The organism is aff. Roholtiella sp. LEGE 12411 (assembly GCF_015206995.1).
GTDB lineage: Bacteria > Cyanobacteriota > Cyanobacteriia > Cyanobacteriales > Nostocaceae > Komarekiella.
The window spans coordinates 1-57,671 of record NZ_JADEXR010000008.1 but is presented as its reverse complement, the minus strand read 5'-3'; the positions used below and the strand labels follow the sequence as shown (position 1 = coordinate 57,671).

Here is a 57,671-nt window from a genome sequence, read left to right as displayed (position 1 = left end):
CCTACAGACATCGCGCTTTACGACTTTTAAAGTTGCCGTCCTCTTTTGTCAACCCAAAAGGAATGTAATTTTTCAGCATTGGCACTGATTGATACTTCTTAATCGGGGTATCTTGATCGTATTGTAGGGTGTAACATGAAATGAACTAAAAAAATCATCCGAAGCACCAAACCCCAAAGAGGCGTCTTTGTTAAGAATAACGCCGCACAAGAATTTCCCAGGTAGAGCCACCAACTACACCGTCAGCTTCTAATCCATAGCGCTTTTGTACAGCTTTCACCGCCGCCTCGGTTGTCTCGCCAAAATCTCCATCTATACCACTATCCAGGAAACCAAGCTTTTGCAGTCTTTCTTGCAGCTTGACAACTTCAGAACCACGCATCCCTACACGCAAAATTGGCCAACCTTGTGAGGTGTATTGAATACCTGGGTTTCGCTTACTAATTGGGGTTGGCTGAATCTGGGTAGTTTGCCTACTACGTGTGGCTGATTGAGTTCGGGTAGTGGATGTAGTACGAGAAGACGGTTTCTGTTGCCTTGGGTTAGAAGGTTTTGGCTCAGGGTTGGAATTTGCAGTAGTGGATGTAGTACGACGCGGCGGTTTCTGCTGCCTTGGGTTAGTGGGTTTTGGCTCAGGGCTGGAATTCACAATTTGACTTGCAGCCGGTCTTGGGGGGTTTGGGCTGGAATTCACAACTCTGGTGACGTTGCTAGGCTGAGTTGGAACCGGAAAATTGGTTGCTGAATTAAATGTTGCTTGAGGTGAAGAAGCGGTTGATGTCACTATCGGTTCGTTAGGGAAAAGTCTTTGCCAAGTGCTGGCATCAACTATACCATCTGGACTCAAGCCAGCTGCTTGCTTAAACCGGGAAACAGCACTAGCCGTATTATCGTTATAAATGCCATCTACTGCACCTGAGTAAAAGCCCAAAAGTTTAAGAGCTGCCTGAAGTTCAGACACACGTTCTCCTTGGCTACCAACTTTGAGGGTAGGGCGGTTAATGCTATCTCCAGAACTTACTTGAGCAATTTTTTGTGGCGCTGCAATTGACACTACACCGAAGGAGCCAATGAGCAAAGGCGTACAGGAGAACAGGACTATTTCAATCCTTGATAGAAATTTAGACCTCTTTGTCCACCTGTGTTGTTGCCCGTTTTCTATTCTACGGCAAATTACCGTGGGATCTATTGCGCGTAAGTAGTTCAATATACTTGCTTTCAGGCTGCCTTTCATGGAATTTCCACCGGAAACTTATGATGCTATATGGTACAGCCGCTTGGTTGAGAAAACAGCTGATAATAGTGCGATCGCGTATAATTCACACTAGGCGATCGCACTATTAATTGCTTCATCTTGACCGACTAAAGACAAATAAGGTTCCTTTAAGTACTTACCAGCTGAGGCGATGGCATCTTTGACACTTACAGCCGCAATCAGTTCTTGAAACTTCTTGTCAAAATCAATTCCTAAGCCCAAAATTTCATACCAACCATATATCTGAGCAATTTGCCCGTTCGTTTGTTTACCCAAGGCGTACTGACCTAATATTTTGTTCTTAGCTGATTGCAGTGCGCTTTCTGATACTTCCGTAGTAAACAGTAGATCTACTTCTGTCCGCAGTCCTTCCAGAGCTATACTGGTATTCTCCGCTGCCGTGCCCATGTAAACCAAAAATGATGCTGGAAACAGTCTTGTTGGGTAAAATGCGGATACCTCGTAAGCTAAACCTCGCTTTTCCCGCAATTCGACAAACAAGCGGCTAGAAAGTCCATTTCCCAAGTAGGTAGAAAGTAACTTCAGTGGGGCATAGTCAGGAGAATTTACCGACGGCCCCAAGTAACCTAGCATCACAATTGATTGCTGTGTGTGTATGGGCTTAAGCCTTGGCTGCGGTTCCACCTTAATTTCAGGCAAATTTAGTATGGGTAGCGCTTGTGGTGGAATTTGCCAATCCCCAAAAACTTTTTTTACCAAGTCAATAGCATCTATTGGTGTGACTCGACCAGCAATACTAATTACCACATTATCTGGACGAAAATAAGTTTGGTGATATTGAACTAAGTCTGCACGAGATAAACTGCTCATAGTTGTTTCATCGCCTAGCACCGACATGGCATAGGGATGATTTTGGTACATGATCTGCCGTATTTGCCCAAAGGCTACTGTAAACGGTTGTTCTTGTTGTGAGCGGATGTCTTGTAGTGCCAGACGCCGTTCTAGTTCAACTTGGGCTTCGGGAAATGTGGGCGATCGCAAAATCTGCCCTGCCAATGCTAAAATTTCAGCAAAATCGAATGTTACCGTTTTCAAAGACAGCAAAAAATAATCGTTAGAGCTATCTGTACTTAAACTGGCTCCCACAGATTCTACTTTTTCGGCAATTTCCAAGCTAGAAAGTCCATCACATCCCTTTGTCATCACTGCTGACAGCAAATGCGCTAACCCCGCTTGCTCCCGGTTTTCGCAACAACTACCGGCACGCACAAAGATTCGCGCTGCAATGATATCCGCAGCCGGATTTTCTGCCACCAACAATACAATGCCATTGTTCAATACGGTGCGATGGATAGGAGAGTTTTGTCGTAAGGTTGTCATTAGTCATTAGTCCTTTGTCATTAGTCCTTTGTCATTTGTCTTTTGTCCTTGACTCAATGACTAATGACTAACAAGGTTTTAGTACGGTAACTGCGTAATTCTGTGGTGAAAGATATTGTTTAGCTAATTGTTGCAGCTGTTGGGTATCAAATGACAAAATCTGCTGAGGATATGTCACTGCTAATTCAGCTTGAGCAATGGTATTGTAATACCCATAAAGCCCTGTGAGCTGATTTGGCGTTTCGGTAGAAAACGCATACTCATTACAAAGCAGCCTGCTTGTGCGAGCAAGTTCCTGTTCGCTAATTCCTATAGTTTGCAAATCATCCAAATGAGTGCAAATCAGGGATTCAACTTGCTCCAGATTTTCTGGTTCTAACCAGGCAGTAATGGTAAATAAACTCGATTCTCGTTGTAGAGAAAAATTACTGCAAACTCCCTGCACCAATTGCATATCTTCGCGCAAATCACGTACTAAGCGCGAAGTCCGCCCTTCTGCCAATAACACTGACAACAAATCTAACCCGTAAGAGGTACGGAGTTCCTCTACTCCTGGTACTAGCCACGCCATCAATAGCCGCGCTTGCTCCATGCGTGGTAAACACAATTCTTGACGGCGGATTTCTTTTATTGCTGGCTCTGCCACTTTTTTAGACTGTGGACAATCAGGACGTTCGGCAAAATCAACAAATGAGCGATTTACCATTTCCCAAGCTGGCTGCTGGGCAATGCCTCCGACAATCACCACTGTCATATTTTCTGGCTGATAGTGGGCGTGGTGAAAACAGCGCATTGCTTCTGGTGACTGCTGCATCAGGTCGTGCTCACTACCTAAAACTGAGCGTCCATAAGGGTGATGTTGATAAATGCTTGTGATTAGAGATTGAAATCCTATCCAGTCAGAGTCATCTTGGCAAGAGCGGATTTCCTCTAATACTACATCCCGTTCGCGGAGAAATTCATCTTCTGGAATAGCTGCATTCAACAGTATTTCGCCCAAGTGTGGCAGAGTATCTTTCAGGTAAGGGGCTGCTGTCGTGAGGGAATAATGAGCATAATCATAGCTAGTAGCGGCATTACTCACGCCACCCCTATTTTCAACATTGTGATCGAACATTCCAGCGGGTAGCGTCGCCGTACCTTTAAAAATCATGTGTTCTAAAAAGTGTGCCATCCCAAACCATGGTTCTGGCTCTAGGGTAGCTCCAGCACGCACCCAAACATCTGCCACAACTACAGGGGTAGTGGGAATTTCTTGATGAATAAATGTTAAACCATTGTCGAGTCGAAAAACCGAGGCTGGAAACACTGTATTAGTTAGTTTTTGTGACAATTTTTTGTAGCTTTAACCACAATTTGACGCCATTTTGCCAATTTTAACTCTGAACGATACCTAAATTAGAATCAATTTATACAGATTTTATTTTCATAAATAGGCATTGCTAATTCTTAAGTTAAAGAAGATTAAATTTGTTTGATTTGTATAGCCTAAATGCGTACTATTCGTCTAATATTCTTAGTTTTTAATTTTTTATTTCTGCTACCAGTAGTACTAATTTGAATGTTTAAAGCTCCCAAGTTTTAATAACTTTGGGAGCTAGAAGTTTTAAGTTCACCGCGACGCCGTTTTACCTAAGTTTATGACCTGGTTAAACCAGGTGGGAACCGAAATTTATCGTTTAAAGTTTCCGGGTACATGCCCGGTCTACTGCCACGAGAACTGTTTGACTCCCTTGTCTTTAAAGGCATAGATCAAAAAACTTGATGGCAGTCACCAACATCGTAGTGCAACTAATTCATTATAGCCTTCCAAAAGATGTTGTGTATTCTATCTCGAAACTTTCTAGAAAATTTAACTGGGATACCAGATGGATTCTATGGTGTGGGCGATGGCTGCACTGATGCCGTTGGCGATCGCACTTAACTTATCCTGGTGCTGATGATCGAGCAAAACGGTGACATGTCCCAGCTTTCGCCCAGGACGTGATTCAGTCTTACCGTACCAATGAACGTGTGCAATTTTCCCGTTTTGGCACAGTTCTGCCTAGCTAGGCAGTTACAGTGGAAGACTAATTACGAACTCTGTTGAGAGAAAGGATGTTTTTTTGTTTTATGCAACAAAGCCGGCTGAACACCTACCTATTTGGGAAGCTTCTTGAAAATCTTCGTAACGCCTGCCTGTGCACAAACCTCATCCTTCTCGCCGCCAGGCGCACCCCCAACGCCAATAGCCCCAACGATTTGGCCTTTAGCTTTGATAGCAATACTTCCTGGCAACGAAATGATGTTCGGTATGGTTAAAAAGGATGAAGCGTTGGGATTGGTTTTTAAAAAAGCGGTGAACTGAGTACCAGTTTCTAGGTTGAATATCGGCCCCATTGTTACGGCGGTGTAGGCCTTGCGGAATGCAGTATCCTTTGTATGCACTACGCTATGATCGCCTTTGAGATGAACCTTAATAAGCCCTGACGGATCAACAATGACCACAGACACTTTATAGCCTGAGGCTTCGCAAGATCGCACAGCTTCCCTCGCCGCTTCAATTGCAAGATCAAGCGTTAAAGTATAGCCTCCGGCTCCCACTTGCGCCTGGGTTGGTAAAGCAATGAGCATTCCGAAAAGTGTTGCTGTAGAACTGAGTATTTTATTCATGCAGTTTTTCTAAACGTAAAATAAATTTGCGATTTTCAACTCTTGTCATGTATGTTTTACTTATAATTTGGTCGCTTCATCTAGTTCTTCAAATTCTGGAATGGGTAAAGGCACTTGCCAAATCTTGATAGTTTCATCTGCACTGCCACTAACAAGCGTATGATCAAGAGGATTGAAAACAACTGACCAAACTGCTTTACTATGTCCGACAAGAGTGCCTAGCAATCGCCTATCGTGGGAATTCCACAACCTAATCGTACGGTCGTAACTGCCACTGGCAATCTGGTTGCCACTAGGACTGAAAGCAACTGACCAAACTGCTTTACTATGTCCTATAAGAGTGCCTAATAATTGACCATTCTGAGGATTCCACAACTTGATCGTATGGTCATGACTGCCACTAGCAAGCTGCTTGCCACTAGGACTGAAAGCAACTGACCAAACTGCCCTATTGTGGGCGGCTAAGGAAATTTTTAACTTGCCCGTTTTCAACTGCCAGATCATAATTCTGCCGTTATCAGTGCCGCTAGCTAAAAGCTCTCCATCCGGGCTGATAGCAACTGATCTAACTCCGTCTTTTTGATTCAAAGTACGGATCACCTCTCCAGTCTGCACATTCCAAAGCTTAATTTTCTTATCCCAGCTGCCAGTAACTAAAACTTTGCTGTCTGGCGTAAAGACAGCAGATTCTACATCGTCTTCATGTCCTGATAAAGTACGAATTAGTTTGCCAGTTTCTAGATTCCACAACTTAATCCGACGATCCCAGCTGCCACTAACAAAAATATGCCCATCAGAACTGATGGCGAGGGATTTAACTGCATTGGCATGACCATGAATAGTATAAAATAATTTATCGGTTTGCAGATTCCAAATCTTAATTGTGCCATCATAACTACCGCTAGCCAAAGTTTTACCATCTGGGCTAATGGCAATTGTATAAATCCATGCTGAATGTCCTTGAAGGGTTTTAAGAGATTGAGTAGCAAATATTGATTGAGAGACTGATGCAAATGAGGTTGGTTGTAAAAGCGTTCTAGTTAGACAGAACCAAACAAAAATTCCTGTTATGGTGATTATTAATATTGTTAACGCTTTGTAAAAAAATATTCTTAACATCATATAGAAATTAGATTTGGTTTTTGAAAGTCATAAAGAATATGTTTGGTTATGAGTAAAAATGTGGGTTCAGTTTTTTTGTTATTTTATTCAAACATTCTCTAACTTAAATACTATTTAGTTTTGGTTTTGCTAATTATTTAATTTTCTTACTTTCCGTTTATTTTTTGTTATTCCATCTTGGAATTGAATCCATATTCGGATAAAAGATAAAACTGCTGTTCCAGTAATAATAGAAATTCCAATTGGTGTTAAATATGTCCAGTGTCCCAACATTTTATCCCAAATATGCCAAGTTAATAAAAACATAGCGAAGTAAGTCAGTTGATGCAATTTCTTCCAGTTTTTTTTCAGTTTTTTAATACTCCAATTATTAGAGGTAAGAGCCAAAATTGTGAAAATAGTAAGAGTGGTAATTCCTTGTATATAAATCCAAAATGTCTTCAAATCTAAAAAATCCAAGTTTCTTTTTCTGACTAATAGGAAAGTATGTCCAAAGGCAAAAAAGAAGGCTATAATACCTATAAAACGGCGGTATTTTAGTAAAAATTGAGGAATACCAGTTTCTTTTGTATGAGGAAAAACGATTTTAATACTTGTGGGTATTAATGTAATAACGTAAGCAATTAATGATATAAATCCCAAAGTGTTAGCCGATAATGGCATATCCATTGTTAACATGACAAATCTCCAGTTTTCGTAGGTATTGTTAAATTTTGGTTTTTTTCTGTGTTTTCTCCCCGTTGTTGGTGGTTGGTCTAAAGTCTCAGGGCGTGTCATCAATTAAGTAAACTGGAATCAGAACTGCTGAAGAATAAACAACAGGAAAACGATGACGCGCCGGTACGCACTACGAGATGACCAGTGGAAGAGAATCAAAGATTTTCTATCTGGGCGAAAGGGCTATATGGGAGTCACGGAAGACAGATAATCGATTGTTTGTCTAAGCAGTGTTAAACCGCGTCTACCTTGAAAACCATAGTTTTTTGGAATTAGAGTAAAGCTCAGAACTCAAGCCACAAAAGAATAATACACTCTCCTTAAAAACTCCAGGTTTCAAAATAGACGGGGTTTATGTCGTTATCGAGCAGGCATTTTCTGGCATGACTTGCCAGCACGATTCGGGGATTTGGGGTGATTTACACCCGCTTCAGTCGATGGTCAAAAACTCTTTCGTGTGGGAGCAGGTGTTTCAGTAGTTGGCAGATGATGCCGACAACGAATATGCGATGATTGACTCCACAATTGCCTATGCCCATCAACATAACTCGGGTGCAAAGAGGGGGATGTAAGTTGCTTCTATATAGCTTGCTTATTAACTGTATCTGCGAGGAATTTTCTGATCTCATTTAGGCGAGGATCATTGATAGATTCCTCGTAACGGTTCTTGAATTTGGTAAGATTTTCTTCCCCTGAACCAGGAAAAAGCTTATCCTTCACTTGTTGGGGAGATTTAAAATATCCCCATGTAACCAGGTTTAACCAATGCTCAAGGTCGTACTGACCACTATGTTTGACCTCTGGTTTATCGAGGTTGAAGACAGGTGGCAAGAAATCTGCTTCTTTGAACAACCTGAATAACTCAGTTGTGGCATTCGATTCAGAAACTTCCCCAGCTGCAACTGCATCGATAATTTTCACTGCTGTGCTAAAAAATTCCTGATAAGCCTCAATGGATGGACAAAATGTACCAACATGGGGAAAGTGTAATTCTCTGAGAATCTCTGGATCTTTGAACTGACTGTATTTTTTATGTACAGCGTCCATGTGAAGACGGCTAAGACTAACTGATGCGTACCAGACCCGTACCCAAGCGTTCCAGAGCTCATAATTGCGCCAGGATATGTAAGAGCCTCGCACTATGGCATCAACGTTATCTAGTGTACGTTGTTGTAACAGATCGATGTGCTCAAAGCGCTCCTCAGAGAAATCACCATCATCGATCGCTCTTAAAAGCTCCTCAGCTAGGGGTAAAATAGCAGTCATAGTTGATGCCAAACCACGGGAATACAGTGGGCCAAGTGCCCCTGCGGCATGAGATGTCAGGCAATAGCGATAACCGATAGTTCGCTTGCTAGAGTATTGCACGCGATCGCCCGTAGAAACCCAGTTACGCACCGACTTTGCAGATTCAAATTGTCTTGCCATGCTCGGAAAGCGAGCAATAAAGTCTTTAAATTCCTTTTCTGGTGGAATATTCTGATTCGGAAATTTTCGTGAATCGAATTGTAGTCCAACACTAACCAAGGCATTTTCCGGGTCTGGTCCATTGTTAAATGGAATCACCCACATCCAACCACTATCAAAACAGTGATGTAGTGTCCCTTGGGACCACTTTCTAGGTACTTTGTAAATTCCCTCCGGCATACAATCTTCAAAAGGCTTGACACCTATCATGTGAGTGAAAATGCTACGCGAATACGTCTGAAACCGAGGAGGAGTTTCCCGCAATCCAAATTTGCTCGCAACAACCGAACGATAACCTGTACCATCAACAACGTATCGAGCCTCAAACTTCTCTCCTTGTTCTGTTTCTAAGCAAACACCTGCTGTGGAAATGTCAATATTGGCAATTCGTGTATTCTCACGAACTGTTGCTCCATAATCTTTAGCAACATTGATTAGATAAGAATCTACATCCTGTCGAAAGTAGTGAACTTCTGGACCATCAAAAGCATCTGGAATGACTACTTGATAGACCTCATTAGGGTTCTGTTCCTGACCTTCACGATGATATACAAAGCCAAAATTGCGTTTGATTCCACAACTTGATGTGACATTGTGTCTTGTTTCAACAAAGCCTGATACATTATTGATTTCAGGGATATCAAAGCGTTCACTCAGAATTTTTAGCAGTTTTGTTGTATCGGGGACAGTAGATTCACCAATTGCAAATCTTGGGTGTTGCGCTGCATCAATGATTAATACACGAGCATTATTCTTGGCAAGAATCATACCCAGAATCGCACCAGACATCCCTGAGCCTAATATTACAACATCAAACATTTCGCTTTCTCCACAATTGTATAAGTTTGTAAGTTTTGATTAGCACCGTAAATTTCATGCTGACTTTTTCGTAACAGAATCGGAACACTTTATTCTTGTGATGGAGCTGAAACTGAACGCTTGTAGCCTCCACAAAAGATAGCGAAGGATGCAACCAGCATTGAGAATCCGACTAAGCAAACTCCATTCCATTGGAACCAACTCCACCCATAGACACCCAAAATCGACCCTAGAGATCCACCCATGAAATTAGATACCATATAGACTGTGTTTAAACGGCTTTGAGCTTCTGGTAATAGGCTATAAATGCGTGCTTGATTCGACACTAAAGTAGATTGTGCTCCTAAGTCCAATAATATGACTCCGCTCACAAGCCCCCACATCTGATGCCCAAAAAACCAAAACACAACAAACGCTAAAGCTGTAATGGAAACACCCAATCCCACCGTCAGACGAGGACTGTTGTGATCTGCAAACCTCCCGATCACAGGAGCAGTAGCCGACCCAACTATGCCTACCAAGCCAAACATACCCGCCGCTCGGCTACCATAGTGATAAGGTGGTTGTTCTAGCAAAAATGCTAGTGTACTCCAGAAGGCACTAAATGCTCCAAATGACAGGAATCCAATGATTGAAGCTTCACGTAATACGGGCTGAGAGCGAATTAATCCTAGCAAAGACTGGATCAATTTTTGGTAAGACAGCTCCAGCGATGGCTGGCTTTTGGGCAACAATTTTAAGATCGCAACTGCAAGGATAGTTGTTAGCCCGCCTGCAATCCAGTACATTGCTCGCCAACCTAATGTTTCTCCAATCCACCCGCTTACAGTTCGTGCTAAAAGGATACCGATGAACAAGGCGCTCATCACGTTTCCGACAACTTTTCCTCGCTCTGTTGGTTTAGCAAGATGGGCAGCAAACGGAAGAATTAGTTGAGGCACAATTGTGGTGATCCCAATTGCTAGGCTTGCACCAGCCAGCCAGACTAGGCTGGGAGATACAGCAGCAGTTACCAAAGCACAGGCTGTCGCAACCAACATAGTGGCAATTAGTTTTCGACGTTCGAGCAGATCTCCCAATGGAACAAACAGGAGTATTCCTAGTGCGTAGCCGATTTGTGTGAGCATCGGGATGAAACCTACCTGTTGAGCGGAAGCATGAAAACTCCGTCCCATCTCTGCAAGTAGCGGTTGGTTGTAGTACAAGTTTGCTACGGCAATTCCAGCAGTAATTGCCATAACCCAAATTGTATTACGTTTCATATTTTGTGCTTTTCATAGGGCTGCTCTTCACTCTTTGCTTTTTGCCAAGGGTCGGATCAAAGAATTTTCGGGATGCTCTAAATCACTGAAGGAAACGGCAATTTTCGCGGCATCTGCTACTAACAGATCCTTACGGACTTTACCAGTTGCAGTCTTGGGTAAGTCAACAAAGTTGATTACATGGGGCTGCTTGTATGGAGCTAGTTCATAGCTGCAAAACTTTAACAAGTTATCTTCTGTAATCAAACTCTTATCTAGTATCTCTACAAATGCCATTAAAACAGGGGAGTTTTTGGCCTTATTGCCTACTGATATTCCAATCACTGCTGCTTCACGTACCTGTTCATGTCGGCATAAAACCCTCTCGATTTCGAGTGAGGATATGTTCTCCCAACCATAGTCGGTTTCTACATAGATCAAGTCCTTAATACGGTCTCGAATTTCTAAGTAACCATCTGAATGAACAACTGCCATATCTCCACTGTGGAACCACCCATCGCGAAATGCTTTTTCAGTCGCCTCAGGATTCTTGTAGTATCCCAGTGTAACTGTATTCCCTGCCATTACTACTTCACCCAATGTCTGCCCATCGTGGGGAACATCGTTCATTTCTTTATCCACCACATGTAGTCCTGTACCTGCATGAATAGTTGCCACACCTTGGCGTGCAAGATGAGTAGCATGGATATCGGGCGGCAGATCCCGCCACTCATCTTGCTGTTCGCACACTACATAGGGACCATAGGTTTCATTCAAACCATACTGATGGACAAAATGCACACCCCTCTCTTGCAAACGCTGAATTAGTGTTGGTGATGGAGCCGCACCACCGGTTGTGATGGTCAGTCCTTTAAAGGCTTGTTTGTCCACTGGTGTCTCGATTAGCAACCTAACAAAGCGTGGTGCACCACACAGATGAGTAATGCCATGCTTTACGAGCATACTAATCAGTTCTGCTTCATTTCCTCTGTCATTGTGTGAGAGAATAACCTGTACTGCACTTACTGCTGTATTTGCCCAGATGTGCCCCCAGCCATTGACATGAAACATCGGTAACATCCACAAGTATTTTGATCCCTTGTTGAGTCCAATCATCAGCACCTGACCAATTGCATTGAGATAGGCTCCCCGATAGGTGCAGATCACGCCTTTTGGACGCCCGGTTGTACCAGATGTAAAGTTAATGGCTAAAGGGTCTAGTTCTTCACGTACAGTTTGATCTAAAACCCAGTTCCCATCCTCTGCTGCTAGGCAGGCTTCGTAATCGATCGCTCCGGGGTATGCCTGTGCGATCGCGTTGTTGAAGATAATTACGTGTTGTAGGTGGGTGAGAGCAGTACGAACTTCTGGGGATATCTTATCAGCAAAGTCAGCATCCACAACTAAAATTTTTGCTTCACAGTAGCTCAGCGCATACATCAGGTCAGTATTTGTCAACCAAGGGTTGAGCATTACCAAAATAGCACCTATTGCTGGAATGCCAAAGTGGGCTTCTATAACTTGTGGGCTATTTTCTGCTAATACTGCCACCCGATCGCCATAATTTACCTGTAGCCGATTCAGTGCCTGTGCTAAGCGACGTGAACGCTGCAACAGTTCGCCATAAGTAATTACACCCCCAGAGTGAATTACAGCTTTTTTATGAGAGAATGCTCGACCACTCCTTTCTAAGAAAGTGGTAGGGTTCAAAGCTTGATAAGAGTGCATTTGCTGTACCTCAATATTACCTAGCTTGTCTTTCCATCCGCCGTGAAAGAATGCCTCTGAGAATACCGTCATACACCCCAGCTCTAGCTTCTAACATCCGCATTGCACTGTCGAAAATTTTCTGAAGGTCTTCATCTGTGCGTATGTATGGTAATCCGGCATTGAACCACCCTTCACCGTGGTCTTCATCAAGTTCGCAGTGTACAACAAAAAACTTCACCATTTCTTCGTTTAATCCGCGCCTACGCAAATGTGCTAAAATATGGCGTTGCTGTAGTGGAATTGCCAACTCTAAAGCACCCATGCCACCAATACCGTAATGTAATCCGTCTGCAAACCAGCACAAACTAATTTTGGTATTTAATAAGTGACAAGTTTCCGGGTTAATGTCCTCTTCACGTGCGCCACCAAAGTAATTCATGAGTGGCTCAAACAGATTCGGGTGTGCCTGGGAAAAATCACCCTGACCAAACTCATCATACAAGTTGTGGTAAAGCTCTTCTCGCATCTCAAATGGCACAATTAGACTGTAAGCAGCAACATGCAGATGAAATCGTTGCATATTAACCCGATAATTTGATAGAAAGTAACGTACTTCCTCGGCACTCAAATCGTCGTTGTCAAACAGGACAAATAAAGGATGATGGTTGACTCTATGAGTGCTAATGCGCTCTTTTAGCCATGATATGAAGGCTGCTGCATCATTATTGGGTTCGCTGGAGATTTGCTCTTGCAACTGGTATTGTTTCTCGACCCGTTCAATGGTATCACGTATTACCCATTCTTTCAGTGAACGCGATGTACCTAGTCCATAACCATTCTGCATTAGATATAAATTCATCTCGAATAGCATGAACTGAAGCTCTCTCCAATCTGCACTATTCTTGTTCTTGAATGCTTTATGGGCAAATAACTTTACTTCCCAGATGAGATTCTCCAAATCTCCCGCTTGAAACAATTCTGTAAAAGAGGCTTTACTCGATAACTTTTCAATTGTTGTTAGTTCTACCATCTTCATACCCTCTATGATTTAGATTGAACTTATTGAGTTTCACGAATCTTTTTACGCAATATTCTGATTCAAAATTACTAGAAAGAGCTATGAGGTAAGCAGTTAGAGAAAGAATCAGTCGGCGATATGCAGTGATTAAATAGCTTAGGACATAGCAAGTCATAAGAGAGCGGGTGTGTCATAGCTATCCATAGCAGACTTGTCCTAACCAAGAGCGATCGCCATCTAACTCCTTCTACCAGGACATAGAAAATTGCGTTCAAGACTTCCCATATATCAACTTCACGCTTGCACCACCGGGTTTTGGTTCTGGAATCATCAAGTCAGAAATTCATATTGAGCGAGGATCAGATTGCTGGGGTATGCTTTATGTTGCTCTCTCGGTGCTGTCCACTATCTATTTACAGCGTATACTGAGAGAGCTTTTTTACAACCTATTGGACTTTTCAACCACCCTCTTAAACTCTCGGTTTGCTATACTAGGAGGCTTTGTTGCATAATTAGTCCGACTTTCGTTCAAAACTCTTGCAATACAAGGCTTTCTCAATAAGGGTGTATAATTAACGATTATTGCTGTGCAAGGATTTGAGGTATTCATGCAACAAAGCCACACTAGAACATACTGCTCACTAAGTCTGCTACTTGACCACCTAAAAAAACGCTGGGATTAATGGCCAGGTTCGGATCTACACTACCTAATGTTGGTATCTGGGTGATTGTAGACGACGGAACATGAACTCCACCATAGATCCGGCTTGCGGCATTATCCTCTATGGCCTCCATAATAGTATTGTATGAGCGAGACACACCGGGTAAATCTTGCGAAACGAGGGTTAAAGGTGTGTTGTTACCGAAGAAGTTAATCAAAACTTGACCTGCTGCATTACCATATCCAGCATGTCCTGAGTAGTAGTCTGGAAACGCTGGAGTTAAGGGAAAATCACCGTATTCTTCAGGCTTTAAATTCACTAACAGCGGTTTCCAGTCAGGATCTTGAACTGCGTTTGACTGATCTACTGGTAATTCTTGCCGGATTGAGGTAATTGGTCGCAATTGATTGTACGTGTACTTGGCATCCCATGTAAGGATGGCTGCATCAGCTTCCGCAATGTTCAGTTGGGCAAACAAGAGGGCATTTTCCTCTAACGTATTACCCTTCTCCAAGGCGAGTTCTTGTGCAAACTCGTTCCACTGACCCGCAGGTTTAAAAGTGTCCGGGCGATCAAGAGACCAGAATAAAGCAGATTCCGTTTGGTCGGCAGTGCGAACAATTTTAGTAGTGTTAGTATTCTCAAGACCGCCATGTTGTCGAACAAAATTTGTCTCGTCCACGAACTGTTTGCTACCAAACTTTACAGGGCCAGTCAGGTTGAATTGTTGCAGGCGAGGAATCGGATCATCTCCTACTTGACGATCAGGTATATCATGTGAAAAAGGAGTAACTAGACCCCACCCTGGCGATACTGGTTTTCCAAAATCCGGGGGAGTTAATCGCCATTCACCTGGGTTAGATCCTTCTTTATAAGGTATTTGTCCTGCTTCAGCAGAACCGTCATTACTTCGTAATTCTAGTATTTGCTTAGCAACAATTGTTCCTAAAGCAACACCCTTGTCTTCTGCTGTACCATCCGATATCTGCGCTAAAGACCTGCTCAGTTGTTCATCGAATGTAGCTTTTTGATCGGGATATAAATTGACCAGCGCTGTATAAGCGGCTCCCGCAACTGCAGCTTCAGGGGATGCATTTACAACCCGGGGGTCGGAAGCATCAAAGTTCACATAAAGAGACTTATGACTTCGGGAAATTGCGTTAACGGCATCATAGATTGCTGCATGAACAATCGCTTGATTACGTGAAACTAATGTAGGTCCAGTTCCAATCTGACGTTTTATAATCGTACCATCTTCATCACGCAAAACCTTTCCCGCAGCTATTGTGGCATTCAAAGTTGTTGCATTCCAAACAATAACAGGATCACCAGTAGAAATGAATTGACTGGCTGGAAGTCCCTTGTCAGTAGTCTTAGAAGAGAGAGTGTTTGGGTCAATCTCGGCTATCAGATAGTAGGCTCCCGGTGCCACAACACTTGGATTACGCAAATCCGGGCTAGTAAAGTCTGCGGTAACTTTTTGAGACTGACCCGGTTTCAATTTAATATTTGGGATGCGTAGAGTACCCAATAGCTCATCTGTACCCTCTAGAGGATCTTTAGACGTGAATGAACCATTTGAGAGTTTAGTAAGGTTTTTAGGGGTGTTGAGAGGACTTTTATCAAGGATTGCGTCTGGTGATGCATAGATGTTGAGATTTAATGAATGTCTGCGATACTTTGCTTTACCTTCATTAGTAATAACAAGGCTTACTTTCCCCTGTTTATCAGGAAGCATTGTAGGTGCTTGAGACACACTATCGAACTTAATATCGAGATCTGCTTGATTTCGTAACATAAATCTCTGCTCCCTTAATTAATCTTTTTTACCACTCTATCCAGAGGAAAAGATGAATTCATACCAAGCTGCGTTTAAAGATGTCATTCTGAACATACCCCGCAAGATAGTGTTAGCGTAGTTCAGGATGACAAGTTGTATATGTGACTGCAACCAGGTATTAGTTGTATTGATGAGTATTGCTGCCAGTTACAGTTTCATATTTACTAGCATTTGTGAGCTTTATTGCTTTTCTCCACTAGCACTATTGGTTAGTAAGGCTTTTACACAGGGCTGAATATCAACTCTCTATTACCCTCATTTAGTAAATATCATCTGCCGTGATCATAATTTTTGGATATTATCACAGCTATCTGAAGATCCAGATGGCGGAAGATAACCAATACTTTGTGCGTAATCTTTACTAGAATCTGAAATGTACAAACACACTACTCTGGCATGATCTGCTTGTGTCCGAGTGGAGTAAGAAGTACGAAAAACAATATAATTCTGAGCAGATACAGAAAACGGCTTTCTTGACCTAGCCTTGGTAATAAGTGGAAGCCCTGCATTTTTAGCTATAACATCTTCAGCATAGCCAACTGCCCCTGGGGTACTTGCAACTTTACTAACGATACCTCCAGCAAAACCCTTTAGATTATCAGAGTTAAAAACAATGGGATTAGGAGGTGCAATAGCAATGTCATTTGCTGGATTAGGATTGAGGAGAACAACGTTTCCACTACTATCTACCAAGGAGAACTTACAGACTGGCTTAGTGAATCCGTTATTAATAGTAATGCTAAGACCGCTAGGATCTCCAGGATAAACGCGTTTAACAGGTAGATTGGGACCACCTACTTCACTCCAATTAGAGATAGTACCACTAATGAGACCACAAACTTGCTTTGAATTAAGCTTACCCTTGAAACCAGGGACGTTGTAAGGAAATCCGACAGCGAAGTCAAGATTGTTTATACGTACTACCTCTTTGCTATCAGGGTAAAAGTCAGAGATAGATTGGTTGGGAGCTACCGCAGTTGACACAAAGTCTATATTAACCGAACCAGATCCCAAATCGGCCGTTCCAGCTTTGAAAGCAGCACGGCCTGTACCACTACCGTTCACAGTAAAGCTAGCACCACGCTCTCTGAAGAATTTGTTATTTAAGGGGGTTGTAGCGCCCGCACCAACACCATTGATTGAAGGAGTAAAAGTAATACCTCTAGGGTTAGTCAAGCTACTAGTAGCGTTAGAAGCAAACACACCTAGAAAAGATCCATCTCTGCCATCATAACGTAGGACAGAGTTAGTATCAAGACTGCCAACGAACAGATCATTATTTGGACCGCCAAATTCTACTGCTCTAGGGTTTTTCAATCCGCCGCTGCCGGAGGGGATAAAGGCATCAATAAACTTTCCAGTTTTACCGTTATACCGTAGAACACTGCTAGTGCCTGAACTGGAGACATAAAAGTTGTTATCAGACCCTAATGCTATACCCACAGGTGCTTTCAATCCGCCGCTGCCGGAAGGGATAAAGGCATCAATAAACTTTCCAGTTTTCCTGTTGTAACGCAAGACACTGTTAGTGCCTGAACTGGCGACATATATGTTACCATCAGGCCCAAAATTTATGATGAAAGGATCAGATAGACCACCACTACCTGGTGCTATAAATGTATCAATGAATTCCCCAGTTTTACCGTTGTAACGCAGAATGCTGTTAGTAGCTGCGTCACCAACATAGCCATTCCCATCAGGACCAAAGGTTACCGCTCTAGGATTAGTCAGTCCACCACTACGCGCTGGTACAAATGCATCGATGAATTGTCCAGTTATACCGTTGTAGCGAAGCACTTGGCCGGTATTAAAACTACTAACGTAGAAGTTGCCATCTGGTCCATACCTCGAACCGAAGGGAGAATTTAGACCACCGCTACCTTTAGTTGCAAATGCACCAATAAATTGTCCTGTCGTTTCATCAAATCGCAATACTTCATTTGTTGCCAAACTGCTCACTAACACATCACCTAGAACTACAGAAGCACTCAAGCTGCTGACTGTAGCTGCGATCGCCACCACCAGGAAAATCTTGGAATTAAATCTCTTCACCACGTAAATACTGCTCCAAGGTAGTTTCAAAAGTTTTACCTTTCCTTTATTACTTTTGATTAGAGCATAAACTCTAATTATTGACTTCTACATGTTTTGCAATAAAGAAATTATTAGCGATAAAAATCATGATGCGTTCGTGTCATCCATGATGTTTAAACTTCAGGAAAAAAATGCTGTTCTCTCTCTCACTAATGCTCAAATAGTTTAATAATAGGGTTTGGTTATACAACAGCAATATGAAGATAACGATTGCCTTCTTTTACTAAATTGCATGTGTACACGTTATTACTATTATTGATTTGGGAATTAGTAAAAGTATTAAATTTGTGAATTTATTAGCCCATTTCTTGAGGCTTTGTCTTAACTTCTTCTAGATTAGAGTTCAGGAAAAATAACTTGTCTATTTTTGACACTATACAGTCTTTCGCTCAAAAGCAGATTAAGAATGGCTAAAGCTATGTTTAAATTGTCTTAGTTATGGTTTATTAATCTACTCACATCTTTCACCTGAAAATCTGAATGTAAAACCACAACGAAGCTAATCTGCGTTCAAGTTGCACACTCACTGGCTAAGATCGTCATTAATCATTTGTAATCTTTCCTTTGTAAATACTTTTGACTAATGACAAATGATAAAGGACAGCCCTCATGAATTATTGTGCAATTTAAATGTGTTTTAGCTTATGTGTAAGAAAAATTAATCGTTCAATCTCAAGTAAAAAAAGACACAATTATTTGAGGGAAAATAGATTCAAGTGCAATTTATACAGCTTGGTTCCAATCAGGTGGTGATGAGAACTGAATTTCGCTATTGGAGTCTAGTGGGGTAAGCCGACTCACACTCCCACTCTACGTTGGGTATTTCAGTATTTCATGTTGATTTATCTGTTAACGATCATCGGCGTTAAACAGATTGCTAATCTTACCGATGAACGACGTTGGATTCTTCAGTTTCTCGGTGCTCGTTGCCGAAAATATTATCTGTTGACCTAATAGACCTGCGGAATGTGGGATTTAACAGATGTGACCCCCTCTAGCAAGCTTTGCCGCTCTGGTCTTTTTGTGCATTAATCATATTTCAAACTGGTTTACTGGGCATTGACCAGCAAAACTTTAAGGACACATGGCATCACGCACTAACGCTGTATCTGATATTTGCAAGAACCGGGACAGCCTTTCATCTGTACCCTCCCAAACGTGTGCAAATACTGCATTTAGGTGTCGGCTACTCCCTTGGTACACGCCCATGTAGCGCCCAATAACTACAACCGTTGCGTCTGCCGGAATGAACCGTTCAGGCACCACGACAAATTCTGTCCAATCAGCAGCGAGACGAGCAAATACGCCATTACGGACGGACTGAGGGCTATGGTATGAACCACCAGTAGGAAAACCCTCGACAGCGATCCACTCAACATCATCTGCAAGTAAACTGAGGGCACTATCAAGATCGCCAGATGCGAGGCGCGTGTAAAAGGCCTTTACTAAATTTAGGGGTGCATTCATTCAACTTTCTCCTGTTCATTGAGGTTAGAAAATGCGGATACGAGAGTAGAATGAAGTCAGCGCATCATAAAAACTTTGTAGTCAAAGAAGTCACGAATCGCAGATGCAACCTCTTTTACATGTGTTTCGAGTGCGAAGTGTCCGGTGTCGTAAAAGCGCACCTCTGTTGCCGGGTTATCGCGCGTGAAGGCCTTGGCACCTGCGGGTAAAAAGAACGGGTCGTTCTTGCCCCAAACGGCGAGGATGGGTGGACGGTGAGTGCGGAAATACTCCTGAAATTTTGGGTAGAGCGCAAGGTTGCTCTGGTAGTCCAGGAATAAGTCCAGCTGGATCTCATCGTTACCCGACCTATCCAAAAGTGCTTGGTCAAGGGTATAAGATTCAGGAGCAACCAGCGTTGCATCTGCAACACCGTGGGTATACTGAAATTTGGTCGTGTCAGGCTTGAGGAAGTCGCGTAGTGCCATTCGGTTTTCAAGTGTTGGGTCTTGCCAGTAGCGTTGGATTGGGTTCCAGCCCTCGCTTAATCCCTCTTCATATGCGTTGCCGTTCTGTGAAATCAAAGCAGTGATTCGCTCAGGATGAGCGTTCGCTAGCCGAAAGCCGATTGGGGCCCCATAGTCGAAGACATAAAGAGCATAGCGGTCTAACCCCACAGCCATAGTGAAACGGTCTATTATCTCAGTCAGGTGATCAAATGTGTATGCGAACTGTGTATGGTCAGGCGCATCCGAGAAGCCGAACCCCGGCAGATCAGGTGCCACCAAGCGGTAGCGATCACAAAGCAATGGGATTAGGTTACGGTACATATGCGAGGAGGTAGGAAAACCGTGTAGCAGCATCACTGCAGGGGCGTCCTTCGGTCCAGCTTCACGGTAGAAGATGCTTAGTCCATCGATATTCTTATAGTTACAGGTTACCATAGGGGTACTCTTGTGCATTAGCTTGTATGAGCTTGTGTATCGGAATAAACAACTACGCCAATAGTTGATAACCTTTTAAAAGTTATTATAGAGGTTATCAGAATAACAAGTAACCTGTCAACATAGTTTTTATAGGTTATACAAGTTTAACCTTATCCATTTTTTTCGCAACGCGATACTCCTGCGGAGTCGTTGCACGATTGCAATCGCTGAAACCTATGTGGGGCAGTAGTTTTACTTTAAGGACTTCATCGATAATCTATGGAATAGAAAAAGTATTTGCCAAAAACAATACCTTCGCCTATTTACGAGGCTTGATCATAGAACAAATTTAAGATTTTAGACGCTTGTTTTTGCCGGATGGCAAAAAAACTGAGCCAATAAAATCCTGTATGGTTTTTGTGGAAGTAATAATGAAAGCCGTATACGTCTGGACTAGGGTTTGACGTTTTGCCTAATAATCAAGCATGGTCTTGTGTTGGGCTATTTCGGCAAAAACTAGGCTACTTCTTTTTTTGGCTAAGGTATTGCAAAAAGCCAGTTTTTTGATGGATAAAGAAAACCGAGTTCTTAATTTTGGATAAAGTCGAGGTAAGGAAAGCGGTAAATAAGTACTTAGTATTGTATCGGCTCAAAGAGCAACGTGATTTTGTAAGATCGGGACATCGTTAGCGAAATGTTACTTAGCATTAAAAATGGTAAGTCTACGGTGTATTACACGAAGATGAGGATATATTTCGTACATTACACAGTAAAATATAAAACTGAGTCAATACATTTCAGGCTTCAGGCGTAAGTTTGGGTTCAGAAACCTAACCTAGCATTCTTATGCAAGAAGCATTGAAAACTGAGTTAGCTGACTAAAATATAAATAAACTATAAGCATCATTATTGATGCATTATGAATGGTCAAACTGCGTCCAGCACCATTTTTCATAGCAGGTCACCTAGCATTAGACTTTCTGAACACCATAGCCGCGCCACAAGGTGAACCAATTGAGTGGCTTTCCAGTGGCTTGGACTTGCTCGACTGGCTAGAACGTGCCAAGATGCTTGATGTTGAGGTAAAGCAACGCTTCCGAACTGAGAACAGTTCTGATATCCTCGATTCAGTTGCTAAAGAGGCGCGCGAGTTAAGGGAATGGATGCGTGGGTTTGTTACCCGTCATGCAGGTCACCCGATTGGCGTGTCTGTGCTTGCCGAACTGGATCTGTTGAACCAGCTTTTGGAGCGAGATAAAGCTTTCCAGCAGATTGAGGCGGCACGCTCAGAGCAGAATGCAGTAAATGCACTAGTCTGCAAAAAACATCGCTACTTGACGCAACCGGAGCAGTTGCTACAGATCATTGCCGAGGAAATTGCCAACTACGTTTGTACTGCTGATTTTACACTGATGCGCCGCTGTGAAAACCCAACCTGCACGCTCTGGTTCTACGACACAACAAAGAGTCACGCCCGCCGTTGGTGTAGTATGTCCCTATGTGGTAACCGTTCTAAGGCGGCTGCATACCGAACGCGAGCAAAGCGAGTGTAGCTAGAGTATTGGTTGTGTCGCTAAAACTTATTACTGTGCGTTCGGTTATTTTGAGATAGCAAGAGGAGTTAATCTGTTAAACGATATAGCCAAACATTAGTATCAATAAAAGATGCACCATTCATCATAACTAGCGGCTAGAATTTTCCTCACGGCTGAGTACACCATTTACTTGAATGGGATTCTCAGTCAATTCATCAATTATGTCTCTTTTCTGAGATATTTTTTGTTTACCAAAACAATTACTTTAATATCATCCCCTTCACCGAGTTATTCTTTGTACTCATCGGGAATCTGAATTAAAACAATTAGCTCAATTAATTTCAGTATTAAGCAGTGAATGCGATCGCAACTATCAAAGCAATTTTATAGTGGTTAAATTTGGACGAAATCTTGAGGCTAATCAAAATTTGCGGTAATCCCATTAATCACTTAAACCAAATGATGTGCAAATTAGATGTGCGACAGCTTACTATGGCAAACAAAAGACTAAGTTTTGTATATAAAAAGCTCAGGCACTTATGCCCGAGCTTCTCTCAAATTTTACTAAGTTTCTAAGAATGATGGACTGATAAACAGCATCTATCTTCTCATTAAAATACGGCTGTAAAGCAAGTTAATGCTATGACCGCTGTCTTAGAAAGTTTTTAGCCTGCTAAAACTTGAAGTAGGAGACTTTTAGATCTAAAAGGGTTTAGTCTATTTCGATTAGTAACGGTTGTTGCGGTTGTAACCACCGCCGCCACCACGATTACCACCAAATGAACCTCCTCTATCTTCCTTGGGCTTAGCCTTATTAACTTTAAGATCACGTCCCATCCACTCAGCACCATCAAGAGCTTCGATAGCAGCTGTTTCTTCAGCTTCTGTACCCATCTCCACGAAAGCAAAACCACGCAAGCGGCCTGTTTCACGGTCAGTAGGTAACTGAACCCGCTTTACAGAACCATATTCTGCAAAAACGGCGCTCAGAGCATCTTGGGTAACTTCATAAGAGAGGTTGCCTACGTAAATCGACATAAAATGTCTCCAAAACCATAAGAGTGTAGAGATTTAGATTTCGGAGAGAAGTCTGTAAATACCAAAAGGGAAAAACCTGTCAATACTAAACACAAACGCTATCGCCGAATTAATTCTCATTTCATCATCTAGGTTAACATAACAACAAACTATCTGGGAAATTGAATTGAAAAACTGTTATAAAAAGTTATATTAACGATTTATATCTAAATACGGAAATATGGTAGACACTGGATGATACATAAGACTTATAAATAATTGTTGTAATTCTAGCTGTCTCGCCAGTAAATTATATCAGGCTGGGATAGCTACTCAATGAGTAACTAGTGTCTATGCAGTATCATCTTGACTAAAAACCTGTTTTCTCAGGAGTACATTGTCCATCAAATTAAATTAGACAGTGCCTTCTAGATAAGAGTTTAAAAAAATGGTTCTGCCTTAAACAGAACCATTAAAGCTTTCACAAACGTGTTGTTACTTAACGAGCTGCTCCTTGAGCAGAAACAGCATCAATCGGTTTCATCAGATAAAGCCGCAAGAATTGCCAGCCATTGGAAATGTAAAGTGGTAGCTTCTGGAAAAATTGCAGGAATTTGGGAGTGTTGGAGTTAGCGATCGCGCTCAGCTTTTCGTTATTCTTTATACAAAGATCCAACCGTTGATAGAACTCTGGATTCTCTACATCCAGCATTACTGGAAAAACTCTACCTGCGGTTTCATTGGTCTTCTGAATTACATGGATATCGTATTCTCGCGCATCCAGTCCAATTGAGGCATAGAAGTCCTTGCGTTGGATGTCATTGAGATACATTGTCACAAATACCGACAATAGGAAGAACCGACTCCACAGCCGTGCTCTCCAATCATTCAACATTTGCGGCTGAGACTTCATGATCGCATCGAAGAAATCACCGTGACGGTTTTCATCCTGACACCAGTTCTCAAAGAACCGGAAGATCGGATAAATTCGGTCTTCCGGATGTGCTTCTAAATGCCGATAAATGGTGATATACCGCCAATAACCAATCTTCTCAGAAAGATAAGTAGCGTAGAATATAAATTTCGGCTTAAAGAATGTATAGTCGCGGCTCTTAGTCAAAAACCCTAAATCTAGGGACAGGTTAAAGTCCGACATGGCTTTGTTCAAAAAGCCAGCATGACGAGCTTCATCCCGTGACATTAAGTTAAAACACTCTGCTAATACGGGGCTTTTGCCCTTCAGGCGACGACCGAGTTCTTTATACAGTAAAAAGCCGGAAAACTCAGCAGTACAAGAACGTTCTAGAAATTCAACGAATAACTGGCGAGTTTCCCCATCAATGTGATCCCAGGATTGTTCAAACTCTGCATCCCGAACAAAGTGATGGCGGTTGTAGTCAGCGCGAAACTCTTCCAAAATGGCTCTTAACTCGTCTTCGTTGACGGAGATGTCCATCCGCGCCATTTCATCAAAATCGGTAGTATAAAACCGAGGTGTTAACAGGGTTTCTCTTGCCGGGACTTTAATCCCTGGCCGCATTTCTTCAAAGCCTGGTTTTTTAAGGGAATCTACCATGTCTTGATTGCTCTTTTGTCTTTATTATCTTGAGTACACCCTTTGGGTGAGGCAGTTCCTGGTTGGGGAAACCCCCTTCTCTACGAGACGCTCCGCGAAGGCGCAGCCTCTGGTATGGAAGACTGGACTTGTCTCACCAGAAAGCCAAAGGTAATGCTTTGGCAAGGCGCAATAGCTGACAATAATCCATTTGTATAAAAATAAGTCTACCAAGGTGCAGGTTAGAAACTATAAATTAAACGTTAAGAGTTGCAACATCCTTCAATTTTCACGGAATCGAGAATTGAGAATTTGTAGTGATCCTTGGACGCACATTAGCTTATGAAACAAAACAGTAAGAGAAAAGCATCTTTAGACAATAAGAGCGAATCTAAGGGGTTGAAAACAAGATGAATCCTGAAAACAATCAGCATAAAGACAGACTTCTTGTCTCTTACATTTTGTGTGCGGTTGGGTTTTTCGGCTTGGGAGGGCTGCACCGCTTATACAATGGCAAAATCGGGACAGGTTTGTTATGGCTGTGTACTGGTGGTTTATTGTACATAGGACAGATCGTGGATCTGTTACTCATACCTGGTATGGTTGACGAATATGACCATCAACTCAGAATGAAAGCGGGTTTATCTCCCTTGGGTGTACCCCTCAACCAAGCAGTAGTTACCTCTCAAGTCCGCCGCTCAACTGGTAATCGGCTTATGGTTGAGTTAATTGAAGCCGCAGAAAACAAAGGCGGTAGCTTAACTGTGACTCAAGGTGTTAAGGCAACAGGAGCCAGCTTTGCGGAAGTGGAAGCTACTCTTAAGGAAATGTTCAAATCAGGTTATGTGAAAATAGATAACGACCCCATTACTGGAGCCGTTACCTACCACTTTCATGAACTTAACTAATTTCTACTTAGCCACTTTTGACCGTTCAAGCGCTGCACTAAACCATATACCAAAAGGTCAAGTGTAATTTTGCGCTCATCGATTAAGAATGACTCAAGAGTGCTAGGTTTTTTGCCTTCATTACAGGAAAATCCCTTTTTCCCTTGAATATCTTCTTCGGGGAAATACAGATTAAACTGACGCAAACCGTTTTCCGACCAACTGCCGATAACTTGCCAGTATTCTTCAGCTGATTCAAAGCCAGTAATCGGTATTTTCTGTTTAGCAAAAGATACTTGTAAGTCTTGCACACCTTGCTGAGCGATCGCTTTTTGTAAAGCTGGCAAGTAGTCTTGCTGTATAAACTCTACAAAAGGCTTATCTTCCACAGCGGGAGCTTTTTCCTTTTTTGCAGCTTTAGCTGCGGGTTTTTCGCCTGCTGCGGCTGCGGGTTTTTCTCGCTTGGGGGGTTCAGCAAGTTTTGCAGTATTTGGGTTAGTTTCTGGGTTCGCGGCTTCCGGGTCTGGGGCGTTGGCAGTAGGAAGGTCGGTCGCTTCGGGTGAGTCTTTACTAGGAGCGTTTTCTTCTGCGATACTGGGAGCCTGCTTGTCAACTGTGCTGGGAGCCACTTCGCCAGCTTCATCATGATTTTTTGCTTCTGCCATTGCTCAGGTCAATCCTTTGTCTAGCTTTAAGCGCGATCGCTCACCTTGAGGTATCGGGTATTTTTATTTTGACATACTGGAGTATGGCCAAACCTAGCAAACTGTATTAATCATCAAGAGCCACTTTTCTCTACTGATGCCGAAGTCACTGGGACGCTTAGCCTGAGAGAATTCGAGCGGCTCGCGTAGCTCGTGCTGATGAACAATGTGGTTTGGTGAAAGTGAAGTTATTAAATGCACATCAACTGCATGAAGGACACCATCCAGATTGTTGGCTCATGGCAATAAACCGAAAGAAATCATTACACTGAAGTTAGTTGCCCTGCTGGAATTGACCGTCCCACATATATCGACCGATGACTCAACAAACTCCTAGAATTTGTATTCTCGGTGGAGGCTTTGGTGGTCTCTACACTGCTTTGCGTTTGAGCCAGTTACCTTGGGAATCTACGCAAAAACCTGAAATAGTTCTGGTTGATCAAAGCGATCGCTTCCTATTTTCTCCTTTATTATACGAATTACTCACTGGTGAATTGCAAACCTGGGAAATTGCTCCCCCATTTGAAGAACTTTTACAAGGTACAGGTGTACGTTTTTATCAAGCAGTTGTGTCTGGAATTGACCTCGACCAGCAAAGGGTACATTTACAGGATGGGCCGGAAATCCCCTACGACCGATTAGTATTGGCGTTAGGTGGAGAAACACCATTGGATTTAGTCCCTGGTGCGACATCCTACGCCTACCCGTTTCGCACAATATCTGACGCCTATCGTCTAGAAGAACGCCTGCGATTATTGGAAGAATCGGCTGCTGACAAAATTCGCGTGGCAATTGTTGGGGCTGGCTACAGTGGTGTAGAGTTAGCCTGTAAGTTAGCAGACAGACTAGGGGAAAGAGGACGCTTTCGGATAATTGAAATCGCTGATCAAATATTGCGAACTTCGCCAGAGTTTAACCGTGAAGCAGCAAAGAAAGCTTTAGATGCGCGTGGTGTGTTTATTGATTTAGAAACCAAAGTGGAATCAATAGACCAAGATACTATCTCCCTAGAATACAAAAGCCAGATAGATACGATTCCTGTAGATTTAGTAATTTGGACTGTAGGAACACGGGTTGCTCCCGTAGTCAAATCCTTGCCTTTAAAGCAAAACCAGCGCGGTCAAATCATTACCACACCTACCCTGCAAGTTCTTGACCATCCCCAAATCTTTGCTTTGGGAGATTTGGCAGAGTGTTATGACGTAGAAGGACAGCAAGTCCCCGCCACTGCACAAGCAGCTTTTCAAGAATCTGATTATGCCGCTTGGAATATATGGGCTTCTTTAACTAATCGCCCCTTACTTCCCTTGCGCTACCAACAGTTAGGGGAAATGATGGCACTAGGAATAGACAACGCCACTTTGACCGGTTTAGGAATGAAACTAGACGGCCCCTTAGCATACGTCGCCCGTCGTGTTGCTTATCTCTATCGGTTGCCAACTTTAGAACATCAACTCAAAGTTGGTTTTAACTGGTTAGTTCGTCCTATTATAGAAACACTTTCTAAATAGAACTTTAGATCTGTAGGTAGGGCTTAAGCCCTACCTATATTGTTATTAACCCAAATTTGTAATGATTATAATCGTCAAAAATTTTGAATTAAATTGATTTTAATTTTTCTTCCCTACCTGTTTAATAATGATACAAACCCGGTTAGGTAAACGTTAGTTGTCTCAAAGGATGTTTGTCAAGTCTAATTTATTACTAGCCTTGGCGACTAGAAGTGGCGTCTACACACACAAAACTTGCCTTTGCAGGTTCTAAACCTCTTGATTCATTAGTCTACGGAGGTGGACTTTGCTTGTGTAGTAGCGAATTATATTTGCTCAATACTTTAATATCCTCTCAACTTAGCACTTAATACTATGGAACAACCGAAAGTTATTTTTTTAGATGCTGTGGGCACACTCTTCGATGTCAAAGGTAGTGTGGGTGAAATTTATAGTCAAATAGCCGGAGAATTTGGCGTTAAAGTTTCAGCCGAGACACTGGATAAAACGTTTATCAAAAGCTTTAAAGCAGCGCCACCGCCGATATTTCTAGATGCAGAAACCCAAGATATTCCCCAGCGTGAGTTTGATTGGTGGCGGATAATTGCCTTAGACACTTTTGAAAATGCAGGTGTTCTCAAGCAATTTTCTGACTTTCCAGCTTTCTTTAGTGAACTATACATCCACTTTGGCACTGCTCAACCGTGGTTTGTTTATCCTGATGTTTTAGCAGCTTTGGTCAACTGGCGGCGCTTGGGAATTGAATTAGGAGTACTATCCAATTTTGATTCTCGGATTTACTCAGTATTGCAAAGTTTAGGATTGAGAGATTTTTTCAAATCTGTTACCATTTCTACTCAGGCACGTGCAGCTAAACCTGATCCTCAGATTTTTGCTATTGCTTTAAAAAAACATAACTGTCAGCCAGAGGAAGCATGGCATATTGGTGACAGCATCACAGAAGACTACAACGGTGCTAAAGCTGCTGGACTAAGAGGTATTTGGATTGACCGTGGGAAAAAATCATAATTTAACCTTACATCGATTTAGAATAAGTAAGGATTTTCGTGATATTGCTACCTGAAAAATAGTCTAAATAAGATAATATTTATATAGCGATCGCAATTGCTAAATCAGGAAAAATAACGTTTTATTGACACCATAATTAACCTAGCTTTAGCAAGGCGATCGCATTCAGATATCTGCGGTTTTCTAGTAGTTTAAACTTACTAAACTTGATTCCACATCATCAAAGGAAAAAGTACAGAAGTTGCTACTTGCTCGTTGGGTGTTGCTGATTTTGGGATTGATTTATGCTCAAAACTAATTAACTAGCTGCCCAATCAAGTTGATAGTCGTCGATATAAAACTTTCCAACATTAGCAGACATCTTGAACAAGAAGTAATAATCTCCTGTCTCCCAAATATTAAACTCTCGCACTGTTTGTTGAACACTAGTTGTCAAAGCACCGTTGGGAATGCTCATACTAGAATGCATTGTTCCAATCTGTGCTTTTATCAGAAGAATTTCGAGTAGGCAAAAACCTTGTAGTTCGGCACGATAACGAATTTTGAATCGGATTTTGCCTCCATGCCGTAGGGTCTTTGCAACATAAAAATTTTCGGTTTGGATGGATTTATCTGACAGTTGAATGTTTTGCCCTTTTGTTAAGATGTATGTCTGTGTTTCGTCAAGTGTACTCATTATTTTTTTCCTAGGAATAGAAATTGTTGAGATAATTTTGATGTTGAAAACGGGTTTTCCCTGTCACGTTTGTATTTTTTCACTATCATCAAATAAATGCAACGACAGATAAGACAGTTAACAAAATAATTACGACAAAATAATCAAAATTTAGGCTTTTACAAGACAGTTAAGACACTTAACCTAAAAATAGGTAAATGACTAATGACAAAGGACAACCTTCATAAATGATTAGGCAATTTAAATATGTTGTAGCTTACTAATTACTTACCTGCAAAATTTCCACTTCTTCTCCTGGAGAAATTAATGTTTGACCTATGGGTAAAATAGCTAAGGCGTTGGTTTGAGCTAGGTTAATTAAATTACCGGAACTGTGACTACCACCAGCTTTGTGAAATTCGTAAATTCCATCAATTAAATGTAATTTTCCCCAAAGGTAAGTTTCACGCTTGCCATCAGCTCGTAACTCATTATGCGATCGCACTTTTACAAATATCGGTTTCCAACCTTCAGTAACTCCAGAAAATTTCTTAATTGCCGATTGCACAAACCGCCAGAAAGCCACCAAAACCGCAGCAGGGTTTCCTGGTAAACCAAAGTAGAGTGCAAAGTGAGGATTACAGACGCCATTAATCGCCTCTGTAGAGGAGTGCTGAGTTGGGAAAGTGGCGACAGTGAGGGGTTTTCCTGGCTTCATACCCACCGTACGAATGTGGATTTTTGCCCCTAGTGACTCCAGAATTTGGTCAATATAGTCGTAATCTCCTACCGAAACCCCACCGGAAGATATAACTATATCGGCCTTAGCAATAGCAGATGCGATCGCTTCTTGAAGGGCATCTGGCTCATCCTTAATAATTCCTAACAATATGGGTTCTGCACCACTTTCCTTTACCAACGCTGCTAGAGCATACTGATTAGAATCTACAATTTGACCAGGTTGCAGCGGTTGATCAGGCGTTACTAACTCATTACCCGTAGAAAAAATCGCCACGCGCGGACGACGGTAAACATTTAATTGGGGACACTGTGCCATTGCCAACACCGCAAGTTCCGCAGCATTTAACCTAATTCCTGCTGGTAGTAGTGATGTTCCAGCTTGATAAAAAGATGCTTTATGTCTAATAAATTCTTGTGGTTGCGGTGCAGCCAGGATAAAAACTCGGTTTTCTTCTCGGCGTGTCTTCTCTTGTATGACTATAGTATCTGCACCTGCGGGGATCACCGCACCTGTGAAAATTCGTGCCGCTTGTCCCGGTTGAACCGTAGACTTGGGTTGATATCCAGCAGTAATCTCTTCAATAATTTCCAAAATGACAGGCTCGGCGCTGGCGTGCTGCACATCTTCATAACGTACAGCATACCCATCCATTGCCGAATTGTCCCAATGGGGAAAATCTAGCAAACTAGTAACAGGCGTTGCCAGAATACGATTATTTGCTGTCAATAAATCTACAACTTCTATATCCCGCTGAGCATCCAATGGTTGCACTAAATTTAAAATAATTGCTTCTGCATCGTTGACTGATAGCATAGCGATCGCCTCTGATTACTTGCTAACTTAAACATTTCTAGTTCCATTTTGTAGTACTCCCACCCCCTAAATAAAATAATTAATTTTATATGAGTATCGAAAGAGTTACCGAAAAACACTATCCCAAGGCTGAGATTGGCCGACGAGGTATGGCATTGGGGCTTGATTTTCTGGTTGTCTGGTTAGTCAGTTCCTTGCTAGGAGGTAACAACCCCGGTATTCAATTTGCTCAGATTCTAGTTTTTGCGATCGCTTGGCTGGTTTTGCGAGTAGTGTTGGTATACAACAATCAAGGGCAAAGTTTAGGGCGTTGGGCGTTCGATTTGAAAGTGCTGGAAGTCGAAGATGGACAGGTAGTGGGCAGAATTCCAGATTTGCGATCGCTGCTGAAGCGCGAGGCGATCGCTGGTTTTGGGGCACTTTTAGTATCAATTGCCCTGAGTAACATTAGAGTCAATCCTACTGCTATACTTCTTGTACTTCCTCTGGCAATCGATTGTGCTACTGCCTTCTCTGATATCCAGATGCGGCAAGCTTTGCACGATCGCTATACAGGAACTTTCATAGTTTCGTCGCGTCGTGGCTACTCGCTAGATATAAAAGTTAAGCGATTAGTTGGAAATTTGCGTCGTAATGTGAGAAGATAGTCATTTGTGTTAATTCTCTTCAGGCTTTACTGTTTGTAAGATTATGGCTAAGAGCAAAGGTGCCCGCATAATAGTGACACTAGAATGTACTGAGTGTCGCACTAACCTAGACAAGCGCTCTGCTGGTGTTTCACGGTATACCAGCACTAAGAACCGTCGCAATACAACCAATCGGTTAGAACTGAAAAAGTTCTGTACCCACTGCAACAAACATACCGTTCACAAGGAAATTAAGTAAAGATGAGCTATTATCGTCGTCGCCTGTCTCCAATTAAGCCGGGAGAACCAATCGATTACAAAGATGTTGATTTGTTACGTAAGTTTATCACCGAGCGAGGCAAGATATTACCGCGCCGGATTACTGGACTGACCTGTAAACAACAACGAGACTTGACATTAGCGATTAAGCGATCGCGGATTGTGGCTTTATTGCCATTTATCAATGCAGAAGGCTAAAAAAAGTTATGAGTCAAGGGTCATAGAGTCAAGGGTCAAGGGTCAAGAAGTATTACTATTGACTATTGACTATTGACTTTGGACTTTGGACTTTTACCTTATAAACTATTTAAACTGTTCACCAAATAAAGCGCGAGAGTTGTGGAGAAGGGGACGCTAGTTGAATTTAGGGTTCAAGGCGATCGTCGTCTGGGTGTCGTAGATCGCCCAGACGGCAAAACCCGCTGGTTTGTGGTAGACGAACGCGGTCAATCCCACAGCCTCGCGCCTAGACAAATTACCTATACAGTTAACGGACAAACTTACAAGCCATCTGAGATTCCCAGCTTTTTGGAGCAAGCCCAGGCTTATTTAGATCCATCTAGCTTAGAAGTAGCTTGGGAATTACTGGTTGAGGATGGGGAAACAGTTACCTCAGACCAAATGGCGAATCTGCTTTTTTCTGAATCAGACGCGCTTTATTGTTATGCTGCTCACTGCTTGTTATCAGAGGACAAACTCTATTTCAAGCAAAAAGCAGAGGCTTACGAGCCGCGAACTACTGCTCAGGTAGCAGAGCGCAAGCACCAGATGGAAGTAGAGGCTCTAAAAGCTAAGGGACAGCAGGAATTTTTAGCTCGTGTAGAGCAGGCGCTAAAAGGTGAAGCAGTAGAGTGGCAACGCCACGATCTCCAGCGCTTAGAAGGACTGGAAAAATATGCAGCGCTGCTTGCTGACACCGTGCGGATGGGGGTCAATTATGACTCTTTGGCTCGTGCCTATCCTCCCCCGGCTCCAGTTTTAGAAACTATGACCATGCTGGGACGCCCCACAACTCCCCCAGGAGCATTTCAACTTTTGGTGGACTTAGGTTGGTGGAGTCCTTATGAGAACTTGTTCCTGCGTCGTTCTTCAATTCCGATTCAGTTTCCTAATAAGGTATTAGAAGTGGCGCAACAGCGTTTGGATTTTCCACCGACCGACTTAGATGCAAATCGCCTGGATTTGACTCACCTGAAGGCATACACTATTGATGATGAAAGTACCACGGAGATAGATGATGGTCTGAGTTGGGAATTACTACCTGATGGACGACAGCGGTTGTGGGTGCATATAGCCGATCCCACACGGTGGTTAGCGCCAGAAGATGATTTAGATTTAGAAGCCAGAAAGCGGGGTAGTACAGTTTACTTGCCGACTGGGATGATTCCCATGTTTCCAGAGTTACTGGCAACTGGGCCGATGAGTTTAGTACAGGGACGGGTTTGTTGCGCTCTGAGCTTTGGAATTGTTCTAGATATAACTGGAGCAGTAGAAGATTACAGTATTCATACCAGCTTGATTAAACCGACTTATCGCCTCACTTATGAAGATGCAGATGAAGTGCTGGAATTAGGCGTGCAAGCAGAACCAGAAATTGAGGCGATCGCTACTTGGGCACAGCGGCGCAGAACCTGGCGGTATGCTCAAGGCGCAATTAGCATTAATATGCCAGAGGCGATGATCAAAGTCAAAGGTGACGAGATCAACATTGATATTTTAGATGATTCGCCATCGCGGCAACTGGTAGCAGAGATGATGATTCTTGCCGGTGAAGTTGCTGCCCGTTACGGTCAAGCTCATAACATACCTTTGCCATTTCGTGGTCAGCCACAGCCAGAATTGCCCCCAGAAGAGGAATTACTCCAGCTACCGGCAGGATTTGTTAGGGCTTGCGCTATGCGTCGTTGTATGCCCAAGAGTGAAATGAGCATCACGCCTTTGCGTCATGCTGGTTTGGGCTTGGATACTTACACCCAAGCGACTTCTCCCATCCGCCGCTACAGTGACTTACTAACCCATTTTCAACTTAAAGCCCACTTGCGCGGTGAAATGCTGCCATTCTCAGCAGAACAACTCAAAGAAGTGATGATGACTGTCACTAGTACCACCCAAGAGGTGACGATGGTAGAACGGCAAACTAATAGATATTGGGCTTTAGAATATCTGCGCCGTCATCCAGAGCAGACTTGGAATGTGACAGTATTGATGTGGCTGCGGGAAGATAGCAACTTAGCACTAATTCTGTTAGAAGATTTGGGCTTGCAGTTACCAATGATTTTCAAACGTTCTGTGAACTTGGGCGAACAGATATTAGTGAAAGTTAGCCACGCTGATCCGCAAAAAGACATGATCCAGTTTCAGGAAATAATTTATCAAGAAGCGCAAACAGCGGCGAATTAAGCTTGCTCTAACCCCGTTCGGCTAGCATATAAAGTAAATGTAAATGGAATGAGGTAATAGGTTGTGAATGTACCTTTGACCCCAGAACTGGAGCAGTTGGTTAAGGATAAAGTTACTAGTGGTAGATACCACTCAGTTAATGAGGTGATTGGTGAAGCATTGCGATTGCTAGAAGAACGCGATCGCCTCCAAGAACAGCGTCTAGCAGAATTGAAAGCTAAAATCAGAGAAGGTCTAGAAGCCTCAGAGCGTGGTGAAGTAGTCGATGGCGAAGAGGTGTTTGCAGAAATTGAAGAAGATATCCGGCGTGCTGAGGCTGAAATCGTGGATACCGGGATTTAGAGACACTTTTCTCAAGTGATGATATTCTTTAAAATTGCATTTAATGGTAGCGATGCTAGTAGGTAACAATAAGACATAAGAAAGTATTTATCCAATAAAATTCCAAAAGAAAGCGATCGCTCGTAAATTTCTCCTCAGCTTAAAAAGCGATCGCGATTATTTATATTCTGCTAATTTGGCTTAACTAACTACCGCTTCAGCTTTTTCTTCGACTTTTTTCTTAACCAGCACATACGGTGTTTCTGCACCTTGTGCTAGATATTCAGCTAGCTGACTTTCAATTTGATCGCGCACAATTTGGCGATACTCTAGAAAATGCTCGTTGTGAGCGCAGGCGGAGAGGTAATGCTCCACAACTCCAGGGTTACGCTTGAGGATGCTAAACAAATGATGCCAGAACTTCCAGCGGGTTTCACGTTTGATTCCTTGTCGCCAAATCACAATTAGCAGCGCTTTGACAACCACCAACTCTGGCTTTTTGGCTGGCGCTTTCCAACTCGGTAAACCCATCATTAAGAAACAGCGATAGGTGCGATCCAAATACTGTATTGGGTCGTATAAAGCACAAAAGGCTTCAATATATTCTCGGGCAATATCTTCTAAGGGACGGGTGGCAACAAAGTTCATCAAAGTTGTTTGGTTGATGTTGCCATCTTGATTTTCCCGGAGTCGTCCTTCTTTTTTCAGACGATGCCACAGCGCGGTATTGGGTAACGCTTGTAACATGGCGAAAGTAGTAGAGGGAATTGCTGCTTGTTCAGCAAAACGGACAATGCGATCGCCTGCACCAGCTTTTTCACCATCAAACCCAATAATAAACCCAGCCATTGGCCGCAACCCAGCTTTAATGATGCTTTGTACTGCATCAGTCAGCGAACTGCGAGTATTTTGAAACTTCTTGGTCATTTGCAAACTGTCTTCATCCGGTGTTTCAATTCCCAAAAACACCGCAGCAAAGCCAGATTCAACCATCAACTCCATTAATTCTGGGTCTTGGGCTAGGTCAATTGAAGCTTCAGTGTCAAACTTGAAGGGATACTTATGTTCTGCCATCCAGACTTTTAACTCTTTTAGCAACAACTTGACATTCCGCTTGTTGCCAATAAAGTTATCATCCACCATGAACACACCCCGCCGCCAACCCAACTCGTAGAGATAATCTAACTCTGCTAACAACTGTGCAGGGTTTTTGGTGCGCGGCTTGCGACCGTAAAGAACGATAATATCGCAAAATTCGCACTGGAAAGGACACCCGCGCGAAAACTGCACCGACATCATGTCGTATGCATCTAATTCTAATAAATCAAAACGGGGTACTGGTGTACTTGTGACATCAGGTTTTTCTGCGGTGCGGAACGTCCCAGAGGTTTCTCCTTTTTGAATTGCCTCTACAAACATCGGTAAGGTTATTTCTCCTTCATCCAAAATCAGAAAATCTGCACCAACATTTTGAACTTCGTGAGGAACAGAAGTAGGATATGGCCCACCCACCGCAACTAACTTACCACGCCGCTTTGCTTCTGTGATTTGGTCAAGTAAATCTTGTTTCTGGACAATCATTGCAGAGAGAACTACTACATCTGCCCATGCCCATTCTTCCTCTGTGGCTGGGCGAATGTTGCGATCAACCAGCTTAAATTCCCACTCTTGAGGCAAAATCGCTGCCACTGTTACTAAACCTAAAGGTGGTAACAAAACCTTGCGATCAACTAATGCCAAAATCTTTTCGTATGACCAAAAGGTTTTAGGAAATATCGGATACACTAGCAAGACTCGCATCAGTATCAACCCTCACACTTTGATTGTTATCTCACTCTAACGAAAATAAGAGCTATTGACTTTTTATTAAAGTTTAGGACTTACGCAACTGGCACACAAGGCTTCTGGTATAAGAGTCAAGGGTCAAGGGTCAAGGGGAGCCACTGCGCCCTTGCGGCTCTTTTGACTTAAAGCAAGTGGCGTTCAAGAATCAAGGTTTTTTGGACTTTTGACCTTTGACTCTGGACAACCTCTGGCGTTAAAAATATGACACTTGCGTAAGTCCTGAAAGTTGTTCTATTTTACCATTGATATTTTTAGCCTATAGCCGTTTTCGTTTGAAGCTATCTTACTAATGCTGAAATATCTACGTGTCTCTACAAAATCTGGTAGTTCAATCCAAAAGCGACTACGTACTAGGGAAACTTTTTGTGGTTAATTGCTAGGTTAGCAATCGTTGTAATTAACTGGGCTGGGTCTATTGGCTTTGAAATATGGGCTTGAAAGCCTGCTGAAATTGCTTGCTCCTCGTTTGTTTCTCCAGCATAAGCTGTAAGAGCGATCGCTGGAATTTGCCCTCCTTGCTCTGGAGGAAGTGACCTAATCTGTCTCAACAGCATATAACCATCCATTTCTGGCATACCGATATCGCTCACCAGTAAATCTGGTTTTGACTGTGCTAAGACTTCTAATACCTCTATTGCTGATGACACAGCCCTGACTGTTGCTCCACACTCTTCCAAAATGAAGGTAACTAACTCTAAAGAATCAGGATCATCATCTACAGCTAAGATTTGAAGACCATCAAAAGCTGAAGCACAAGCAGCCGTTGCATTACTTTTTTCGCTACTCATCAGTGCATCAGAAACTATCATGGGTAACATGACAATGAAGGTTGCTCCTTGACCTTCTCCTAAACTTTCTGCTGATACAGTTCCACCGTGCATTTCTACTAAATAACGGACGATTGCTAGTCCCAATCCCAAGCCGCCAAATTTTCTGGTTGTTGCACTATCAGCTTGACGGAAGGTGTCAAATACATAGGGGAGAAAATCTCGGCTGATTCCTTTACCTGTGTCTGTAATCCGAATCTGAGCTTGGGAATCAACTGGCTTTAAATAAATCTCAACTTGTCCGGCTTCTGGGGTAAACTTAATCGCGTTGGAGAGCAGATTCCAGACGACTTGCTGCAAACGCCCCGAATCCCCAAATACTTGACCAACAGTGGAATCGAGATCAGAGTGAATTTGAATCGATTTGGCTTCAGCTGATAGCCGGACTGTTTCCATCGCGGCTCTAATAATGGTTGCTAAATCAACTGGGCAAATATTGAGGCTTAGTTTACCTCGCAAGATACGGGAGATATCCAGTAGGTCTTCAATGAGTTTAGTTTGTAACTGAGCATTCCGTTCAATGGTTTCAAGAGCCAAAGCAGTCTTTTGTTGATCTAGCTTGTTACTACGCAGAAGTTTTGCCCAACCCAAGATGGGATTTAATGGAGTTCTGATTTCATGAGACAGAATAGCTAGAAACTCATCTTTAATTCGATTGGCGTCTAGTGCTTGCTGGTAAAGGCGAGCATTATCAATTGCGGTAGCTGCTCGTTGAGCCAGTGCTTTAGCTATTACTAAATTGGCTCTACTGTAGCGACGATTCGGCTGGTTTGTTAGAAAAGTAATCGTACCTAGTTTGCGTAGGTGCAGCCCGCCGTAGGCATCGTGAGCGACTAGCGGCACAATCATATAGGATTGAATGTTTATCTGGCGCATCAGCCGCAGAGGTTCTGCATCCTGGTTCGTTGAAAGTAAAAACGCATCTGGTGCATCACTAACTAACTTTGGCTTACCTGTTGTGAGAACATTTCGCACGCCAAAATCAGCATCAATTGAGTTGGAATAAAGCCGTCTTAGCACAAGCGCTAACGCTTCCATTTCCGGGGTAGCAGCAGCAATAACTGGTTCTTCAAAGACTGTAAGATTGCTTTCGACAACATCAATAAAACAGCAATCAGCTAAAGTGGGAACTACTAAGTTAGCTAAGTTGGCTAGAGTCTTGTGGTAATCGAGCGAAGATGCTAGTAACCGACTAGCTTCAGACAATAAACTATAGTTTTGCCTTTGGGTCTCAGCTTCCATCCGGGCTTCTTGTTCACGGATCAGCAGTTGTTCTAGTTCTAACTCTGCTTGTTTGCGATCGCTAATATCTTCTATCAAACCGTCAATGATGCTGTTGCCATTCATTTTGGTGAAGGTCTGACTGACACGCACCCAAATCAGAGTACCATCTGCTGGTCGCAGTTGCATTTCGCGATCGCGCACCTCACCAATTTGTTGCAATTGGCTGATTAGTTGAGCATGGTCTTCTAGTTGAAAATAAGGCTCTCTAAACTGACTCGTCTGTTCTTGGGGCAATATTCCCAGTCCAATCAGACGCAGAAATGCTGGATTGCACTCTAATAAAGTACCATCAAAACTTGCCCGATAAATCCCAACATTTAACCGATTGAGCAGAGTTTGGAAACGCGCCTCTAAATCTGCTGCTTTTTGACGAGCTTCAACTTGTCCTAAGGCAGAGCGAATAGCCGCACTCAAGCGTACGTGATGCAGAGGTGACTTAACAACATAGTCATCCAATCCAGACTTCATTGCCTCTACTGCAATTTCCTGAGTACCGCTGTTGGTAAACATAATCACTGGACAGTGAGGATAACGCGCTTTAATTGTCCGTAGCACGTCTAAACCATTGCTCCAGCGCAACTGATAATCGGTGACAACCAAGTCAAACTCCCCCCTTTCTAATGTCTGAGTTAGTTGTTCTGCTGTAGTGAGTTGTTCTACTTGGAGGTCAATAAACTCCCGTTCCAGTTGACTAATTGTTAAGAGGCGATCGTTTGGGTTGTCATCTATTAAAAGAAAGCGTAACATTTGGCTGTTAGTCCGATTGCATTAACATCATAATTACAAAAAGAGCCTAAAGGCTAAATAATACAATACTTTTGCACCAGATGCCCAAAATGTCCTGTGCTGTTGCCCAGTCTTGGGAGAATCGCGCTTTCATAACAGTAACGCTGTCACTTTTGATCAAACATTTTGTAAATTTAAGATTTTTTGTAACTTCTGATACTTTTTATCTCAATGCTTTTTGATATTTATAAGCTTGAGTATAAAAAACCAAGTGCCAAAAACAACTACTAGCAATTGGGTAAAAATTAATAGCTTCTAGGGTTCCGGTTTAACACTTTTGAAGTTAAATGACTGGTCCAAGAGAAGCACCCAGTTTATCAAAAACTGGTCACACGGCGGGAAAAAAGCCCGGGAGATACATAGCAGAATATTATCTGTTATGGATTACCCGGGCTATAGTTTTGCCTAGCAAATCTTAAAATTTAAACTTCCCGAAATATGACTGAACAATCTTCTTCTGATTCCAATTCTCATTTCCAACCACCTTCTACGCAAGCAGGCCGGGCGCTGGAAAAAGAAGCACATTTACCGCTAACAGGGTGGCAGCAGGAAGTTTCCAAAGGACTAGAATATGGGTTAGAAGCAGCAGAAAGTATACGCGATCGCTCAATTCCCACCTTTTCCCGTGGGGAACTTCCCCACTTTGCCGGGATTAATACTTTCTTAAAAGCACCTTACTTAGAAGATGTGCGGAAAGTTGGTGAATATGACGTTGCGATCGTTGGTGTACCTCATGATTCTGGAACGACTTATCGACCCGGAACGCGTTTTGGCCCCCAAGGAATCCGCCGAATCTCTGCATTATACACCCCTTATAACTTTGAATTGGGTGTAGACTTACGCGAGCAGATTACTCTATGCGATGTTGGTGATATTTTCACCATTCCAGCTAATAATGAAAAGTCCTTTGATCAGATTTCTAAAGGTATTGCACATATCTTTAGCTCTGGTGCATTCCCCATAATTATGGGAGGTGATCACTCAATTGGTTTTCCCACAGTCCGTGGTATTTGTCGTCATTTAGGCGATAAAAAAGTGGGTATTATTCACTTTGATCGCCATGTGGATACCCAGGAAACAGACCTGGATGAAAGAATGCATACTTGTCCCTGGTTTCATGCCACAAATATCAAAAATGCACCAGCAAAAAACTTAGTTCAATTAGGAATTGGTGGTTGGCAAGTACCGCGTCAAGGTGTAAAAGTTTGTCGAGAAAGAGCCACGAATATTTTAACAGTGACAGACATCACTGAAATGGGGCTAGATGCAGCCGTCAACTTTGCTTTAGAAAGAGCATTAGACGGTACAGATTGCGTTTATGTCAGTTTTGATATTGACTGCATTGATGCTGGATTTGTCCCTGGAACTGGCTGGCCTGAACCCGGTGGATTATTACCGCGTGAAGCGCTGTATTTGTTAGGCAAAATTATCCAAAAGGCACCTGTTTGTGGACTAGAAGTTGTAGAAGTTTCACCGCCTTATGACATTAGTGATATGACATCATTAATGGCGGCGCGAGTAATTTGTGATACGATGGCGCATTTAGTTGTATCAGGTCAATTACCACGCAAACAAAAACCTGTATATATTCATCCCGCAGCAGAACCAGAGTTAGTTGAGGAATGGAGGTAAATTTTGCACGAAACTGACATGACAAAGGCACTAATTTTAACAGTAAAAGATTGGTGGGAATCCCAAACTGAGCGACCAGAAATTTCTCAAGTTCACTTAATTGTCGGGAAGTTCACTTGTGTTGAACCTGTAAGTTTGCAATTTGCTTTTGAAGTACAAACGCGTAACACATTTTTAGAAAAAGCAAAACTGATAATTCAGGAAACACCACTAATTGCCTTTTGTCATCGTTGCCAACAAGAATATTTACCACAAATTGGTTTACAGTACGCTTGTCCTGAGTGTAATTCTCCAATGGATGATATTCGCTCAGGTAGAGAGTTGAAAATTGATAGGATTGAATACGCTTATGCATCAAACGTTTGACGCGGTATTAGGAATTAACTTGCTCCACGCCAATCAACAAGGCGCTGACCACAACCGAGCGCATTTTGATGAATGGGGAATTACCTGTTTCAACATCATGAGTAGTCCCGGTGCTGGTAAAACGGCACTACTAGAACGTACCCTTGCAGCTTTAACTAAAGAGTTAAAAATAGCTGTCATTGAAGGTGATATGACAACTGATTTAGATGCAGAACGCCTGCGAAAATACAATGTTCCTGTCATTGCAATTAATACAGGTCGTTCCTGTCATTTAGATTCCAAAATGGTAGCAGGCGGAATTCATCAACTGGAGCACAAATACAATCCCTCAGACTTTGATTTAGTACTAGTGGAGAATGTTGGTAATTTAGTCTGTCCCGCTGAATTTGAAGTAGGAGAACACGCTAAAATCGCTTTGTTAAGTATTACTGAAGGCGAAGATAAACCACTGAAATACCCGATTATGTTTCAAGAAGCAGATTGTCTGGTGATTACGAAAACAGATTTAGCTCCCTATCTAGACGTTGATATTAGCCGCATTGAGGCAAACGTCCGTCAGATGAATCCTGATGTTGAGATTATTCCTGTTTCTACTAAAGCAAATGAGGGATTAGAAGTTTGGTTTAATTGGGTGCGTTCCCGAATTGGGAAGCCACAACAAAATTCTTTATCTACAGCAGCAATCCCCAATGTTGTAGATATTCATTAGCAATTAGTAGCATTTCCATACTTCACAAATAGATCATTAAATATCGATTTTAATTAACTTTATAACAACATAGACGTAAATATCTCCCAGCTAAAGTCCCTTACAACGAAGCGTAAGCCCGAGTTAAATATAATGAATATTCGCAAGTTATCATCTCTATTCACAGTCTTTTTACTCAGTCTTATTATCGCAATTAGTTGTACTCCCAACCAGCAAAATTCTACGCCGAGCAATTCTACTACCTCAGTTAATACTGCACCAGTTCTGGTTGGTTTTAGTGCTTGGCCAGGCTGGTTTCCGTGGCAAGTTTCTCAAGAGCAAAAGTTATTTGAGGCAAACAAAGTCAATGTAGATTTGAAGTGGTTTGATGGCTATTTAGATTCTATTAATGCCCTGCGAGCAGGTCAACTTAACGCCAACACCCAAACCTTGAATGATACGATTAGCTCAGTTGCAGCAGGTTCAGATCAAGTAATTGTTTTAGTCAACGATAATTCAACTGGTAACGACAAAATTATTGTCCGAGAAGGAATCAACAGCATTGCTGACCTCAAAGGTAAAAAAGTTGCTGCTGAAGAAGGAACAGTTGACCATTTTCTGTTATTACTAGGTTTGAAAACAGCAGGTTTAACCCAAGCTGATATTCAATTTCAACCACTAGAAACAGGCGCAGCAGCAGCAGCTTTTGTGGCTGGTCAAGTTGATGCAGTGGGAGTTTTTGCACCTTTTACCACAAAAGCTCTATCACGTTCTGGTAGCAAAGAATTATTTAGTTCTAAAGACTTTCCCGGTGCGATTCCCGACCATTTAGTTGTCAACCGCAGACTTATTAACGAACGTCCGCAAGATGTACAAGCTTTAGTCAATACTTGGTTTACTACTTTAGATTTCATCAAAGCAAACCCAGACAAAGCTTACGAAATTATGGCGAAACGCGCCGGCGTCTCAGTTTCCGAATATAAGGCATACGACGCAGGCACTAAAATCTTTTCAATAGAAGACAATTTGCAAGCTTTTAGTCCCGGTAAGGACATGAAATCCTTGAGTTACGCTGCTGGGGAAATTAGTAAATTTCTTGTTGAAGCTGGTTTGACAAAACAAGCACCTAATCTTAACCAAATCCTTGACGATCGCTTTGTCAAAGCCTACGCCGCGAAACAGAAATCATGAACCAATACGCTGAAGATTTACAGGAAATAAACTCTAAGCGTCCTCAGAAAATATTACCACAAACCGTTTTTTGGCGCATCGCTGAGGATATCCCTAAAAACTTGGCTTGGACTTTAATGTTCTTGTCCATTACTGTCCCTATACTTGTGTGGTGGATCGTTTCTAATACTGAATTAATTCCACCTTTATTTCTTCCTACTCCCGGTCAAGTTTGGAGTGCGTTTCAAAGACTTTTAGCAAGTGGCGATTTACAAAAAGATATTGCTTTTAGCTTGTTTCGCGTCGTGGCTGGTTTTTCTTTGGCGGCAATGGTTTCCATTCCTTTAGGTACTTTAATGGGGACTTTTGCTAGCTTCCGAGCATTGCTAGAACCAATCATTGGTATTGTTCGCTATATGCCAGCCCCGGCTTTTATTCCCTTACTAATTCTATATCTTGGGCTGGGAGAAACTCCAAAAATAATGCTGATTTTTATCGGCACTCTATTTTTTAACACCTTAATGGTGATGGATGCAGTCAAATTTGTTCCTAAACACTTATTAGAAACTACCTATACATTAGGGGGTCAAAGAAAACAAGTTTTACTACAAGTTATTTTTCCATTTATTCTGCCTAATATTATTGATACTTGTCGGGTTAACATGGCAGCATCTTGGAACTTAGTGATTGTTTCGGAATTAGTAGCAGCGACAGAGGGTTTAGGTCGGAGGATTAGTGTTGCTCAAAGATATCTTAAAACTGATGAAATTTTTGCTGGATTGATTGTTATTGGCTTGATTGGTTTAGCAATTGACCTTTTGTTTCGGTTGTTACTGCGCGTTTGTTGCAAGTGGGCTAAAGATTAGGCAATTCGTAATTCGTATTTAAAGACGCTTTATGCATTTAGAAGTTAATCAACTCCACAAACAATTTAAAACTAGACACGGTTTATTGACTGCACTTAAAAATATCAATTTGCACGTAGAAGAGGGTGAGTTTGTCTGTGCAGTAGGAGAAAGTGGTTCTGGTAAGTCAACATTATTGCGGTTAATTGCAGGCTTAGAGACTCCAACAGCAGGGGAGATCCTAGTTGATGGGATGCGCGTGACAGGGCCAGGGTGCGATCGCGGTATGGTATTTCAAAGCTACACTCTCTATCCCTGGATGAGTGTCATGGAAAACGTGGAATTTGGCTTAAAGCTGCAAGGTGTGCCTAAACTAAAGCGACGACAACAAGCCGCTGATTATTTAGAAGTGGTGGGGTTGTCGGGATTCGCTAAAGCGCTACCACAGGAACTTTCTGGTGGGATGAAACAACGAGTAGCGATCGCTCGTGCTTTAGCATCAAGACCCAAAATTTTACTCATGGATGAACCCTTTGGTGCGTTGGATGTGCAGACAAAAGAAGTCATGCAGCAATTTCTACTAGAAATTTGGCGTAGCACAAACACTACAATTTTTATGATTACTCACGATGTTGAGGAAGCAATTTTTCTATCTCAACGCATCTACGTGTTAAGCGCCCGACCAGGCACAATTAAGCAAGAATTGCAAATCCAATTGCCAAGCAAATCTGATCCTCAAGTTAAGCGTTATCCCATATTTCAGAAATACAAGGATAAAGTAATGAGTCTATTACATAATGATGGGGAGCAGTTAAGTGACAGTACAGAACCGCTACCTTTAATAAACTAAACTATTTAGCACTTTTAATACCGCTAATTTTCAAAACATCACTCATAGTTGCACAGTAATTTGGTAAATTAAAACTATCGGGATTGATTGCTTTTTCATAAGTAAAATGGCGATCGCTCATGCAGAATCTATCCCAAGCAGCCATCTGTATACGAAATACAGCAATAATTAAATTAGCCAACCCTAAAGATAGGGGAATGCGAAAGTAAATCTTTTTGCCCAGATAAGCACAAAGTTCTTTCACTGCTTGATTAGCAGTTAACGGCGCTTGACCTAAAACAAACTGACGTGGTTCATTTGTTTGGGGAGGATGATCAATCAAATATTGTACTACAGTGGCAACGTCTCGCCCGTGAATAAAGTGGAAACTGCCGTCTACCTTTAAAAAACGAATTAGATTAACATATTTCGTAATTTCTGGAATGCCAGATGTAGCATGGGAATAGGGTTTATTGGCATCGCCACCTAAAACTAAAGTAGGAAAAACAGCAGTAATTTTAGATGCGATCGCTAACTTCGATTTTTGATGTAAGCATTCATATTTGGAACGGATATAATCTGTACCAATTTCCCCTGCTTCTTTTAATGGTTGATTGTGGCGATCCAAAACACTAGCTGTAGAAAAATAAATTACCTGTTCGCAGCGGTCTGGATCTAGCAGCTTGAGTAACTCTATAGTTTTGACTACATTAATATCAAATGTCTCATCACCACCCCAAGCTGTGGCTGTGAGTACTGCTATATCAATTGTTTGCAGCAAATCAGCAAAATGGCTAATTTTCTGCATATCGCCCTGCAATACGGTGATACCTGGACGTGCTTGAATATCAACTTGCAGCTTATTGGGATTTCTAACTAGTAGAAATAACTCATGATTTGTATTTTGAATTAAAGTTTCTGAGATATAGTGACCAATACAGCCGCTTGCTCCGGTGACTAAAATCCGTTTCTGGCTCATTTTGGGTGTTTTAAAAGTTAGGAATTAAAAATAAATTTGTATCAGAATCGCGTTCGACGATCGCGGTAAAAGTTCTCATAAAAACCTAACTGTAAATTACTAAGAAAAGCAGAGGGAAGAGGGGGAGGAGGGTGAGAAAATAACCCTTGACTCTTGACCCTTGACTCTTGACCCTTGACCCTCTGCCTCCTAACCCCTAACTCCTGCCGCATCAAGTTGCTTTGCCGTTTCAAAGAAGAAAGCGACATTTTCCTCTGGAGTTTCTGGGAGTACACCATGACCAAGATTGAGAATATGACCCCAATTGCCAGCTTTGCGAACCGTATCGAGAATGCGATCGCGGATAAACTGTTTGGAACCAAATAACACTCCTGGGTCAAGATTTCCTTGCACTTTCACGTGCTTGCCTAATCTGGCTCTTGCTTCTGCCATATCCACCGCCCAATCTACGGTGACGACATCAGCGCCGGATATTGCCATTCTTTCCAACACACCAGCGCTACCGCTAACCAGCAAAATCAAAGGTGTATCGGGATGAGTTTGCTTGACTTGCTGGAAAACTCTTTGCTGATAGGGGAGAGCAAAAATGTCATAATCTTGAGGACTCAGTTGCCCTGCCCAAGAATCGAACATTTGCACAACTTGAGCACCGCAGTCAATTTGATAGCGCATGTAAACAGCGATCGCATCTGCTAATTTAGCTAACAATTGATGTAGTGTTGTCGGGTCAGAGAATGCCATGTTTTTGATGATGGAGTAGGTTTTAGAGCCTTTCCCTTCCACCGCATAAGCCGCTAATGTCCACGGCGCACCCACAAAGCCCAACACAGTTGATTTGTCGCCCACTTCTTGGCGCAACGCCTGCAAAATTGTTTTGATAAATGGTAGATCTGCTTCTGGCTCTAAGGGACGCAGGCGATCAATTTGTTCTTGAGTGCGGATAGGGGAGTAAATAATTGGCCCTTTACCTTCCGCAATGTCCATTTCAATGCCCAAACCGGGCAATGGAGTCACAATATCGGAAAATAAAATTACTCCGTCTGGCTGGAAAGCTCTCCAAGGTTGCAAAGAAACTTCAATCGCTACTTCGGGGATTTCCGAGCGATCGCGAAATGAAGGATACTTCTCCCGTAAGTCTCGATAAGCTTTCATATATCGTCCCGCTTGTCGCATCATCCATACAGGGGGACGATCTACTACTTCACCACGAGCAGCCCGTAACAGATGAGGAGTCGTTGAGGAAACACCCATTTATCACTTCATCCTAAGTCACTTTTTTATGCCACTGTTTAGCTTATCATTCTGGGATTACGCTTTTTCAGCAGGTTCACAGCAAAAGTACTATTCGCTTCTTTACTAAACTTTATATGCAATCTGACTCTGACAGTCCTTACCAAGTTGCATCTACTCACAGCGATTCCAACCCAGGAAAATTTTTGATTCCGCGCTCCCACAGACAAAGCTTCTTTCTCCAGTTTACCTTGATGAGCGTTGTTGGATGGGTTGTGGGTGGCATTGCCAGTATAGCGTTAGAAAAAATTATTTTAGAAAGCTTGCCACTTAGTATTGCTCAACAACCAACATTGAGCATTTTTGTCAGATTTCTTAGCAATGTTGTATTTGCAGTGATTTTCGCCGCCGACCAAGCGTTAATCATTTACAGTTATTTACCTGGTTGGCTGTGGATAATTGCTACCAGCGCCGGCTGGCTGATTACCAACAGCGTTTCTACAAACTGGATTAACTACATTTCATCCATTGCCTCATCATTAAATGAAACTTTATCTCCTGAAAAAGTTCTTATTTATGGATTTTTGTCAACTATTGCATATATTATTTCGGGAATTTGGCTGGGTCTTTGTCAATGGCTGGTATTAAGACGATACACAGCAGGCGTTTGGTGGTGGAGTTTTCTTCCCTCAATCTCCTTCTTGTTTATCAGTATCTTGATTTGGCTACTTTCGCTTGTACAAGATTTGATTCCAGAAGCAAGCCGTACTTCCATTCTCTATTGGAGTGGACAAGGATTTGCAGCAGTAATTCTGGGAGTTATACCAGCAATTGGCTTGTGTACCTTAAAAAGAAACTCTCAGCGCCACACTGGAATTTCTAGTTAATCATCAGAAATTCAATGTTCCCTGGTCTGCATCTAAAGTAACTTCCACACCAACTGGTAAAACTGCATTCGGCCCGTCGTGACCAAAAGGCAGGTTAGAGACAACAGGAATTCCTAAATTGCCTAAGCGATCGCGCAAAACTTCCTCTACCCTAAAGCTAGGTACATTTGGCGGTGCTTCACAGCGAGTAAAACTGCCTAAAGCAATCCCCCGGACTTTTGATAAAGCACCACTTAAACGCCACTGTGTCAGCATTCGGTCGATGCGGTAAGGTGCTTCTGTGACATCTTCTATTGCCCAAATTACACCATCCAGATTGGGTTGCAGTGGTGTACCTAAAAGATGAGTTGCCACAGTCAGATTACCGGGTAGCAAAACGCCAGTAGCAATACCGCCACCCCAAGCGCAACCTTTGAGAGGTTCAAGGGGACGCCCTTCCACCCAATTAAATAATCGCTCAAGTGACCAATCTGGCTCATCGGCGAGAGTTGTCAACACAGGGCCGTGAACGCCAGAAAACCCTACTTTGTAAAGGCTCCACAAGAGAGCGGTGATGTCAGAAAAGCCAATTAACCACTTTGGGAGTGCAGAACTGTCTGAGTGCCAATTCCAATTTTCTAAGATGCGGGTACTGCCGAAACCACCTCTAGCGCAGAGAATACCTCGACAATCTGGGTCTTTCCAGGCTGTGGCTAGCTGGTTACGGCGATTTTCATCGCTATTTGCTAAATAGCCCCATTTGTCATCTATCTTTGGAGGTATTTCTATGCGATAGCCGCGCGATCGCCAAATTTCTACACCCTGCTCAAACGCCGCCAATTCTCGTAAAGCACCACTAGGAGCAATGACTCGAAGCAAATCACCAGGTTTTAGAGGTAATGGCAAAATTTTAGATTTCATCTAGATTGCAGGGAATCCCAAATTGATGCTGAACCATCTTTAGTAATCGGTCTTGCCAAAATTATAAGGCTGCGATCGCTCCCCCATTGATCCAATTTGGGCGGCTTGTCCTTACAGAAGAGAAGACATCTGAACAGGAGCAACATTTTGTAAGAAATACGGGTACTAAAATAATGTCGAAAATTATATGGAGATGCTGTAAGCTGATATATCAGCGACTAAAAATACTTATTAAGTTTCGCTCGTCAAATGTTCAGAATAATCACAAAATTTTAAGTAATAGTCAAGTATGGATAGTGCAGATTTCCAACAAAAATTTTGGTTAGCCAGAGATAACTTCTTAGAAGCAATAGAAGAATGTAAACAAAATAATCATAATTTTTTTGAATTTGCTCAGCCTCTAAAAGAAATACATGTCAAGCAATGCAAGTTAATTTCAGCTAGGGAGAATCTGTTAAATTACTTGCCCAAAAATGCAGTTGTTGCTGAAGTTGGAACTCAAACAGGTTATTTTGCAAGAATGATCATCGATGTTACTCAACCAGTAACACTGCATACCATAGATATAAACTGGTCTATTTTTGAAAAAGAAAAATTTTTACAGGAAATGGAAAGTGGAGTTATACAAATTCACGAAGGTGATTCGGTAGAAAGACTTTCCCAGTTTCCTGATGGACATTTCGATTGGATATACATTGATGCAGACCATTCATATAATGGCGTTTCTAGAGATATACAATGCGCTTATCAAAAGCTGAAATCCAATGGAATTATAGTATTCAATGATTATACTTCATGGTCCCCACTTGAAGCATATCCATACGGGGTTTCAAGAGCTGTAAATGAGTTTTGCTTAACCCAAGGATGGGAGTTTATCTTCTTAGCTTTATCTCCCAATGGCTATCACGATGTTGCCATAAAAAAAATGGGTGTTGAAACATTAGATGCTCAAGTCACTGTTGACATTGATCAAGTTTCCACTCAGATTGAAGCTAATTTAGTGCAGCTACAATATGACAAAGCAAAATTGGCTTACAAAGCTAATGAAATGCAGCAACAAATAAAAGTTTTGCAATTAGAATATCAACAAATTGATGCTGAATTGAAGCGATCGCAACTGCAAGTACAACAGTTGCAAGCAGAGCTAGTAACCAAAACTGTGATTAAAGAAGATATTTGATAGATGATTGATGATGAATTAATGCTAAGTGTCAGTTCAGATGAAAGTTTTGATATTAATTTTAAAGATGTATTTGTTTCCAACTTTCTTCAATCCCCATCTGACAAAGTTGCCTTACTAGTTACTAATGAATATGAAGGTATTTTGGGGAATGGTGGAATTGGAACCTATTACAACACTTTAAGTCAAAAACTTTCGCAAAACGGATGGGATGTAATCCTGCTACTCTGCTGTGCTCCAAGTAAAATTGAGGGTAAATCAAATATACCTCATGTCAAACATATATTCTCTATTTGTGAGTTAGAGCAAGTTTTAAATCTTCAGCCTATTCACTCAGCAATTTTATCCCAACTTCAATATAGTAATCCGATTGATTACACAAGCTATTGTTGTTTGTTTTTCACTCAAGCTGTTACTGCTACTTTTAAAAACTCTCTTGTTTATGTGGAATTTCATGAATATTGCGGTATTGGCTACCGTAGTGTTCAAGCAAAACGAGCAAACATCTTAGAAGCTAACTGTTTGCTCGCTGTAACCATGCACGGTGGACATGAGTGGATATCTGAGACTAACAAAAAATATATCGAAAATGATCCTTATGTGTTCTGGCAAATTTGCTATTACGAACAGTATTCTTTTGAAAATGCTGATTTAGCCTTTTTCACGTCTTACCAACTTAAATCGAAAGTAGAATCTTACGGATGGAAAACGTCTCACTCACTATATCTTCCCTATTCTACACCCATACTTGAAAATATAGAAAAGCTAGAAATACCAGAAAAGAGCAGCTTATTTCAAATTAACGAACAATTCAAGCTTCATCAAATCAAGTATCTTGAAGAACTAGTTGTTAAATCATCTCCACAAACTGACACTCTACCAAAGGTGACTATTGGAGTAACATGCTATAACTTGGGCAAATACCTTTTAGACTGTCTTAATAGCCTCAATGTACAGACATATAAAAACTTAGAAATAATTGTTCTAGACGATGCTTCTACAGATGAACATACACAGGAGGTTATTAATCAAGCTCAGTTGATGTTTCCCAATTTTAAATTTATTAAATCTAATATAAATATAGGGTTAGGTGCGGCTCGTAACTACTTAGTTGAAATTGCCCAAGGGGATTATTTCATCCCTTTTGATGCTGATAATATAGCATTACCTTTCATGGTAGAAAAATATGTCAAAGCAGCACTGAGTTCTAATACTGCTATTGTTAACTCTCCAATGATGGCTTTTGGAACCCATACTATTGGCGTTAAACGTGATACTTCGATTTATTCTTTCACTGGTGGGTTACTACCTACCATGTTGCAAGAAAATTGTTGGGGTGATGCTGCTTCGCTGTTTTCTATAAGAATTTTACGTAAATTTAAACATCCTGAAGACAGAGGTATAGTAAGTCATGATTGGCAAATTATGGTGGCTACATCTGTAACTAGTGAAAAAATAGGCTATTACACATATCCTCTTTACTTTTACAGGCTGCGCCCTGATTCAATGATTCATTCTCAGAAAAATCATGCCCGCGATAAGTATCATCTTCGACGCTACTTATCTCAAATAGAACCATCAAATTATTCTCATCGCCATATATACATGTTGCTGACTGCTACACAACAACTTTTGCAATCTCAGCAACACTTGCAATCCCAACTTCACCAAGCTCAGGTAGAATTAGAAAGAGCAAAGTCTCAAATTGCAGATCTGGAAACAAGTAATATTTAATAATGATATTCTTGACTGATTTGAACAACTGGGAATCTTTACCTTGAGATTTTTAAAAGTCAAATATAAAAATTGTTAAATTCGTCAATCATCTGAATATAATTTTTGGTGATGTGACTAAAATCAAAATTTGCTCTAACATATTCTACAATTTCTTGGCGAACATATTTGTTTTTGTCAATCAAATCAATGATTGCGTCACAAACAATTTTTTGGTTTTCGGTAGTAGCATTAGTTAATATATCATCTGGCAAAACTCTGATAAAATCTTTAGAGTGCAAGTTAGCACTAGCAGATTCGGAAACAACAACACATAAACCTGCTGCCATTGCTTCTAGTACTACGAGTGGTGCAACTTCTCCATCACTAATTAAAACTAAACAACTATAATTGGTGAGTTGAGAATAAACTTGTTTTAAACTCCATACGCCTAAATGTTTTGTCGTTGAGCCTTCTACAAAATCAGGATCATCTACAGGGCCGACAAAATCTATTTCAAGCTTTCCATCTATGATTTGTGCCAGTATCTTCTGCTGTTTTCTTGGTTGAATCCAACCTAAACAAATAGCTTTATTATTTCCTTGCTCTTGAAAATTTACTTTTTGAGTATCAATACCATTCACTTGCACTGATATGTATCCAGAATACCCTGTTTGCAGGAAAAAATTTTTTGTTACCTGAGAAAGGGCAATTATCCCAGGTATACTTAAGAAATGTTGAAATCCTTGTTTAAAATCTTCTTCCCATTTATCTTCCTTTAGGAAATAACCATTATGACAGCTAAAACAATACTTCTGTTTAAGGCTTTGATTGAATTGACTAACAAATTGATAGGCGTGTAGATGCACAAAATCGTAATTGTTATTATTGATTTTATCTATAACTTCATTAACATCTTTATAGTTAAAAATATCTACTTGATGTCCAATGTTATCTAAAAAATATTTATACTCTTGTATCAGAGTCAAAATAGAATTTGATAAGGGAGGTGCAGGGACATAACCTCCTGCAACTAAGGCAATTTTCATGAAGGAATCTCTGATGTTTAAGAAATTATGGGTCAATAATACTACGATTTTGTCTCAGTATTCACGATTTTTAATAACTAAAGCGATTAGATTTTTATTTTAAAGGAGAATATGTTGAGTTCATGGTGACACACATTTATGGTATAATTTACCATGTATTTTTACTTAATTACCTTTTTATAAAGTTCATTTGACTTCAAGCGTCATGTACAATATTTTGGATATTTTCCATAAACTATAGAGACCAAGTTAGCAGAAAAAATGATGTTTATGAATATAAATTAACGACGAAAATGCACCATAAATTATTATTTATGTCTACCCCAATTGGTTCACTAGGTTCAGGATTGGGTGGCGGAGTGGAGTTGACCCTCTCTAACATTGCTAAAGAAATGCTGCGGCGAGGAAACAAATTAGAAATCGTCGCACCCCAGGGATCTGTTAGCAGTTCATTACCTATTAAGGAAATTCCTGGAGAACTCCAGATACCAGCCCAAAATCAGACACGTACTGAGCCAATTTTCATCCCGAAAAATTCTGTTTTGGGGAATATGTGGGATTATGCTCGCCAAGTGCAAGCAGACTATGATGTAATTGTGAATTTTGCTTATGATTGGCTGCCACTGTATTTAACACCATTTTTTAATCGTCCGATCGCCCATCTCATCAGTATGGGTTCTTTGACAGATGTTATGGATCAAATGATTGAACAGGTAGCAAATAATTTTCCAGGTACTATTGGCGTTCATGGTCAAACCCAAGCAGCTACTTTTACATTTGCAGATAAATGTAGATGTTTAGTAAATGGTTTGGATTTGTCTGTTTATCACTTTTGCAGTCAACCTGGTTCTTACCTGGCTTGGGTAGGTCGCATAGCACCAGAAAAAGGGCTAGAAGATGCTGTAGCAACAGCCCAGATTACGGGTATACCGATGAAAATCTTTGGATTAATACAGGATGTACCCTACTGGGAGCAAATTAATCGAGAATACCCTAATGCTCCAATAGAATACAGAGGATTTTTACCAACACACGAACTTCAAGAGGAATTAGGTCAGTGTCGAGCATTATTAATCACTCCCAGATGGATAGAGGCTTATCCTAATGTGGCATTAGAGGCGCTTGCTTGCGGTGTACCTTTGATTAGTTATCGTCGGGGTGGTTTAACAGAGATTATCCAGGAAGGTAAAACTGGCTTTTTGGTGGAACCTGATAGTGTCGAAGGTTTAGTCGAAGCTACAAAGCGTCTAGATCAACTTGATCGCCAAGCTTGTCGCCAGAAAGCAGAAACTGAATACTCTTCAGAAGCTATGGGCGATCGCGTTGAAGAATGGTTACAAATAATTCTGAGAACCTGACCTGACTTTGCAAATATACCCGGCTATTAGAAATTAGACATCTGTGAAAAAGAATGTATGGGCAAGTTTAATTGTCAACTATTCCCTCAGACTCAACCACTGAAATATAAATTTGCTTCGGGTTAATTTGTTGGACAACCGCAGGTAAGACCTCATCTGGTTCTTCACAACAACAACCTGCAACCCCATCTGTTGGTTTAAAATCAGTCAAAGTAATTAGAGGCTCTTTAATAAACAAAGGACATGAAGGCAATTGCCATTTTACAGTTGATATCTTCAAATCTTTGATTAATCCAGTGCTGATATCTAGCACCCAGCCATGAACCATAGGTGCTTTTTGGTCGTGGAGTGCCTTACGCATAATGGAAGTTTGGTAGAGATTTTTAACCTGTGCCAGAACATTGATTTCCGCTAGGCGATTCAGACGCTCTTTTCTTGTTGCTAAGACATTAATTTCGTCTTGATTTTGTAAATAAAGCTCCCGAATTGGATTCACCCAGTTATCAATAATTCCGGTTGTTCTGCCTTCTAACGCCGCCTTGATCCCACCACAATCATAGTGACCACAAACAATAATGTGTTTAACCTCTAGATGAGAAATTGCATATTCTAAAACGGATAAAAAGTTAATATCCGTCAGAGAAACTTGATTAGCAATATTACGATGTACAAAAAATTCTCCGGGTTCGCTGCGAGTAAAATTTGTTAAGGGCAGACGACTATCAGAACACCCAATGTAGAGAAAAGGTGGTTTTTGTCCATTGCTCAACTTTTCAAAGTAAGTTGAGTCTATAGCCAGCTTTTCTGTAACCCAAGCCTGGTTATTTTCAAGAAATTCGTGAATTTTATGATGTGGCATCAATCTTTGAGGGAGTCATCTATGATAAGTATTTTATATGACTTATAGCTGGAAATAGTTAATTGCTTAATGCAATCTTAAGTTATATTTGCATTTTCAAAATAAAGCCAATAAACTACAGTCAGTGCGGACTAAGCACTATTAAAAACGATACCACTGAAAATTTTATGGTCAAAAGATTGGGATTTAGTATGCTACTGCTAGCAGTTATGGGACTGGCATTGCCACTTAGCGCCAAGGCAGGTTTTAAGAGTAAACTCGCCGTAGAAATTGATGGATTAAAAAACAAACAAGGACAAGTCTGCGTTAGTATCTTTGCTAGTAGTCAAGGATTTCCCAATAATCGCGATCGCATTTTGCAAACACAGTGTACTAAAATTAACGAAACTCCCTTACTAATGAGCTTTGATAACTTGAAAGCAGGTAACTACGCCGTTGCTGTCATCCACGATCAAAATAATGACAGTACGCTCAACCTTAATGGTCTTGGTATGCCCATCGAAGGCTTTGGGTTTTCCAGAAACCCAGAAATTCGCACAAGTGCGCCCAAGTTTGGCGAAGCAGCGTTTTTGGTAGCAGGGCCGAACACCAATATTCAAATCCAGTTGAAATATTTTTAGGCTTATTGTCGTGAATCTTGGTGTGAATCTTCTGGTAAACTCTTTTGTTCAGACAAGCTACGTATTCGATTGATCTGAGTCAAAGCGTACCTTGCTGTTGCTTGCACTTCAGCATCGGGATCTTCCAGAGCATGACGCAACACCTGACTCATTTGACTCACCATGTCATAAACACGAGTCAAATCACGAATCGCATTTTGGCGCACTTGTGGACTTTTATCTTGCATTGAAATTGCCAAAGCACGGTTCATCGGTTTGAGTGTGCGGACACCAATTTCTGCTAAAGCTGCCAAAACTAAGCTAGTCTGTTGAGAATCTGTATCAATCATCAACTCCATCAGTGGCTGAATTGCTCGTGAGTCTCCCTGCTGACCCAAATCCCAAATAGCCTTGCGCCGCTTTGTTGGGTCGTGACTACCTAAGTCTTTAATCAATTCGTCAAAAATATTGACTTTAGCAAGACGAGAGGTTTTTTCTGGTAGCAGCAGATTTGTAGTTGATGATGTGTGTGAACTAGTTACAGATGTATCTTGATGCTGATTTGGTGTCGTCTCTGATGGTAACGGCGTTACAATTCGGTCTTTGTTAGCTTCACTTAAAGTTTTGAAATTTTGCGCTAATCTGACCTGACGAACCCATTTCATCAGATATAGCATTGCGCCAATAGTCCCCAAAGACCCAAGTCCCAATAGTGACCACCAAACTAAACCTCGCTGAGTTGGCTTAGGCTTAGCAATTGGTTGGGGAGTTGAATTAGCAAAAGCAAAAATTGGAGAAGCAATAATCGCAGAAGTAACAATGATTTTAGGTGGTAGGTTAGGTGTAGCTGTACTTGCCCGATTTGGGTAAACTAGGCAAGAGAAACAGGTAAATATTAAGATTGAGCAACGGCGCAGCCTCATAATTTTGGAAGTCTCAGCCTGAACGTGCTTTTGAAGTCATGGATACAACAATAACTTCCAGTGGTCTAAATGTTAACTAATAACGTGACACAAAAAATCTTGTCCGTATTCAGTTGTTATTAGTTACTCCTTTGCCCATCTCTTCATTTGTTGTTGGTTAGGGCAAGATTTCTGATTCAGATTCTCTCACTGTTAGGGTTACGGAATTTAGCTTATTAGCCGATGCTTCTAAAAGCTGTTGCTGCTGTGTAGTAATTTTTTCATTGACAGGAACCGTGTTATTTTGCCCAGATAAGGTATCGCGTTGGTTGATCAGATAGATGCTGATTAAAGTCAAGCCTACTCCCATCCACTGCAACAGACTGAGAACTTCTGAGAGGAAGAGATTACCAAAAAGCAGAGCAAAAATCGGTGTGAGGAAGGTGAGGGAACTGAGACTGGTGAGACTACCACTAGAGGCAAAGTAGAAAAACAATCCGTAAGCGATCGCACTGCCAAATATGGTAGCGTAACCCAAAGCCATCCACTCAGACGCTCCCAGATTTTGCCACTGCTGGGATTCAACAACTGAGGAAACTCCCCATAACGGTAATCCACCTAAAATCATGTGCCATCCTGTAGCAGATACCGGATCAGCATATTTACACACAAATCGGATCATTACCGTTCCCACAGCCATTGACAGCGCTGCTAACAGCATCAACCACTCACCACTAGCAAATAAATCTTGCCAGTTACCTAGTGTGATATTTGCACCTGAGTCCAGAAAATTTAAAATCAACTCATCCGGCAAACCAATTAAACTAATACCTGTGACTCCCAATCCTAACCCCAGCCATCCCCAAAAACCGATGTGTTCTTGGAATAGCCACAACGACAGCAAGGCGACAGCTAAAGGTTGCGAGTCAATCATCACAGACCCTAACCCAGCACTAGTTCTGACTAATCCCTCTGCCAAAAAGCCTTGAAATAGTGTCCCATCGACCAAGGCAAATAAGGTAATCCACAACCATGCTGACCAACCCTTGGGCTGGGGTCTACCCATTAATGCCGCTGCGATCAAAATTAACACTCCAGCTGGTAGCAAACGCACTCCAGCCATGAATAACGGTGTCGTGTGGGGTATTACTCCTTTCATCGCTACCATTGCCGTTCCCCATAGGAAAAACGGGGCGATTAACAATAGGGGAGCAAAGGGAAATCGGGACTCACTGAGTTTCAGCTGCATGGGTTTGCTGATGCCTTTATTTAACAAGCGCAAAAATTGCTTTACCCAATTTTACCGAATTATGTAGTTTTGTGTTCTTCATTAACCCATAGGACATCTAAGCCATGCCCAATGCCCCATCCCCCATCCCC

At 41.7% G+C, this 57,671-nt stretch carries 48 protein-coding genes, 1 other RNA gene, 4 pseudogenes and 1 riboswitch; of the genes and pseudogenes, 23 read left to right on the top strand and 30 right to left on the bottom strand.

Annotated features, from left to right (window positions below; genetic code table 11):
- Positions 1 to 190 precede the first annotated feature (190 nt).
- The 8 genes and pseudogenes from IQ246_RS03390 to IQ246_RS03355 all read right to left on the bottom strand — a co-directional run bounded on the left by IQ246_RS03390 (position 191) and on the right by IQ246_RS03355 (position 7,147).
- Positions 191 to 1,234, bottom strand: a complete 1,044-nt coding sequence (locus IQ246_RS03390; protein WP_194000113.1) for a peptidoglycan-binding protein — start codon at positions 1,232 to 1,234, stop codon at positions 191 to 193.
- A gap of 90 nt (positions 1,235 to 1,324) precedes the next feature.
- The gene (locus tag IQ246_RS03385; protein ID WP_194000111.1) at positions 1,325 to 2,596 is read right to left on the bottom strand and encodes a pitrilysin family protein; all 1,272 of its coding nucleotides are present in this window, start codon (positions 2,594 to 2,596) and stop codon (positions 1,325 to 1,327) included.
- Positions 2,597 to 2,663: 67 nt separating this feature from the next.
- A complete protein-coding gene (locus IQ246_RS03380; RefSeq protein ID WP_194000151.1) occupies positions 2,664 to 3,905 on the bottom strand; it encodes a pitrilysin family protein in 1,242 nt (413 codons plus the stop codon).
- A gap of 299 nt (positions 3,906 to 4,204) precedes the next feature.
- A non-coding RNA gene (gene ssrS, locus IQ246_RS03375) (6S RNA) lies at positions 4,205 to 4,388 on the bottom strand.
- A gap of 60 nt (positions 4,389 to 4,448) precedes the next feature.
- Positions 4,449 to 4,613 (bottom strand): annotated as a pseudogene (locus IQ246_RS03370) (5-(carboxyamino)imidazole ribonucleotide synthase); the annotation flags it as partial.
- Between the two features lie 122 nt (positions 4,614 to 4,735).
- Positions 4,736 to 5,248, bottom strand: coding sequence for a heme-binding protein (locus IQ246_RS03365; RefSeq protein ID WP_194000109.1), 513 nt, complete (start codon positions 5,246 to 5,248; stop codon positions 4,736 to 4,738).
- Positions 5,249 to 5,308: 60 nt separating this feature from the next.
- Positions 5,309 to 6,370 (bottom strand): WD40 repeat domain-containing protein, encoded by a 1,062-nt coding sequence (locus IQ246_RS03360; protein WP_244141918.1) that lies wholly within the window; start codon positions 6,368 to 6,370, stop codon positions 5,309 to 5,311.
- 129 nt (positions 6,371 to 6,499) lie between these two features.
- Entirely contained in the window at positions 6,500 to 7,147 is a 648-nt protein-coding gene (locus IQ246_RS03355; RefSeq protein ID WP_244141917.1) for a ferric reductase-like transmembrane domain-containing protein, read from the bottom strand.
- 52 nt (positions 7,148 to 7,199) lie between these two features.
- On the opposite strand from IQ246_RS03355, the pseudogene IQ246_RS03350 reads away from it, so the two are divergent.
- Positions 7,200 to 7,311, top strand: a pseudogene (locus IQ246_RS03350) (IS5/IS1182 family transposase); the annotation flags it as partial.
- A 355-nt stretch (positions 7,312 to 7,666) separates the two neighbouring features.
- Here IQ246_RS03350 and IQ246_RS03345 read toward each other — a convergent pair.
- The 6 genes from IQ246_RS03345 to IQ246_RS03320 form a co-directional block, all read right to left on the bottom strand.
- Complete coding sequence (locus tag IQ246_RS03345) at positions 7,667 to 9,373, bottom strand: NAD(P)/FAD-dependent oxidoreductase (protein WP_194000107.1); 1,707 nt, start codon at positions 9,371 to 9,373, stop codon at positions 7,667 to 7,669.
- An 89-nt stretch (positions 9,374 to 9,462) separates the two neighbouring features.
- Complete coding sequence (locus IQ246_RS03340; RefSeq protein WP_194000106.1) at positions 9,463 to 10,635, bottom strand: MFS transporter; 1,173 nt, start codon at positions 10,633 to 10,635, stop codon at positions 9,463 to 9,465.
- A gap of 27 nt (positions 10,636 to 10,662) precedes the next feature.
- Positions 10,663 to 12,414 carry an AMP-binding protein gene (locus IQ246_RS03335; protein WP_194000104.1) on the bottom strand — a complete coding sequence of 584 codons (1,752 nt, stop codon included), beginning with the start codon at positions 12,412 to 12,414 and terminating at the stop codon, positions 10,663 to 10,665.
- Positions 12,359 to 13,354 carry an iron-containing redox enzyme family protein gene (locus IQ246_RS03330; RefSeq protein WP_244141916.1) on the bottom strand — a complete coding sequence of 332 codons (996 nt, stop codon included), beginning with the start codon at positions 13,352 to 13,354 and terminating at the stop codon, positions 12,359 to 12,361. Before IQ246_RS03330 ends, IQ246_RS03335 begins: the two co-directional genes overlap by 56 nt.
- A gap of 612 nt (positions 13,355 to 13,966) precedes the next feature.
- Complete coding sequence (locus tag IQ246_RS03325; protein ID WP_194000101.1) at positions 13,967 to 15,802, bottom strand: vanadium-dependent haloperoxidase; 1,836 nt, start codon at positions 15,800 to 15,802, stop codon at positions 13,967 to 13,969.
- A gap of 324 nt (positions 15,803 to 16,126) precedes the next feature.
- A complete protein-coding gene (locus IQ246_RS03320) occupies positions 16,127 to 17,926 on the bottom strand; it encodes a substrate-binding domain-containing protein (protein WP_194000099.1) in 1,800 nt (599 codons plus the stop codon).
- A 798-nt stretch (positions 17,927 to 18,724) separates the two neighbouring features.
- Here IQ246_RS03320 and IQ246_RS03315 point away from each other — a divergent pair.
- A pseudogene (locus IQ246_RS03315) lies at positions 18,725 to 18,892 on the top strand (IS1634 family transposase); the annotation flags it as partial.
- Positions 18,893 to 19,012: 120 nt separating this feature from the next.
- Here IQ246_RS03315 and IQ246_RS03310 read toward each other — a convergent pair.
- Positions 19,013 to 19,405, bottom strand: a complete 393-nt coding sequence (locus IQ246_RS03310; protein WP_194000098.1) for a nuclear transport factor 2 family protein — start codon at positions 19,403 to 19,405, stop codon at positions 19,013 to 19,015.
- A gap of 56 nt (positions 19,406 to 19,461) precedes the next feature.
- The gene (locus tag IQ246_RS03305) at positions 19,462 to 20,328 is read right to left on the bottom strand and encodes an alpha/beta fold hydrolase (protein WP_194000096.1); all 867 of its coding nucleotides are present in this window, start codon (positions 20,326 to 20,328) and stop codon (positions 19,462 to 19,464) included.
- A gap of 905 nt (positions 20,329 to 21,233) precedes the next feature.
- Between IQ246_RS03305 and IQ246_RS03300 the strand changes: the two genes are divergently transcribed.
- Positions 21,234 to 21,863, top strand: a complete 630-nt coding sequence (locus IQ246_RS03300; RefSeq protein WP_194000094.1) for an ABATE domain-containing protein — start codon at positions 21,234 to 21,236, stop codon at positions 21,861 to 21,863.
- 708 nt (positions 21,864 to 22,571) lie between these two features.
- Here the strand turns inward: IQ246_RS03300 and IQ246_RS03295 are convergent.
- Both IQ246_RS03295 and acsF read right to left on the bottom strand, forming a co-directional pair.
- Positions 22,572 to 22,883: an RNA-binding protein gene (locus tag IQ246_RS03295; RefSeq protein WP_162394977.1), complete on the bottom strand. Its 312-nt coding sequence runs from the start codon at positions 22,881 to 22,883 to the stop codon at positions 22,572 to 22,574.
- Between the two features lie 478 nt (positions 22,884 to 23,361).
- Entirely contained in the window at positions 23,362 to 24,438 is a 1,077-nt protein-coding gene (gene acsF, locus IQ246_RS03290) for a magnesium-protoporphyrin IX monomethyl ester (oxidative) cyclase (RefSeq protein WP_194000092.1), read from the bottom strand.
- A gap of 42 nt (positions 24,439 to 24,480) precedes the next feature.
- Between acsF and IQ246_RS03285 the strand changes: the two genes are divergently transcribed.
- Together IQ246_RS03285 and IQ246_RS03280 are read left to right on the top strand one after the other, a co-directional pair.
- Positions 24,481 to 24,636 carry a hypothetical protein gene (locus tag IQ246_RS03285; protein ID WP_194000090.1) on the top strand — a complete coding sequence of 52 codons (156 nt, stop codon included), beginning with the start codon at positions 24,481 to 24,483 and terminating at the stop codon, positions 24,634 to 24,636.
- A gap of 191 nt (positions 24,637 to 24,827) precedes the next feature.
- Entirely contained in the window at positions 24,828 to 25,325 is a 498-nt protein-coding gene (locus tag IQ246_RS03280) for a TM2 domain-containing protein (RefSeq protein WP_194000088.1), read from the top strand.
- Here IQ246_RS03280 and IQ246_RS03275 read toward each other — a convergent pair.
- The gene (locus IQ246_RS03275) at positions 25,322 to 25,969 is read right to left on the bottom strand and encodes a DUF2996 domain-containing protein (RefSeq protein WP_194000086.1); all 648 of its coding nucleotides are present in this window, start codon (positions 25,967 to 25,969) and stop codon (positions 25,322 to 25,324) included. The two genes, IQ246_RS03280 and IQ246_RS03275, sit on opposite strands and share 4 nt — an antisense overlap.
- 356 nt (positions 25,970 to 26,325) lie before the next feature.
- Here IQ246_RS03275 and IQ246_RS03270 point away from each other — a divergent pair, with 356 nt between their 5' ends.
- Together IQ246_RS03270 and IQ246_RS03265 are read left to right on the top strand one after the other, a co-directional pair.
- Positions 26,326 to 27,519 (top strand): NAD(P)/FAD-dependent oxidoreductase, encoded by a 1,194-nt coding sequence (locus IQ246_RS03270; protein WP_194000084.1) that lies wholly within the window; start codon positions 26,326 to 26,328, stop codon positions 27,517 to 27,519.
- A 354-nt stretch (positions 27,520 to 27,873) separates the two neighbouring features.
- Positions 27,874 to 28,527 (top strand): HAD family hydrolase, encoded by a 654-nt coding sequence (locus tag IQ246_RS03265; protein ID WP_194000082.1) that lies wholly within the window; start codon positions 27,874 to 27,876, stop codon positions 28,525 to 28,527.
- Between the two features lie 298 nt (positions 28,528 to 28,825).
- Here IQ246_RS03265 and IQ246_RS03260 read toward each other — a convergent pair whose 3' ends face one another.
- Together IQ246_RS03260 and glp are read right to left on the bottom strand one after the other, a co-directional pair.
- Positions 28,826 to 29,203: a hypothetical protein gene (locus IQ246_RS03260; RefSeq protein WP_194000080.1), complete on the bottom strand. Its 378-nt coding sequence runs from the start codon at positions 29,201 to 29,203 to the stop codon at positions 28,826 to 28,828.
- A gap of 259 nt (positions 29,204 to 29,462) precedes the next feature.
- The gene (gene glp / locus IQ246_RS03255) at positions 29,463 to 30,737 is read right to left on the bottom strand and encodes a gephyrin-like molybdotransferase Glp (protein WP_194000078.1); all 1,275 of its coding nucleotides are present in this window, start codon (positions 30,735 to 30,737) and stop codon (positions 29,463 to 29,465) included.
- Positions 30,738 to 30,826: 89 nt separating this feature from the next.
- Here glp and IQ246_RS03250 point away from each other — a divergent pair, with 89 nt between their 5' ends.
- From IQ246_RS03250 to IQ246_RS03230, 5 genes are all read left to right on the top strand, one after another.
- Positions 30,827 to 31,384, top strand: coding sequence for an RDD family protein (locus IQ246_RS03250; RefSeq protein WP_194000076.1), 558 nt, complete (start codon positions 30,827 to 30,829; stop codon positions 31,382 to 31,384).
- A 43-nt stretch (positions 31,385 to 31,427) separates the two neighbouring features.
- Complete coding sequence (rpmG, locus tag IQ246_RS03245; protein ID WP_162397071.1) at positions 31,428 to 31,622, top strand: 50S ribosomal protein L33; 195 nt, start codon at positions 31,428 to 31,430, stop codon at positions 31,620 to 31,622.
- Between the two features lie 2 nt (positions 31,623 to 31,624).
- Positions 31,625 to 31,840, top strand: a complete 216-nt coding sequence (gene rpsR, locus IQ246_RS03240) for a 30S ribosomal protein S18 (RefSeq protein WP_162397070.1) — start codon at positions 31,625 to 31,627, stop codon at positions 31,838 to 31,840.
- Positions 31,841 to 31,981: 141 nt separating this feature from the next.
- Complete coding sequence (locus IQ246_RS03235) at positions 31,982 to 34,042, top strand: ribonuclease R family protein (protein ID WP_194000074.1); 2,061 nt, start codon at positions 31,982 to 31,984, stop codon at positions 34,040 to 34,042.
- A gap of 63 nt (positions 34,043 to 34,105) precedes the next feature.
- Positions 34,106 to 34,384 (top strand): type II toxin-antitoxin system ParD family antitoxin, encoded by a 279-nt coding sequence (locus IQ246_RS03230; RefSeq protein ID WP_194000072.1) that lies wholly within the window; start codon positions 34,106 to 34,108, stop codon positions 34,382 to 34,384.
- Positions 34,385 to 34,564: 180 nt separating this feature from the next.
- On the opposite strand, the gene IQ246_RS03225 is transcribed toward IQ246_RS03230, so the two are convergent.
- Together IQ246_RS03225 and IQ246_RS03220 are read right to left on the bottom strand one after the other, a co-directional pair.
- A complete protein-coding gene (locus tag IQ246_RS03225; RefSeq protein WP_194000070.1) occupies positions 34,565 to 36,163 on the bottom strand; it encodes a B12-binding domain-containing radical SAM protein in 1,599 nt (532 codons plus the stop codon).
- A gap of 395 nt (positions 36,164 to 36,558) precedes the next feature.
- Positions 36,559 to 39,066, bottom strand: coding sequence for a response regulator (locus IQ246_RS03220; protein WP_194000068.1), 2,508 nt, complete (start codon positions 39,064 to 39,066; stop codon positions 36,559 to 36,561).
- 283 nt (positions 39,067 to 39,349) lie between these two features.
- Positions 39,350 to 39,462: riboswitch (guanidine-I (ykkC/yxkD leader) on the top strand.
- Between the two features lie 81 nt (positions 39,463 to 39,543).
- Between IQ246_RS03220 and speB the strand changes: the two genes are divergently transcribed.
- The 6 genes and pseudogenes from speB to IQ246_RS03190 all read left to right on the top strand — a co-directional run.
- On the top strand, positions 39,544 to 40,737 hold the full coding sequence (gene speB / locus IQ246_RS03215) for an agmatinase (protein WP_194000066.1): 1,194 nt from the start codon (positions 39,544 to 39,546) through the stop codon (positions 40,735 to 40,737).
- Positions 40,738 to 40,740: 3 nt separating this feature from the next.
- The gene (gene hypA / locus IQ246_RS03210; protein WP_255515431.1) at positions 40,741 to 41,103 is read left to right on the top strand and encodes a hydrogenase maturation nickel metallochaperone HypA; all 363 of its coding nucleotides are present in this window, start codon (positions 40,741 to 40,743) and stop codon (positions 41,101 to 41,103) included.
- Positions 41,087 to 41,812 carry a hydrogenase nickel incorporation protein HypB gene (hypB, locus tag IQ246_RS03205; protein ID WP_194000064.1) on the top strand — a complete coding sequence of 242 codons (726 nt, stop codon included), beginning with the start codon at positions 41,087 to 41,089 and terminating at the stop codon, positions 41,810 to 41,812. Before hypA ends, hypB begins: the two co-directional genes overlap by 17 nt.
- Positions 41,813 to 41,944: 132 nt before the next feature.
- Entirely contained in the window at positions 41,945 to 42,982 is a 1,038-nt protein-coding gene (locus IQ246_RS03200) for an ABC transporter substrate-binding protein (RefSeq protein ID WP_194000062.1), read from the top strand.
- Positions 42,979 to 43,827 (top strand): ABC transporter permease, encoded by an 849-nt coding sequence (locus IQ246_RS03195; RefSeq protein ID WP_194000060.1) that lies wholly within the window; start codon positions 42,979 to 42,981, stop codon positions 43,825 to 43,827. Before IQ246_RS03200 ends, IQ246_RS03195 begins: the two co-directional genes overlap by 4 nt.
- 142 nt (positions 43,828 to 43,969) lie before the next feature.
- Positions 43,970 to 44,656: pseudogene (locus IQ246_RS03190) on the top strand (ABC transporter ATP-binding protein); the annotation flags it as partial.
- 1 nt (position 44,657) lies between these two features.
- Here IQ246_RS03190 and IQ246_RS03185 read toward each other — a convergent pair.
- Entirely contained in the window at positions 44,658 to 45,614 is a 957-nt protein-coding gene (locus tag IQ246_RS03185; protein ID WP_194000056.1) for an NAD(P)-dependent oxidoreductase, read from the bottom strand.
- Between the two features lie 189 nt (positions 45,615 to 45,803).
- On the bottom strand, positions 45,804 to 46,865 hold the full coding sequence (gene hemE / locus IQ246_RS03180) for a uroporphyrinogen decarboxylase (protein WP_194000055.1): 1,062 nt from the start codon (positions 46,863 to 46,865) through the stop codon (positions 45,804 to 45,806).
- Between the two features lie 116 nt (positions 46,866 to 46,981).
- On the opposite strand from hemE, the gene IQ246_RS03175 reads away from it, so the two are divergent.
- Complete coding sequence (locus IQ246_RS03175; RefSeq protein WP_194000054.1) at positions 46,982 to 47,731, top strand: hypothetical protein; 750 nt, start codon at positions 46,982 to 46,984, stop codon at positions 47,729 to 47,731.
- A 3-nt stretch (positions 47,732 to 47,734) separates the two neighbouring features.
- Here the strand turns inward: IQ246_RS03175 and IQ246_RS03170 are convergent, their stop codons facing one another.
- The gene (locus IQ246_RS03170) at positions 47,735 to 48,631 is read right to left on the bottom strand and encodes an LD-carboxypeptidase (RefSeq protein ID WP_194000053.1); all 897 of its coding nucleotides are present in this window, start codon (positions 48,629 to 48,631) and stop codon (positions 47,735 to 47,737) included.
- Between the two features lie 289 nt (positions 48,632 to 48,920).
- On the opposite strand from IQ246_RS03170, the gene IQ246_RS03165 reads away from it, so the two are divergent.
- Together IQ246_RS03165 and IQ246_RS03160 are read left to right on the top strand one after the other, a co-directional pair.
- Positions 48,921 to 49,811: a class I SAM-dependent methyltransferase gene (locus IQ246_RS03165; RefSeq protein ID WP_194000052.1), complete on the top strand. Its 891-nt coding sequence runs from the start codon at positions 48,921 to 48,923 to the stop codon at positions 49,809 to 49,811.
- Between the two features lie 3 nt (positions 49,812 to 49,814).
- Positions 49,815 to 51,545 (top strand): glycosyltransferase family A protein, encoded by a 1,731-nt coding sequence (locus tag IQ246_RS03160; protein ID WP_194000051.1) that lies wholly within the window; start codon positions 49,815 to 49,817, stop codon positions 51,543 to 51,545.
- Positions 51,546 to 51,604: 59 nt separating this feature from the next.
- Here IQ246_RS03160 and IQ246_RS03155 read toward each other — a convergent pair whose 3' ends face one another.
- Complete coding sequence (locus IQ246_RS03155; protein ID WP_194000050.1) at positions 51,605 to 52,573, bottom strand: hypothetical protein; 969 nt, start codon at positions 52,571 to 52,573, stop codon at positions 51,605 to 51,607.
- 314 nt (positions 52,574 to 52,887) lie between these two features.
- Here IQ246_RS03155 and IQ246_RS03150 point away from each other — a divergent pair, with 314 nt between their 5' ends.
- Positions 52,888 to 53,931, top strand: coding sequence for a glycosyltransferase family 4 protein (locus IQ246_RS03150; RefSeq protein WP_339379310.1), 1,044 nt, complete (start codon positions 52,888 to 52,890; stop codon positions 53,929 to 53,931).
- 67 nt (positions 53,932 to 53,998) lie between these two features.
- Here IQ246_RS03150 and IQ246_RS03145 read toward each other — a convergent pair whose 3' ends face one another.
- Positions 53,999 to 54,790, bottom strand: a complete 792-nt coding sequence (locus IQ246_RS03145) for a carbonic anhydrase (protein WP_194000047.1) — start codon at positions 54,788 to 54,790, stop codon at positions 53,999 to 54,001.
- 167 nt (positions 54,791 to 54,957) lie between these two features.
- Between IQ246_RS03145 and IQ246_RS03140 the strand changes: the two genes are divergently transcribed.
- Positions 54,958 to 55,410, top strand: coding sequence for a DUF2141 domain-containing protein (locus IQ246_RS03140; protein ID WP_194000046.1), 453 nt, complete (start codon positions 54,958 to 54,960; stop codon positions 55,408 to 55,410).
- Between the two features lie 2 nt (positions 55,411 to 55,412).
- Here IQ246_RS03140 and IQ246_RS03135 read toward each other — a convergent pair whose 3' ends face one another.
- Both IQ246_RS03135 and IQ246_RS03130 read right to left on the bottom strand, forming a co-directional pair.
- Positions 55,413 to 56,312 (bottom strand): HEAT repeat domain-containing protein, encoded by a 900-nt coding sequence (locus IQ246_RS03135; RefSeq protein ID WP_194000044.1) that lies wholly within the window; start codon positions 56,310 to 56,312, stop codon positions 55,413 to 55,415.
- 157 nt (positions 56,313 to 56,469) lie between these two features.
- Positions 56,470 to 57,540 (bottom strand): DMT family transporter, encoded by a 1,071-nt coding sequence (locus IQ246_RS03130; protein WP_194000042.1) that lies wholly within the window; start codon positions 57,538 to 57,540, stop codon positions 56,470 to 56,472.
- Positions 57,541 to 57,671 lie beyond the last annotated feature (131 nt).

Excerpts from the sequence above, each read along its gene's own strand:
- IQ246_RS03390 (WP_194000113.1), bottom strand. The coding sequence starts at position 1,234 with ATGAAAGGCAGCCTGAAAGCAAGTATATTGAACTACTTACGCGCAATA.
- IQ246_RS03385 (WP_194000111.1), bottom strand. The coding sequence starts at position 2,596 with ATGACAACCTTACGACAAAACTCTCCTATCCATCGCACCGTATTGAAC.
- IQ246_RS03365 (WP_194000109.1), bottom strand. The coding sequence starts at position 5,248 with ATGAATAAAATACTCAGTTCTACAGCAACACTTTTCGGAATGCTCATT.
- IQ246_RS03360 (WP_244141918.1), bottom strand. The coding sequence starts at position 6,370 with ATGATGTTAAGAATATTTTTTTACAAAGCGTTAACAATATTAATAATC.
- IQ246_RS03355 (WP_244141917.1), bottom strand. The coding sequence starts at position 7,147 with ATGACACGCCCTGAGACTTTAGACCAACCACCAACAACGGGGAGAAAA.
- IQ246_RS03345 (WP_194000107.1), bottom strand. The coding sequence starts at position 9,373 with ATGTTTGATGTTGTAATATTAGGCTCAGGGATGTCTGGTGCGATTCTG.
- IQ246_RS03340 (WP_194000106.1), bottom strand. The coding sequence starts at position 10,635 with ATGAAACGTAATACAATTTGGGTTATGGCAATTACTGCTGGAATTGCC.
- IQ246_RS03335 (WP_194000104.1), bottom strand. The coding sequence starts at position 12,414 with ATGACGGTATTCTCAGAGGCATTCTTTCACGGCGGATGGAAAGACAAG.
- IQ246_RS03330 (WP_244141916.1), bottom strand. The coding sequence starts at position 13,354 with ATGGTAGAACTAACAACAATTGAAAAGTTATCGAGTAAAGCCTCTTTT.
- IQ246_RS03325 (WP_194000101.1), bottom strand. The coding sequence starts at position 15,802 with ATGTTACGAAATCAAGCAGATCTCGATATTAAGTTCGATAGTGTGTCT.
- IQ246_RS03310 (WP_194000098.1), bottom strand. The coding sequence starts at position 19,405 with ATGAATGCACCCCTAAATTTAGTAAAGGCCTTTTACACGCGCCTCGCA.
- IQ246_RS03305 (WP_194000096.1), bottom strand. The coding sequence starts at position 20,328 with ATGGTAACCTGTAACTATAAGAATATCGATGGACTAAGCATCTTCTAC.
- IQ246_RS03300 (WP_194000094.1), top strand. The coding sequence starts at position 21,234 with ATGGTCAAACTGCGTCCAGCACCATTTTTCATAGCAGGTCACCTAGCA.
- IQ246_RS03295 (WP_162394977.1), bottom strand. The coding sequence starts at position 22,883 with ATGTCGATTTACGTAGGCAACCTCTCTTATGAAGTTACCCAAGATGCT.
- acsF (WP_194000092.1), bottom strand. The coding sequence starts at position 24,438 with ATGGTAGATTCCCTTAAAAAACCAGGCTTTGAAGAAATGCGGCCAGGG.
- IQ246_RS03280 (WP_194000088.1), top strand. The coding sequence starts at position 24,828 with ATGAATCCTGAAAACAATCAGCATAAAGACAGACTTCTTGTCTCTTAC.
- IQ246_RS03275 (WP_194000086.1), bottom strand. The coding sequence starts at position 25,969 with ATGGCAGAAGCAAAAAATCATGATGAAGCTGGCGAAGTGGCTCCCAGC.
- IQ246_RS03270 (WP_194000084.1), top strand. The coding sequence starts at position 26,326 with ATGACTCAACAAACTCCTAGAATTTGTATTCTCGGTGGAGGCTTTGGT.
- IQ246_RS03265 (WP_194000082.1), top strand. The coding sequence starts at position 27,874 with ATGGAACAACCGAAAGTTATTTTTTTAGATGCTGTGGGCACACTCTTC.
- IQ246_RS03260 (WP_194000080.1), bottom strand. The coding sequence starts at position 29,203 with ATGAGTACACTTGACGAAACACAGACATACATCTTAACAAAAGGGCAA.
- glp (WP_194000078.1), bottom strand. The coding sequence starts at position 30,737 with ATGCTATCAGTCAACGATGCAGAAGCAATTATTTTAAATTTAGTGCAA.
- IQ246_RS03250 (WP_194000076.1), top strand. The coding sequence starts at position 30,827 with ATGAGTATCGAAAGAGTTACCGAAAAACACTATCCCAAGGCTGAGATT.
- rpmG (WP_162397071.1), top strand. The coding sequence starts at position 31,428 with ATGGCTAAGAGCAAAGGTGCCCGCATAATAGTGACACTAGAATGTACT.
- rpsR (WP_162397070.1), top strand. The coding sequence starts at position 31,625 with ATGAGCTATTATCGTCGTCGCCTGTCTCCAATTAAGCCGGGAGAACCA.
- IQ246_RS03225 (WP_194000070.1), bottom strand. The coding sequence starts at position 36,163 with ATGCGAGTCTTGCTAGTGTATCCGATATTTCCTAAAACCTTTTGGTCA.
- IQ246_RS03220 (WP_194000068.1), bottom strand. The coding sequence starts at position 39,066 with ATGTTACGCTTTCTTTTAATAGATGACAACCCAAACGATCGCCTCTTA.
- speB (WP_194000066.1), top strand. The coding sequence starts at position 39,544 with ATGACTGAACAATCTTCTTCTGATTCCAATTCTCATTTCCAACCACCT.
- hypB (WP_194000064.1), top strand. The coding sequence starts at position 41,087 with ATGCATCAAACGTTTGACGCGGTATTAGGAATTAACTTGCTCCACGCC.
- IQ246_RS03200 (WP_194000062.1), top strand. The coding sequence starts at position 41,945 with ATGAATATTCGCAAGTTATCATCTCTATTCACAGTCTTTTTACTCAGT.
- IQ246_RS03195 (WP_194000060.1), top strand. The coding sequence starts at position 42,979 with ATGAACCAATACGCTGAAGATTTACAGGAAATAAACTCTAAGCGTCCT.
- IQ246_RS03185 (WP_194000056.1), bottom strand. The coding sequence starts at position 45,614 with ATGAGCCAGAAACGGATTTTAGTCACCGGAGCAAGCGGCTGTATTGGT.
- hemE (WP_194000055.1), bottom strand. The coding sequence starts at position 46,865 with ATGGGTGTTTCCTCAACGACTCCTCATCTGTTACGGGCTGCTCGTGGT.
- IQ246_RS03175 (WP_194000054.1), top strand. The coding sequence starts at position 46,982 with ATGCAATCTGACTCTGACAGTCCTTACCAAGTTGCATCTACTCACAGC.
- IQ246_RS03170 (WP_194000053.1), bottom strand. The coding sequence starts at position 48,631 with ATGAAATCTAAAATTTTGCCATTACCTCTAAAACCTGGTGATTTGCTT.
- IQ246_RS03165 (WP_194000052.1), top strand. The coding sequence starts at position 48,921 with ATGGATAGTGCAGATTTCCAACAAAAATTTTGGTTAGCCAGAGATAAC.
- IQ246_RS03160 (WP_194000051.1), top strand. The coding sequence starts at position 49,815 with ATGATTGATGATGAATTAATGCTAAGTGTCAGTTCAGATGAAAGTTTT.
- IQ246_RS03155 (WP_194000050.1), bottom strand. The coding sequence starts at position 52,573 with ATGAAAATTGCCTTAGTTGCAGGAGGTTATGTCCCTGCACCTCCCTTA.
- IQ246_RS03150 (WP_339379310.1), top strand. The coding sequence starts at position 52,888 with ATGTCTACCCCAATTGGTTCACTAGGTTCAGGATTGGGTGGCGGAGTG.
- IQ246_RS03145 (WP_194000047.1), bottom strand. The coding sequence starts at position 54,790 with ATGCCACATCATAAAATTCACGAATTTCTTGAAAATAACCAGGCTTGG.
- IQ246_RS03140 (WP_194000046.1), top strand. The coding sequence starts at position 54,958 with ATGGTCAAAAGATTGGGATTTAGTATGCTACTGCTAGCAGTTATGGGA.
- IQ246_RS03135 (WP_194000044.1), bottom strand. The coding sequence starts at position 56,312 with ATGAGGCTGCGCCGTTGCTCAATCTTAATATTTACCTGTTTCTCTTGC.
- IQ246_RS03130 (WP_194000042.1), bottom strand. The coding sequence starts at position 57,540 with ATGCAGCTGAAACTCAGTGAGTCCCGATTTCCCTTTGCTCCCCTATTG.